Origin of the sequence: Saccharibacillus sacchari DSM 19268 (assembly GCF_000585395.1) — a bacterium.
GTDB lineage: Bacteria > Bacillota > Bacilli > Paenibacillales > Paenibacillaceae > Saccharibacillus > Saccharibacillus sacchari.
Genome location: NZ_KK073875.1, coordinates 2,208,701 through 2,266,371 on the forward strand (window position 1 = coordinate 2,208,701; position 57,671 = coordinate 2,266,371).

Here is a 57,671-nt window from a genome sequence, read left to right on the forward strand (position 1 = left end):
CTTGTTCAGCATCGGTTCGGCCAATAAGGCTCTGCCGCATAATCCCGTCTCGATCTCTCCGTCTTTCGTGAGCTTGTAAGCCCGCATGTCCGTTCATTCCTTCTTTCTGTTTGGCCGGTTTGGAAAGGACGGATGACTGCTCTCGTCCCTCATCCGGCTCTTTATCGGCTTCTCTCCGCTTACCATTCTATAAGAATACAAACATTTTGACGAAGGCAAAACGAAGAACAATGGTTGATTGGATCTCAAAAACCTTCACACAACTTCCAATTTGTTGTAGAATGAAGAAAATCAAAGATTCTTTGATTCCAGGAAAAAGGAGGGTATATGATGAGTATAAATCGTCAAGAATTAATAGGCGCGGAATGGAAGCGGGGTCGCGTATCGGGAAAAAGACAAATTACCATCCCACAAAAGTTCTTCGAGCAACTTCAAATTAAAGACGAAGTCGAATTTTCCGTACAGGATAATGTTATTGTCATTCGCCCGGTACGAGAACAAGCAGGAAATGATCAATTTGCGGATTTGATTCTGGCTGATCTGATTAAAGAAGGCTTTGCCGGTGAAAAGTTGCTTGCCGAGTTCCGTAAAAGACAAGCTGCGTTGCCCAAAGCCGTTCAACGTATCATAGCGGACTCCAAGCAAGCTGCTCTCGACCACAAAAAAGACCAAACCGAAGAATTATTCGGTGACGTGATGGAGGACTAAATGCTACCTGTTGCCTATCTGCCTCCTGCTTCACGTTATTTTAAAAAATTAGTCGAGAAACCTTTGAAAGTTTTATACCTAGAAGCTTGACCGATCTTAATCAGAGGTTTATGTTCGGTTGAAACGCACACGCTTTAGGTGCGATTCAGACGGGCGTAACCTTACAGTTAACTTGGTCAAGCTACTAGAAGCGATCACGGCCATTCGAACAGATCCCTTTTGCGGCTCACCAAAAAGTGGCGATCTGAAAGGCATTTACGGATATGATGTCTTTTATAAAGGCACGAATTATGAATTAGCTTATCGTCTTGAAGAAAATGAAGAAGGCGAAATCGTGGTTGTTATTCTAGCCGGGACCCGAGAGAATTTTTATGACGAATTGAAGCGATATTTGAATATGTGATCGAGCTGCGCCTATTCAGGTAGCAGTTTTTATTTGTAAGAAAACAAAAAAGTGCTTCTCCCGTCTCAATGACCGAAGAAGCACCTTATCCCAAACTCTTGCACCTTTCAGAGCATCAATCCCTAAACTTCAACCTCACCCGATACGTCCCCGGCTTCGCGCTTTCGCCCTGCTCCGGTTCCACTGCCCACTGCCGCACGATCGTCGCTTGAAGCTCTTCCGCTTCTTGCGCTGTCAGCGGCACCCCGCGCAGATCCAGCTCGTCTTGCACATAATCCCGCTCTACAGCCAGGCCATGCCGGAAATACAGCAGACGCCGCAGCGCGCCGACATGCAGGAACTTGAACGTGTAGCCTTCGCGCAGTGCTTTTTCCCAATCTTCGCCCATCTCTTCCACCGTCGCGAAACGCTCCGCAAACTCCATCTCCGGCTCGCGCACGCGTTCCGGCAGCTTCGTATAATCGCGTACGTTCAGCATATTCACGATCTCGTCATCGGAAAAACCGCCGCTGCGGCAGTTTTCCAGCAGCATTCCGACGGGAATCGATAAACGGATACGCTCGTCAGCGGACGCAGCTTCGTTAGGCTGACTATTCAGACTTTCGCTCATCCTGATCTCTCCTTTTCAAAAAAAGATACGGCTTCGGCAGCTTAAGCTTAACCAGTACCCCGTCAACACTACAGGTACTGGATCGAGCTAAGCTCCGCAATCGAAATCCGGAAGCTTTGCACTGTTATTCGATCAAATCGTCACGCCCGCCTCATCCATATTTCTCGGAAAATGACACGCCGCCGATTGTCCGTCCGCTTTCGGCTCCAATACTGGCGTTTGCTGACGGCAGATATCCTGCGCATACGGACAACGCGGGTGAAACGCGCAGCCGGACGGAGGGTTCACCGGACTCGGCAGTTCGCCCGGCAGCGGTTCGCGTTTGCGGCGCAGGCGCGGGTCCGGTACCGGAACGGCATCGAGCAGCGCTTCCGTGTACGGATGCTTCGGCGAGGCGAACAATTCTTCGCGCGTGCCGATCTCCACGATCTTGCCGAGATACATGACCGCGATGCGGTCGCTGATATGCTTGACCGACGGCAGACCGTGCGCGATGAAGATGTAGGTGAGGTCGAACTGCTCCTGCAAATCTTTGAGCAAGTTCAGCACTTGCGCCTGGATCGATACGTCGAGCGCGGAGACCGGCTCGTCGCAGACGATCATCTTCGGCTTGAGCGCCAGCGCCCGGGCGATTCCGATCCGCTGGCGCTGGCCGCCGCTGAATTCGTGCGGATAACGGTCCGCGTGCTGAGGGCCGAGACCGACCGCTTCCAGCAGGCTCATCACTTCGGTTTTAAGCGCTTTGCCCGAAGCCAGTCCGTGCACGATCAGCGGTTCGGCGACCAGATCGTACACGGTCATGCGCGGATTCAGCGACGAGTACGGGTCTTGGAAAACGAGTTGCAGGTCCCGACGCGCCCGCCGAACCTGTTCTCCGCTGAGCGAAGCCAGATCCGTCCCGTCAAACACGATATTACCCTCGGTCGGCTCCAACAGTTGGACGATCATCTGTCCCGCCGTCGATTTGCCGCAGCCGGATTCGCCCACGATGCCCAGCGTCTCGCCCGGCATAACGTCAAAATCGAGTCCGTCGACGGCGCGAACGTATTCGTTTTTGCGGGAAAACCAACCTTTTGCCACGGGAAAATGTTTTTTAAGACCGCGTACTTGCAGCAAAGGAGCCGTCTCTTCCCGATTCACGGACGCAACTTCGGCATTACGTTCAATCGGCAACGATATTTCGTCCCTAACAGGATCGCTCATCTTACCCCACCTCCCCGGCACGCAGACAGCGCACGTAATGGCCCGGTTGTTGTTCCTCAAGCGCAGGCTTGGTTTGCGTGCACGCTTCGATCGCGAACGGACAGCGCGGGTGGAACGGGCAGCCGGGCGGCATATCCAGCAGATTCGGCACCGCGCCGGGGATCGAGTCCAATCGGTCGCGCTGCTCGTTCATTTTCGGAAGAGAGCCCATCAGGCCGATCGTATACGGATGGCCGGGGCGCTCGAACAGCTCGTATACCGGCGCTTCCTCCACCACCTCGCCCGCGTACATCACGACGACGCGGTCGGCCATCTCGGCGACGACGCCCAGATCGTGCGTGATGAGAATAACGCCCGTGTTTTCTTCTTCGCTCAGTTTGCCGATCAGATCCAAAATCTGCGCCTGGATCGTCACGTCGAGCGCGGTGGTCGGCTCGTCGGCGATCAGCAGCTTAGGCCGGCAGGCCAGCGCGATCGCGATCATGACGCGCTGACGCATACCGCCGGAGAGCTGATGCGGGAAGTTATTCGCAATCTGCTCCGCGCGCGGGATGCCGACTCTTTTCAGCATCTCGATGGCTTGCTGCTTCGCTTCACCGCGGCTCAAACCTTTATGACGTCGCAGCACCTCGCCCACTTGGTTGCCGATCGTGAACACCGGATTGAGGGAACTCATCGGCTCCTGAAAAATCATCGAAATCTCGTTGCCTCTATATTTGCGCATTTCTTTTTTCGGCAGCTTCAGCAAGTCTTTGCCTTCGAAGCGTACCTCGCCGCCCACGATCTCGCCCGGGTCGGACACCAACTGCATGATCGACAGCGACGTTACGCTTTTGCCGCAGCCGGACTCGCCGACGATCGCCAACGTTTCCCCGGCTTCGACCGAGAAACTGACGCCGTTGACGGAAGGAACCGTGCCTTCGGCCGTTTTGAAATACGTTTTCAGTTCATTCACTTCAAGCAAGCTCATACCTTCACCGCCTTCTGTAATGAGCACTCTTTTGTTCGAAAAATGTTCTTGCTATGCGCATTCATCCGTTCTTGAGCTTCATGCGAGGGTCCAGCACGTCGCGCAGCCAGTCGCCGAGGAAAATAACGCCCAATACCGTGATCGTGATCGCCATGCCCGGGAACGTCGCGACCCACCAGCTTGTCGCTACGTACTGCCGTCCATCGCTCAGCATGCCGCCCCACGAGACGTCCGGCGTCGTAATGCCGAGTCCGAGGAAGCTCAGTGACGCCTCCATGATGATCGTGGTCGCTACGTTCATGCCGGACAAGACGATAAACGACGACATCACGTTAGGCAAAATATGCCGGAAAATGATCCGTCCGCTGCGTGCGCCGATCATACGGGCCGATTTGACGAAATCGCGTTCTTTCAAGCTGAGTACTTCGCCGCGTACAACGCGCGCATACGAAACCCAGTTGGTGGCGCCGATAACGAAGATCAGCGTCCACATGCCAGGCCCCACGACCGCCAGCACGACCAACATGAGCAAAATAGTCGGAATCGCCAGCAGCGAGTCGGCCAGCCGCATGATGATCGCGTCTACCCAGCGTCCGTAGTACGCCGCCGTTACGCCGAGCACCGCGCCGATCGCGCCGGACACGAGCACGGCTCCGATACCGACGATCAGTGAGACTTGCGAACCGTACACGATCCGGCTCCAAATATCGCGTCCCAAGTTGTCGGTGCCGAGCAGGTAATCGCTGCTGCCGCCTTCCAGCCAAGCCGGAGGCTTCAGCCGATCGATCGGAGCCACGGCGTTAGGGTCGTGCGTCGCAAGCAGCGGGGCGAAGATCGCGATCAGACAAACGATCAGCACGATGACCGCGCCGAGCGTTCCGGTCTTGCTGCGGAGCAGCTGCCGGAGTCCTTTTTTCAACCCCCGTGCTTCACTGCGTTTCTTCGGCGGCACCGGGAGCGTTCCCGCGCCGCTTTCTGTAGGAATCGCCACAGCGTCTCCTCCTTTCCTCTCATTAACTGTATTTGATGCGCGGATCGAGCAGTCGATAGACCAGATCCGTCAAAATGTTCATTAAAATGACGAAAATCGCGATCACGAACACGGCCGCTTGCACGATCGCCATATCATGCGTGTTGACCGCCGATACGAGCAACTGTCCCAGTCCCGGCCAGGCGAATACGGTCTCGGTAATCAGCGTGCCGCCGATCAGGCTGGTGAATTGCAGGCTCATGATCGTCACGACCGGAATGAGTCCGTTGCGGAACGCATGCTTGCCGATGACGAACAATTCGAAAATGCCTTTGCTGCGGGCCGTGCGGATGTAGTCCTGGTTGAGAATCTCCAGCATATTGGAGCGGATCAAACGGGTCATTTGCGCCGCCAGGCTGACGCCGAGCGTGATCGCGGGCAGAATCAAGTGCGTAAGACCGCCTCGCCCCGATACCGGGAACCAGCCCAACATGACGGAAAACAGCAAGATTAGCATGATCCCCATCCAGAAGTTCGGCATGGCTTTGCCCAATACCGAGATCCCGGAGATAAAAATATCGATAAACGTGTTGCGCTTGACCGCCGACCAGATGCCGAGCGGAATCGCGATAATCACAGCCAACGCCATCGCGGCGAACGCCAGCTCAAAGCTTGCCGGAAGACGTTCCAGCACCAGCGGCAGCGCCGATTCGCCGTAACGGAACGATGTGCCGAAGTCGCCTTGGATCGCATTGGTCAAAAAGATGCCGTACTGCTGGTAAAGCGGAAGATCCAATCCCAGTTCCCGCGTCAGCGTCGCACGGTCAGCTTCCGTTGCCGACTCCGGCAGCATCAGCGCGACCGGGTCGCCCGTTACGCGGACGAGCACGAACACGATCAGCGAGATCAGCAGCAGCACCGGAATCATTTGCAGCAGCGATTTGACGAGATATTTGCCCACGGCTTATCCCTCCTTGCCAAAGTAGAATCAAAAGTCGTCTGAAAAGCATCATCGAAATTCGCAAGCAAGCGGCCGGAGATAAAGCAGCCGGCCGCCTGGGAACCCAATTTGCTACATGCTCACGTTACGCCTGCGGCTACGAGAGCATTACTCATCATGCGCGAAACGTTCACCGAGCAACAAAGAAGTAACTGCAATCGCCCGATCACCTCTAACGGATCGATACGTGCAGAAACGCAAGGGTCCTTTGCGGATTCGGCCGTTTTGCATCGGCCGAGCGCAAAGGACAGACTTGCTTGCTCTCATAAAAGGAATAGCGGAGCGGTCTTCGTGAAGTCCACCGCCTCCGCTTCTTTTTTTACTGGGCAGGCGTGATTTCTTGGGCGTAGAACATTTCGTCCTGACGCGGCGAGAAGTCCACGCTTGCGTTGACGCCATAGACGCCTTTCATTTGGAACAGATAGATCGCCGGGCGTTCTTCAGCCAGAATCTGTTGAACTTGTTTGTACTCGTCGGTACGGGAAGCTTCGTCCATGTTCACCAGTGCCGATTGCAGCAGGTCTTCGACTTCAGCGTTGTTGTAGTCGGTTTCGCCTGCGGCTTCGGAAGCGAGGAAACGGTTATAGTTGTTCGACGCGTCGTTCATCGAGTTGCCGATGCCGATCATGTACAGCTCGCCGAACGTTTTGGATGTCATTTTTTCGCTGAACGCGCTCGGCTCCAGAATTTCGAGATTGACCGTGAATCCGGCAGCCGTCAGCATCGCGGACACGACTTCGGCGTACTCTTTGTATTGGCTGGACGAAGACAGCGAGAGTTCAGGTCCTTTGTCGCCGTAACCCGCTTCTTGCAGCAGGGCTTTGGCTTTTTCCAGGTCATACAGCGATTGCTCGTACAGGCTCTCGTCCGAACCGAAGTTGCCCGGCGTTACGGATGTACGGGTCAGAACGCCGTTACCGCCTGCGATGCTGTCCACGATGGCTTTCTTGTCGATCGCCAGGTCGATCGCTTCGCGTACTTTCGGATCAGCCGTTGGCGTGCCTTCGGTCTGACGCACGATCATTTGCAGGACGCGCTTGATCGGAGTGGTCGCAACGGACAGGTTTTCGGTTTGTTCGATACGCTCGATGTCGGTCGACGGAACGCCGGACACGATGTCTACGCCGCCGGTCAGCAGCTCGGATACGCGAGTCGAAGCTTCCGGAACGACGCGGAATACGACTTCGTCCCATTTCGGCGCGCCGTCGAAGTATTCGTCGTTCTTTTCGAGAACAACGCGGTCGTCTTTCGCCCATGATTTGAACTTGTAAGCGCCTGTGCCGATCGGGCTTTTCAGGAAGGCGTCGATGCCGTTTTCTTCAATATACTTGGAAGGCAGGATGCCCGCGCCCATCTTCGACAGACGGTTTAGCAGCAGCGGATCGGGTCCTGTCGTCACGAACTCGGCGGTGTGGTCGTCAACGACGCGAACTTCTTCGATCGTTTTGAAATACGAGTGCTGCTTGAGCGCTTCGTCGGTTGCCAAGCGTTCAAAGGTGTATTTCACGTCGGCTGCGGTGAACGGATCGCCGTTGTGGAATTTCACGTCGTCGCGCAGTTTGAACTGCCAGACGTTGTCGGCCGTTTGCTCCCACGACGTAGCGAGCGCCGGAACTTTGTTGCCTTCGTTGTCGTTCTTGAGCAGATAGTCGAACACGTTGACGAGGATGGCTTCGCTCGCCGTGTTGTTGTTGTTTTGCGGATCGAAGCTTTCGATATCGGTACCGTTGGCGATGGTGAGCGTGCCGTCGGATGCCGCAGGCGCGGCGGCCGTCGTGCCTGTGTCGGTGGAAGTGGTTGCGCCTCCGCCTCCGCAGCCGGTTACGACCAGAGCTGCCGCGAGTAAGGCCGCGAATGTTTTGATAAGTCCGCTTTTCATGAGTAAATCCTCCTTAAAGGTGAGTGGGAAAGGCCTATTCGTTGGAGGAGACGAGGGGCTACGGGAGAAATTATAAGCATATGCTTCCGAAGTGCATTTCTTCGAAATGCTTCACAAGATGCTGTCTCGCTTGGAAAACTGAATGAAATTTAAATAGGAAGTTTTCCGAGCTCAAAGGCATTTTGAACTGAATTTCTCCCTCCGCCTGGGCTTCCTCAAGAGATAGGGCTTTCTTGGGTGGGCAGGTGGGCAGGGCTTACTTCGCCTGGATTTGGCTTCGTAATTATGGATGGGCGCTTTGCTTTTTCAAGTTCGAAAGCAGGGAGTCCCGTCCGGTTAGACGCGTTGGCGCGGCTTTGTTTAAAAAATTGATGTAAGTATGTTGATGAATTTAGTATGAATTAGGTTGCAGGAATCCCTTTGGCAGGAAAGAGGCGGGAGTCGTCTCCTTTTCGGCAAAGGGGTGGTTCAAGGATCCGCAGGACGGGATCGAGCAGATCCGGGGCGAAGGCGAGAAATTATTTCTGGCGCCGTGCTTCCTTTTAATCTTCGAAGCTTTCGTCGGCGAAAACGCGGGCGCGGATGGCTTCGGCGGAGTGTTCGATATGCCGGTACATGATGTCCCGGGAACGGTCGGCGTCTCCGGCTTCGAGGGCGGCGATCAGGTCGCGGTGGGCCTCGTAGTTGTTGACTTTGACGCGATCGCTGTACGGCATCAGGTCGAGCGCCGGATTGATCTTGGTTCGGATCTGTCTGACGGCATGGTCGAAGTACGCATTGCCGGAAGCTTTAGCCACGCTAAGATGAATGCGGACGTCGATCGAGCGGAACGCTTCGCGGCTACAGTCCGGTTCGATACTCGCCGTTACGTAATCGCGCAGCTGCTGAAGCTCTGCCTTTTTGATACGCTGCGCGGCGAGATAAGCGGCTCCGGGCTCGACGACCATACGGTATTCGAACACTTCGATCATCGAATCCCAATTCCGGCGCATCTCGTCGCGATTGCGCAGATGCGAGTTGCGCGTAATCGGAAGCACGAAAGTTCCGCCTTTGGCGCCGACGCGCTTTTCGACTAAGCCGAGCGATTCCAGACGGGCCAAAGCTTCGCGAACGGTGATCCGGCTGGCGTTGAAGATCGTCGCCAAATCGCGTTCGGACGGAAGCTGCTCATCGCTCATGAATTCCTTCAGAATAATGGCTTCCTCCAGCCGATCGAAGATAAAATCGCTGACTTTCTTGGGTGATACCTGCTCCAGATTCATTGCAGGTTTGATCAGCACCGTTCCACATCCTTCCCGACGCCTATTCTTCAACACTTTAATTCAAAAAAGATATAAGGTATAGACCTTAAACCATTTAATCAGGCAAAAAAAATTGTTCCCCGCGTCGAGCGTTCAAATTTTTCATAACCAAGTTTAATGGTCGACATTACGTAAATATGGTTTCCACTATAATTCGACAGCATTCGTCTGTCAATAGATTTTCTTTCTTGCTGCCGAGCAAAAGAAAAGCCGGTCCCAAACAGCTTTTTTTACAAGAATGATTTTGAAGATTTCAGTTGTTGACGTTTTGCACGCCTTTTACGATTTTGAGCGGCTGATTTTTAAAAATGATGATGAAAAGTCAACAAATTCGTCTTTTTGCGCCGCTTGAGCAGAAAATCGGACGAATATGTTGACGAAACTTCAGCATTTTCAAAAAAAGTTCAAGGTATGAGCCCGTCGGTCGCGTGCGGTATGAGGCTGGGACGCGAATGCAACACAGTCGGAGAACTCGCTGTTCCCGGCCCGGATGGCGGTTGTGCGCGAGTCATGATTGTTGGTTGTGTGCTCGCCTATCCGTTCCTCCATAAGCGCATTGAAATGCGCAGACGCAACAACTCCCGCTCCTGTTCGATATATACATGTTCGGCTTCTCGCAAATACACTTCGGCAAAGGTCAGCGTCTGCCCGGGGCGCAGTTGAGCGATCAGACGCAGATCGGCGGAAATAATTTGCGCGATTCGCGGATAGCCGCCCGTCGTTTGCCGATCCGCCGTCAAGACGATCGGGTTGCCGCCGGGAGGAACTTGAACGGTGCCCGGAGCCACGGCTTCGGAAATCAGCTCCTGCGGTTGCTCCAAACGCAGAGCGGGACCCGACAGACGACAGCCCATGCGGTCGGACTGCGGCATGATGCGAAAAGCTGCGTTTAGCAGCGCTTCGCGGCTCGGCGCGTCGAACAGGCCGAAGTGCGTGCCGCGGGTGAACCGGACGATGACGTCAGCGGCCGAGTCGGCCGAAGGCGAAGCTTTCGACCGACTCACCTGCTGGGCGGAGCCGGGGAAATGCAGGTCGCCCCAATCCGGGCGACCTGCGACGTAGCCGTGCGCGGCGTGCCACGGCGCGGCGGCGAAGTCGGCGCCTGGCGCGATGCTGCGCAGCGGGCCGAAGGCGCGCTCGGATATGCGCGCCTTGCTTTGCGACGTCCGCGCGTGCAGGACGTCGCCGGCGCGCAGCGCCCGGCCTTCGAGCCCGCCCAGCCCGGCTCGAAGATCGGTTCCGCGGCTGCCCAGCGCCGCGGGCGCGGCGAAGCCGCCTGCCAGCGCGAGATACGCGCGGCAGCCTTCGCGGGCCGGGCCGAATTCCAGCACGGCCCCGGCCCGGACGCGGACGGGCCGCCACATCGGCAGCGGCACGCCGCCGATCGAAGGCGCTAAATCGGCGCCGGTGAGCGCGATCAGCGTATCGCGCTCGAAGCGCAGCGTAGGTCCCGCCAGCGTGATCTCCAGCGCGGCTTCGCTCTCGGCATTGCCCGCCATCAGATTGGCGGCACGCAGCGCATAGGTATCCATCGCTCCTCCGGCCGTAACGCCGTACTGCTGATAGCCAGGACGGCCCAGGTCTTGCAACGTGGTCAGCAGACCGGGGTTCAAGACCGAGACAGACGGAACCGACGTCTCTTCCGTTTCATTGCTAGCTATCCCGTCATTCCAGTTATCCTCGCCGACTCTTCCTGCACGATCAGGCCTTCCGTCCATGAGATTTGTACGGTCTGATTGTTCGTCCTCTACTTTTGCCATGCCGCAGGATTCGTCCGTTAAAAAGCGATGTACCGCATCTGCCCGATGTACCGCCAATCGCATATATTCATCCGTCGCGATCGGACGAAATCGAACTCGGTCACCCGCTCGAAGCAAACTCGGCGGCACTTGATTCGGTTGGAACAATGCCGTCGGCGTCCGTCCGATCAGTCGCCAGCCTCCAGGCGTAGATACGGGATATACCCCTGTCTGAGCCCCTGCGATTCCGACGGTTCCTGCCGGAACGGACAAGCGCGGCGTCTCCAATCTGGGCGCGGAGATCGCCGGGTTCATACCGCCTAAATAAGGGAAGCCCGGGGCAAAACCAATCATATATACCGGATATTCTTGCTCGGTATGAATAGCGATCACTTCCTTTTCGCTCATCCCGGCATGTTGAGCAACGAAGCTTAAATCCGGCCCATACTCTCCACCATATAGCACCGGGATTTCGATGACTCGCGAACGGCTCTCCCTTTCAGTATTGTCCGTCAGGAGAAGACGTTGAAGACAATCAACCATCTCCTGCATAACCATGCGACTTCGATGATCTGGCAACGCCTCGGCTACCTTCAACGGATCGTAAAAAATCGTCACGGCCGCAAAAGACGGCACCACTTCGATCATCCCTGGCAGCGGTCGACACTCCAGTAAATCTGTCAGATTTCGAACCCCATGGTTGGTTTCCGGTGAAATGTCCGAACCAAAGACAACGCGAATTGCCGTTTCGTTAAGAGGCTCGATCAAGGGTATATGGACAAAATGATCCGCGCTGAAGTTCCCCTTCCGATCCTTCATCCCTTTTGCTGCCTTCATGCCGTTCCTTCTTGTTTCCTCCACCTCATTCACCTCCTCGCAATATGCACAATGACTTCACGCAAAAGGCTTCACTCTAACTCCAGCAGTCTGACAAGCCTCCACAATATGACGGGCGAACGCCAGCGCATGCTCACCGTCCCCGTGCAAACAGATCGTGTCCGCACGCATCTCTACGTCTCCGCCGTCCGGCGCGTTCACGCGGCCTTCCAGCGCGATCCGAACAACGCGGGCCGCCGCCGTCTTCGCATCGACAATCAATGCACCGGGAAGCCCTCGCGGCATTAACGAACCGTCCGCCAGATACCCGCGATCCGCAAACGCCTCATGTGCAACGCGCAGGCCAATTCGCCCGGCGGCGCGAGTCAACTCGCTATTCGCCAAACCGAATAACGCCAACGCCGGATTGACCCGGTACACTGCTTCGGCAATTGCTTCCGCCAGATCTGCCCGAGCCGCCGCCATATTATACAAAGCTCCATGCGGCTTAACGTGCTTCAGCGTTCCTCCCTCGGCGCGCACGAAAGCATCCAGCGCCCCGATCTGGTATACCGTCATGGCATAGACTTCGCTTGCCGAGACATCGATCGTCCTACGGCCGAATCCGGCCAAGTCGGGCAGTCCCGGATGCGCACCGATCGCTGTGCCTGCTTCCAATGCCAGCTTTACGGTTCGCTGCATGACAGACGGATCGCCCGCATGAAATCCGCAAGCGATATTCGCCGATGTCACATACGGCAAAATTTCGGCATCCCGCCCCAACGTATACGCCCCGAAGCTCTCTCCGAGATCGCAGTTTAGGTCGATGCTCGCTTTGCGTTTTTCGCGGGAATCGCGGTGTCCGGATTCTCGATTCATTTCAATGTCCCCTCCTCACGGATTTCGCCGATCCAAGATCGCGCGCTCATGCTCCATCCCCCAACTTTTCATCAGATTGATGATCGGGATCAGCGTACGACCGAATTCGGTCAAGGAATATTCCACTTTGGGCGGAACTTGGCGATAAATTTCCCGATGAACCACACCATCCCGTTCTAGTTCCCGAAGCTGCAAGGTCAGGATTCGCTGCGTCGTTTCCGGCATCATTCTTCTCAACTCGTTAAAACGTACAGGTCCGTCGATCAAGTGATACAACACGATCCCTTTCCATTTTCCTCCGATCACGTCCACCGTAACCGCTACAGGACAAGTATACGGGGTTCCGACTTCTCTTTTACACTCTTCCATATGTGAAAACCCCATTCTCTCAGGATCAAAATAGATACTATCCCACAAAATTGTGCGTACTTCTCTTTTCCGACACCTCTATAGTACTATTAGCTCGACGATAATAGGAAACCGAAAGCGAGGCAATCTTTATGAATACAATGGAGAAAAAGAATACCATTTTACAAGCTTTCAATACCCGACACGCCACGAAAGCCTTCGATCCTTCCAAAAAGATCAGCGACGACGACTTTGAGTTCATCTTGGAAACGGCCCGACTTTCTCCCAGCTCTCTCGGCTATGAACCGTGGAAATTCTTGATCGTTCAAAATACGGAGTTGCGGGAAAAAATCAGAAAAGTCAGCTTCGGCGCTCAAGGACAACTTCCGACCGCAAGCCATTTCGTGATTCTTCTCGCTAAAAGCAATGCCCGAACGGACAGCGATTACGTACAACGCCTGATGACCGACACCAAAAAAGTGCCGAGCGATACGCTTCTCCAATTGAGCCAAGCTTACCAAAGTTTTCAGGAAAACGACCTTCGATTATTCGAAAACGATCGGGCGATTTTTGACTGGGCCAGCAAGCAAACGTACATCGCGCTCGGCAACATGCTGACGGCAGCCGCTCAGATCGGCATCGATTCTTGTCCGATCGAAGGCTTCAACTACGATAAAGTGAACGAAATCCTCGACAACGAAGGACTGCTCGAAGATCGGTCTTATCAGGTCTCCGTAATGGCTGCTTTCGGTTATCGGACGCAGGAACCGAGTCGGGTCAAAAACAGACGGGAATACGATTCCGTAATCCAGTGGATCAAGTGAAAAGTCGTGCAGTCGGATTTAACGGATCGAGATGAATCTTAGCGATAAAAATCGAACACTTTGCATTTTTAACGGATCGCAGCGACACTTAGACGTTGAAACCGAATGAAAAAGGGCGAAATCCGTAATGGTTTCGTCTTTAAGCGTCGCTACGCTCCGTTAAGTTCAAAAAAATGCAATAAAAGGGGATGTAACGGACATACGATCCGTTACATCCCCTTTGTTCTGAAACAAAGCTCCCAGCAGATGCGGAAATCTCGGGAACGAAAATTTGACAAATCTGCTTCCTTCGAGGTTTGAAGACACGTCCTGGCGTAAAAATCGCTTCTTACCCTTTTCGACTCGCCGTCTCTTCGACGGTCGATCCCCAACATTTCTCCACCGCTTCATACTCCTTCTGCGTAATCGGCAGAACGGAACCATGCCTTTTTTTCAACGCGCCGAAGTCATACTCCCCCGCCTCCGCGATTCGCCAAGCTGCTCCGGTCGTATCGCCGATATCCGTCGTGACGATCGGCAGGTAGCCGCCATGCGTCGAATAACGATCTACGAGCAGCACCCATTTCTCCTCGCCGTTCAGTTTGAAAAACTGCGGTCCTTCCGCGTCTTTGCCTGTCAGCTTCAGCCCCATCGATTCCAGCGTGGATAGCTTCTCCCACTCGCCATCCGGACGGCTGCCGCTTTCGATCGTAATCTGTCCGTCACCGGAAGCGCGGTAATACCGATCGCCGACCCGAATCATTGTGGTATCGATAATGCTGGCATTTTCCCCGCGCGAGATATAAATCTCGGCAGGCGTAAACGTTCGAAAATCGACGGTGCGGCTGCTGTAGATATGCAATCCGCGTTCACCGCCGCCCTGCGCATCCCGGCTTGACGCCCAAAAAACCAGATAGTCTCCCTGCTGCTCATCATAGATCACTTCCGGTGCCCAGGCACAGCCCGCTTCCTCCGGTGCAAGCTCAACGAGTCGCGGCTCCGACCAGTTCACCAAGTCCTCCGATTCCCAGATCACGAGAGATCGGCTCCCGGTCAGCGTCGCTTCGGCCGAGCTCCAGCCTCCGCGTCCGTAGATGCTGAGATCCGTCGCCAGGAGGTAAAAGCGTTCTCCGTCCGCGCTTCGCAGCAAGTAGGGATCACGCACGCCGCGCTCGCCGACCGAAGACGTCAACACGGGCTGCTGCCGATTGAGATCCTTCCAATACATCCCGTCCTTGCTCAAAGCAAAATAGATTTGCTCGCCGCGCGCTTCATTTTCGCCTATAAAATGAATGAACAAGTAGCCGTACAATTCTTCCGTTCCCGCTGACATGGGCATGCATCCCTCCGATTCTTTCCGTTCATCACGAACAGGGAGGAGCGCAATCCCTCGCGCTTCCTCCCCGCTTTTTTACGGCTTGCTTTTGAAACGGCCTCAACCGCGGCTATTACTTGTACTGATCCGCATCGATTGCCGCTTGCTTCTCGTCCAGAATCTCTTGATAACCCGCGTTGAGGTACTGCGTTTTCGCTTCCTCGTACAGCTGATCGAATTGATCCTCCGGCGCGAGCGCGATTTTCAGGTACAATTCTTGGAACAAGACGTTCAGATCGGCTTTGTAATCGTTGACGTTGTCCAATACGACCGTGAATAAAGCGTCCGGCGTACGGAATTCTTCGGTTTCGTTGTAGTACTTGATCATGTCGTCGGCCAGGTATTCGTGGCCCGGAGGCGACCAGTTGCGTTTGTTGGCGGCCAATGTCGTTTCGGGATCCGGGTACTGCGCCGTTTCCGTCACGAGCGCCCAATAGTCTTTGTTGTTGTTTTGCGCCAATACAGACTCGCCTTTGAATTCCGGATCGCGCACGGCTACGCCTTGTTCGTCCAGCGTGTAGTTTTCGCCTTCGACGCCGTTTTGCAGGAAGAACAGATTATCCGGTTGGCTCATCCATTCCAGGTACATCCAGACCGCCGCGCGTTCCATCTCGGTCGATTCGTAGTTGATGCCCATGATGAAGCCGAACGGCCAATATGCGCGTCCTTGCGGCTCGCGGCCTTCCGGCACGCCCGCATACGGAGGCATGATCGCGAACTCCGCGTCCGGATTGTTTTTGAGCGTGGCTTCGATGACGTCCGTGTTATTGGTCAAATACGTGCCGAACGTGCCCGTTTTGCCCGCGACGAACTCGGCTTTGATCTTCGGCTCGTCGGAACGCAGGTAGAACTCGCGGTCGATCAGGCCGTTGTTGAATTGGTAGTTCAGGTTGCGCAAGTAGCGTTCGGTGTCCGCCGTCGTCAAATCCGCTACCGACAAATCGGAATACAGCGCGCGGTATTTTTCGTCGAACGGCCAATCGCGGAAGGCGTAGTTGTAGTTGAACGAATTCTGGATCAAGCTGCCGCCCGTCGTGCCCAGGCCCGCTTCCTTCCATTTGACCAGCATCTCGTTATACTTTTCGAGCGAAGTCAGGTCTTCCAGTTTCATGCCGACCTTCTCTACCCAGTCTTTGCGGATAATGGTCGTGAAGTTGTCCACGTTCGGACGCGAAGCGAAGAAGAACGTCGGTTTTTCGTCGATCGTGCCGTACTGCTCGATCGTCTCGCCCAGGTTCGCCCAGTATGTAGGCGCGTAGTTTTTGATCTCTTCGTGATTCAGCTCTTGCAGCACTTCTTCCCCGTAATAAGCCAACGCTTGCGGCATATCGTAGTGGAAGATGATGTCCGGCGCTTTGCGCGAAGCCAGCAGCTGCTCGAAGTCGGTCACTTCGCTGGCGCGGGTAATCGGCACAAAGTTAACGCTTACATTATACTTGTCGCCGAATTCCTTTTGAATCCATCGGGTGTAATAGTTGTCCGTAACGTTCCAACCTTCGAAAGCGCGCTCGTAAACGGGAATATCGAGATTTACTTTTTCCGGAAACCCGTTCGAGTAATCCGCGAAGCCTTCGGCGGCAGTCGCCGGCGTATCGCCGTCGGTCGTTGCCGAACCTCCCGCTTCATTCGTGCTTCCTCCGCCGCCCGTACATCCGGCCAACAAACTGACAAGCGCAAGTCCGGTTACCCATAACGAAGCTTTTTTCTTTTGACTCATTCCCAGTCCCCCTTTGTTTTTTTGAAATAGCAGCTTGTCTCACTTTAATATCAGGTTTACGTTTGGCTGAAACGCACACGGTTCTAGTGCGATTCAGGCGGACGCAAACCGACGTCTGCTTGAGACAAGTCGCCGGACTACTCTTTCACCGCGCCGAGCATCGTACCCTGAACGAAATACTTCTGGACGAACGGATAGATGCAGATGATCGGAAGCGTGGCGAACACGACGACGGCGGCTTTCATGACCTCGGGATTGCTGAGCGTCACTTGGGTCGCTTCCAATTGGAAGCTTTCGCTCGCCTGAACGATCAGGTAGTACAACTTCAATTGCAGCGGACGCAGATCGACATTGTGCTTGATGTAGAACAACGCGTCCTGATAAGCATTCCAGCGGCCTACCGCGTAGAAGAGCGACAGGGTTGCCAAAATGGGTTTGGACAGCGGAAGCACGATACTCCAGAGGATTCGGAAGTGACCGGCTCCGTCGATCCGCGCGGATTCCTCCAGGCTGATCGGTACGCTGTGGGTAAACGTCGTTTTCATGATCAATAAGTTGAATGCGCTGAACGACAACGGCAATATGAGCGACCAGAGCGTATCCAGCATGCCCAGATTGTTGATCAGCATGTATTCCGGAATGATCCCGCCGCTGAAGTACATGGTGAACAGGAAAATGAACGTCAGCGTCGAGCGGCCTTTCAATTGTCTGCGGGACAGCGGATACGCCGCGCAGATGGTGACGACCATCCCGAGTATCGTGAACAGCACGGTGACGATCACGGATACGTAGAGGGAACGCAAAATGCTGGCGTCAGCGAAAATTTTGGTGTAGGCCTCGATATTGAAGCCTTGCGGCAGCAGGTAAACCTTGTTCGCGATAACATAGGCGTCTTCGCTGAACGACTTGGCGACGATATGCAGATACGGCAGAAAACAGATCAGGGACACGACGACCAGCGCCGCATGGATCACGAATCCCCAGATATCAAAGCGCTTTTTGCTGCCGACCGGAGCATTGCTTACGGCTTTCATGTTTTTCCTCCTTTACAGCAGGCCGTCTTCGCCCATTTTTTTGGCAATCCGGTCGGCCGCTAGTACGAGCACCAGACCGATCAGCGCCTGGAACAATCCCAGAGCGGTCGCGCGGCTGATGTCTCCGCCTTCGATACCCCACCGATATACAAGCACCGGAATCGTGGTCGTGAATTCGGTCGTGGCCCGGTTAAGCAGCGCGTAGATCCGTTCGAACGAACCGCCCATGACGCCGCCCAAGCTCATGATAAGCAGGGTTACGATCGTCGGCCGAATCGAAGGAAGCGTGATGTTCCACATTTTGCGCCAGCGGCTCGCGCCGTCGACGGTTGCCGCTTCGTACATTTCCGGGTTGATGCTGCTCATCGCGGCCAAGTAAATGATCGTGCCCCAACCCATGCTCTGCCAGATCCCGATCGCCAGATAACTGATGAGCCAATTGGTATCTTGCTGGAGGAACGGTATTCGCTCCGCGCCCAGCGTCACGAGCAGGTTGTTGATCATCCCGTTGCCTTCGCCGAGCAATTGGTACGCCATCGCCCCGATAATGACCCAGGACAAGAAGTGCGGCAGGTACAGCATCGTCTGATTGACCCGCTTGAATAGGACGTTTTTGACTTCGTGCAGCAGCAGCGCCAGGAAGATCGGCACCGTGAAGCTGAACAGCAGATCCAGCACGTTCAATAACAGCGTGTTGCGCACCGCTCTCGCGAAGTCCGGTTTGGCGAACAATTCTTGGAAGATCTCCATGCCGACCCATTCGCTTCCCCAGAATCCTTTCGCGATCTTGTAATCCTTAAAGGCGAGGACCAATCCCGCCAGCGGCGTGTATTTGAATACCAACACCAGCACCAGCGGAAGAATCAGAAGCGTGTACAACTGCCAATCGCGCCGTAGATAATAGAGCGGACCGTAACGACTCTCTTTCAGTAAAGCGGTTTCATTTTTGCTTTTGGCTACGCTGATTCCCTTCACCTTTCCACCTCCCGTCTCACTTTTTCCCATCCGTCGCCGGACATGTGCCTATCATAGCCGCGGCTTTCGGAATCGGTAAACGACGAGTGTTGATGCCGGCGGTCATTTTTGATTCAAGCCCCGGTTTTACAGGAAAAATAAGGGGTTTGACGATCATTTCCGGTGGTCGGAATCAAAAATGACACCTGCGCGGAAGCGGAATTCGGCAGTCTAAAGCTTGATTTAAGAGGTGCGGTATTGCGTCTTGTAAGCGCTCGGCGCCATGCCTTCGTATTTATGGAAAAAGCGGTTGAAACTGCGTGCGTTTTCATAGCCGACAGCCGCCGCGATCTCCGTAATGGTCCGTTCGTTTTCCATCAGCAGCTGCTTGGCCTTCTCGATTCTAAGCTTGTTAAGCGAATCGATCAGACTGGAACCGTTCATCTCGTACACGATTTTCCGCATGTAAGAGTAGCTGATCCCGATCTCTTTCGCCATGTCTTCGAACACGACGTCTTCGCAGTAATGCTCGCGCAAATAATTCATGATCCGGTCCGCGTGAGATTGGCTTTCTTCGTTCGCCGGCTTCATCGCTTCGACGATTCCGGCATAAAAATCATGAATATACGCCTGCAAGTCGTTCAACGTGTCCAACGAAGCAATGGTCGAATACACGCTGCCTCGTCCGGCTACGGTTCGGGCGGCCCGGCTGTCCGTCTCCTGAAGATGCTTAATCGTCACGCCGACCAGTTGATTGTAGATAAACAGGATATTGTCATGGGAAATGTAATCTGCGCCGCGGATGTCTTCGGCGATTCGATCCAGCTCGGCATCGATTTTGTCCAGGTCGCCCGCGCCGAGGAAATTGAGAATCCGGCGCTCGCTCCAATCGGGATACATGTATTTCATTTCCCGATTTTCTTCTTCGCGGCTGTAATGGATGCCTCCGCTGCCCGCGATCATGCGTTTTTTGACGGCTTCCAGCGCTTCGGCCGCCAGATCCGGAATGCTGGTCGTCCGTTTCGCTCGTCGGCTGACGCCGATCGTTACGGTATGCTCCAGCAGCTCGGCCGCCTTTTCCCGAATCCGCTCGATGTATTGGTGGATCTCGTCGCACCGTTCCTTGCTTTCCTCCCGGCTGTCGTTGAGAACAAGCGTAAAGCAGCCGTCGCCGCGATACAGAAACTGCCCGATCAACCCGTCTTCGAACAGATTGTCGCAATAAACGCTGAGCAGATGGCGATGATAGCTTCGCGTCTCGGAATTATGCTTGATCGAGTAGCCGCGATAGCCGTCGATCGAGATCGCGACCACAAGCAGATGCGTATAAGGAAATACGTAAGAAGCGGCCTCGTCCGTTTCTCCCCGCAGCAGGCGTTGAACCGTCAAGCTGCGCGCATCCCGTTCGCGTTCCCGCAGCAGCTCGTGCAGCTTGGCCTCCTCGCCCTGCATCCGGCGGAACGCCGTTTCCAAGAACGCGAATTCGTTCTGGCCGGGCACGCCCAGATAACCGCGCAGCGTGAGCGTTCGCACCAGTTCGCGGGCCGGCTTGGAAAACCATGCGGCAAGGAACAAGGTGGCGAAAGCCCCGATAAAGATCACGATCACGGTCAGTACGATGATTCCCCGCTGCTGCGTATGCGTTCGGGTTAACAATTCCTGCACGGAGTACGTACTCAGATGCGTCCAACCGAGAGCATCGGAATTCGTCCAAGCATAGAGCACCCGATCCCCGTCCGCTTCTCCGAACGAATAACCGTCTACGGAAACTTTTTCTTTCAAAGCAGCGAAAAAAGGCAGCACATCGGCATCGTTCATCAGCAGGCTTTTGTCGGCATGCGAAATGATCGTGTTTTGGGAATCGATCAGCGCGTAGTTCGTATTCGCTTCATTCGAAGACGACAAATAATCCTCCAGCTGGCTCTCGCGCAAATTGACGACGATCGTTCCCCTCGTCGTCGTCGACAATCGACTAAGCGGCAGCACGTACGACACGACGGATGCGCCGGATTCCAGCTTGCGCGGATACCAGATGCCTTCGATCCCCCGCTGCTCCTCCAGCGCATCCTCAAGCCAGTCCATCGGCTCGTATCGGCTCAAGGTCGTGATGCTTCTATCGGTAGAGACCACATAATCGGAACCTTCCAGATAGAAAAAAGACGAGGCCACGCCTTCCGCCCGGCGGTTCAGGTTGGTCAGCTCGCGCATGATCGCCATCGCGCGGCTGATATTGCCGTAATCGGCGCTTAACGCTTCATAAGTGGGAAAAGGACGAATCCGGTCGAACGTCCCCGTAGCCGACAGCCGAACGGTATCCTGCGACAAGCTGTTAAGCGCGCTCTCGTTCAACCTTCGGCTGGCTACAAGCTCCGCAAGCGACGACTCGGCGATCTCCCGCTCGGAATTGCGCAGGCTTTGCTCGCTGCTATACCAAGTCAGGATACTGACGGGAATGACCATCACAATGAATAAAATGCAGGCCAACTGCAGTGTCATCGGGAAACGTTTCAAGGTGACACCTCCGATTCTGAACAGGCTGATTAACCTTTTGGTAACGCTTACAAAAATAGGTTCGTCAATGACTCCTTTATATATTAATTTATGAAGCTCTGGTTTGTCCACGTATGAATTCTTTGATTTGACTTGTTTTTTGTGGTTAAGTGATCGGAATTTGTTTTCAAAATATAATCCGGATAACTTTTACAAGCTTTTTGCCGTTTAAAGAATAAGTCTCAAATCGCGGAGGTACGAATGGATGTATAAAGTGCTTGCTTTGGCGCTTGTTGTTTTGGCTTGGGCCGGGACGGATATTGTAATGACCACTCCCTCAATCGAGGTAAATGTTACGAACGCAACAGGCCATCACGGCGCGAGCATCAGCGAGTGGCAGGGGGATGATACGGTGATTACGGACGAATACGGAAATCAATCTACGTTAGGTGAATTGAAATCGTATACGAGCGTGGTACTTCCCTGACCGCGGAAGGCCGGAAAGATCCCATGACTAAAAAAGGAATCGTCGCAAAATGCCGACGATCCCTTCTTTTTTCATGAGCTTTTTACGAGCTTTTTTATGAACGCGTACTTTCCGGCAGCACGGATGTCTTGCGGGCGATCCTTGTCAGAACCAGCCCCGCAATAATCAACACTGCCGCACCCGAAGCCAATACGACCGAGAACGAATGCTCGAATGCTTCTTTGGCCAGCCGGATCAACAGCTCCCCGCTGGCTTGAGGCAGGCTTTCCGCCGCCACCAAAGCGCCGTCCAAGCTGTCCGCTGCTCCTTGCACATCACGCAGCGTATCCGGCAGTGCAAGCGAAGCGGTATACGCGAACGACGCCAAGCTGCCCAGTACGGCGATACCGACCGCTCCGCCGAGTTCGAACGAGACTTCCTCGATCGAAGCGGCCATGCCTGCTTTTTCAGCCGGAGCCTGATTCATGATCGAGCTGGACGCAGATGACATGCCCGCGCCCAGGCCGAAGCCGATCACGATCATGCAGGCGATCTGCCAGATCCGGCCGGCGTCAAACAGCAGCAGGTACGCCGCCATGCCGGTTCCCGCAAGCAGCTGAGACAACAGAAGTACTTTGACCAGCTCCATCCGGTGCAGCAAACTGCCCACCAGCGGCCCCGCCAAGAAAGCGGCGATTGGCAGCGGAAGAAGAAACAATCCGGCTTGCAGCGGGGACAGTTCCATCACCAGTTGAAGCCTCTGGGTAAGCACGTATTCCAAACCGATCAGCGCGAACGAGGATAACAATGCCGTAACGGCGCCTGTGCTAAAGCGTTTATTGCGGAATAAGCCGAAATCGATCAGCGGAGCGCTGCTTTTCTTCTGCCGCTTGGCGAATACGATCAAAGCGAGAACGCCGACGACCGCGGTCAGCACGGCGATAACAATCGACCCGTTCGGCTTGGCAATCTCTTTTACCGCATACAGCACGCCCACCAATCCCAGCATGACCAAGGCAGACGAAGCAAAATCCCATTTTCTTCGCGCGGCGGCTTTCGCATGGGGCACGATGAAGATCGAAGCGATCAGCGCGACGATCACGACCGGGATATTGATCAGGAACACCGATCCCCAATAGAAATGTTCCAACAAAAATCCGCCCACCAACGGTCCCAACCCGGCTCCGCCCGACGAGACGGACGCCCAGATCCCGATCGCCAGCATCCGCTCCTTTTCATCCGTGAACGTAAGCCGTATAATCGACAGCGTCGCGGGCATCATCATTGCTGCGCCTACGGCGAGCAGCACGCGGGCCGCGATCAGCAGCGCCGGAACCGGCGAGAACGCCGCGACCAGCGAAGCCGCGCCGAATACGACCAAGCCCAGATTGAACAACCTTTTATGTCCGAGCCGATCTCCGAGCACGCCCATGGACGGCAGCAGGCCGGCCATGACGAGCGGATAGGCGTTGACGATCCATAATTTTTCCGACGCGTTCGCCGACAACTCTCTCGTTAAGGTCGGAAGCGCGGTATAAAGCACGGTCATATCGATAACGATCAAAAATAAAGCGCTGGACACGATCGCCAGAATCAACCAGCGTTTTGCGTTTGCCATGATGTGAAGCCTCCTTGATTTTTTCCCGTCGACGAGGTACATATTAAGCGTAAAGGTTGGAGCGGCTCCAAGGTCAAGCGAATTTTCGGCATGTATTTTTTTGAAGGAGGAAGCACCGTGCAGGAAGAAAAACTCACGATCGGCGAGATGTCCGACTACTGCGACGTCCCTGCAGACACGCTGCGTTATTACGATAAAATCGGCTTGTTCCGTCCGCTGCATATCGACCCGCAGAATGGCTATCGCTACTATTCCATCCTCCAATCCGAAGTGCTCGGCACGATCGTGGAGCTGCGGCGGGTCGGCTTTTCGATCGAGGAGATTCGTTTATTCATGCAGAACCGGCGTCTCGATCAGTCGATCGGATTGCTGGAACAGGCCGTGCAGCGAATCGACCGGCAGGCCGCCGACCTTAAACGCATCTCGCGCACGTTGAAAAGCCGGATGAAGCATATTCAGTCTTTTCAGACCGACTACGCGGAATCCGACTTCATCATCCGCAAACTGCCCAAGCGCAAATTCTGGGTACTGCCGGACCGGATCGATATACAGAATAAAGAGGCGGTGTCCTACGGATTTTTGGAATTGGAAAAAAAGCTGCACGATACCCTACCGTTTCTTGCAGGCAACGAGATCGGATTTTTTGCGGAGCAATCAAGCCTTGCCTTTCCGTTAAATCCGGCCGAACTCGCAAAGGCGAGCGCGCTGTTCACCTTCGTTCAAGGTCGGAGAAACGCGGGGGCGCAGGAAGCTCCAGCCGGAGACTACGCCTGTACGCGGTATACGGGGCATGACTTCGAAGATTATGCGGACGGATTGGAAAAGTTGCTTCGTTATGTGCACGCCGAAGGGTTAGAAGCCAAAAGCGGCGCTTGGAGCATTATTCAGATCGATATCTCGCTCACCGAGCAATCGGACGAGGCGGTGTATGAGGTGCAGATTCTGGTGTGAAGCCGATATAGTCGACAAAAAAACCGCCGCTTGCCCGCAAAGGGCGAACGACGGTCTTTTTTTCCATCTGAAGGCCTATTCCGCGCGCACGTCCGTCACCCGCATATTTCGGCTGAACACCGCGCCGTCGCTGGACAGCTTGAACGACGGGTAATCTCGGTCCGCTTCCAGCTTCATGAGCGGATCGAACTGCTGCTCCTGCTGGCGGTCGGTCCACACTTCGAACGTATCCGACTCCACCGCGATATCCGTATCCCACGGCTTGTCCGCGATCTGAAGCGTCACGACGCCGTTGCATCCGCAATTGATCGTATCGTAGACGAGCCGCAAGGTACCGGGACGCTCGCCGATTTTGGATTTGATCTGATTTTCCGTGTAATCGTCCATTTGAAGGCGCATGAATGATTTCCCTCCTCATTTAATATGATGATTCTTTTATTATTAGGTTGTTTATGATTAAAAAGCAATTTTTCACAACATATTAATCACGAAATTCTTTTGTATTTTATGATAATAAATAACATTAATTATCATTTAATGCAATTAAAAAGAAAGGTGATGTCTAAATGAAAATATCAAAATCAGCAAAAAAATTTGTGCTTCTTAGGGCGTGTACGCAAACTCAACGCCGTGCATCTTGACCTGTCTTTTCGCCCTCTTCTGCGTCATTTTCCCTTGACGTGCCCCGGCACGCCTTCGGAAAAATTCCTTGCTGAGAACGAAAATCCAGCTCAATCTGCTCCCGACGGAGTTTGCGTACACGCCCTAGTTTAATCATTCTTCCGCTCACTTTCTCTTTGGTACCTGCCGACGCGAATGCAGTGCGATACTCAGGAGGTAGAACAAGTGCAATATTTAATGCTTGGTATTCTGACTCTATTCATTCTTATGGTTATGCAGGTTGGATTGATGAAGCCCGTTTTACATGGAACCCTGTTTCCTCAAACATTGAAATAACAAGAGTAATTTCTTCAAACGGAACTCCAGATAAATACTATGCCGGGGTAGGTACAGATCCTTTTACCGCTGGAGGACATAATGGTTATAAAAAGTCTGCTTCTGGTAGTTATGTTGTTGCAGGAAATAATGAGACATGGGCCTATAGCGCTGTGAGCATTTATCAAAATGCTATAACTTTCATGAATCTATCAGATGCAGAAATTCAGAGTACAATTGAACATGAAATGGGGCACTCTCTAGGGTTAGATCATACTCCTTCGAATGGACCAAACTCAATTATGAAAAGTCTTAGACAAAGTATAAAACCAACTACTTATGATATTTCTGAAGTTCGAGCAAAATGGGGAAATTAAACTATAGTGAGGAGTGAACATCGTGAAAAAAAAATCTAGATGGACAATTTATGCTGTTCTGATTGCAATTCTTTTGACTAGCGGCGGCCTCTTTTACTTTAATCACCAAAAATCCGAAAATGAACAAGCTTCGTTACCCTATACGGACGTTATTGAGTTTTCTTCGAGTACATGGTTGTTTGATACTCCTAAAGAATTAGATGAAGTAGTAGACTTAGTAATCGTAGGATCTGCCGTAACCGATTTCTCAGAAAGAGATCATCAAATTACAACTTATGAAGGAGGAGAAATTCAAGATTTTTATACCAAAACAAAAGTAAGAATAGATCGAATCCTCAAAAAACCGACAGACTTTGCTGAAGATCAAACCGAAATGACAATCCTTGAACCTGTAAGCATTGAAAATGGACAAAAGTTGACTCGTGATAACTATATCGAACTGCAAAAAGACGATCAAAGTATCATATTTTTAAAGAAAAATTCTTTTGGCGATTATTTTTTAGTAAATCGAAACCGAGGAAAAATTAGTTTACTTGATGAAGATCCTCAACTTTCTATCCAAACTTTTGAAGAATCAGAGTTATCAGAATATGAAAAATTCCGAAACGAAGCACTTGACTTTTATAAATTAAGCAATTGAATCAATGTGAACGTTCACTTTAAAAGGAACGGGTTATTTCATTTAAGACCCGTTCTTTTTGATGCAAAGATATTATTTTCAAATCCCTAATCTGATCAATAAAAATTTTCACTTTCAGCACCTCACCCCTTTTTCCGATAAAAAAGCGGCGCCCGCCCCGTCACTTCTTTGAACACCCGTCCGAAATGCGTCACGCTCCCGAATCCGACTTTCCGCGCGATGACGTTCACCTTGAGCGACGATCCCAGCAGCAGCGTGATCGCTTCCTTCACCCGCACGCTGTTCACGTATTCCACGAACGTAAATCCCGTCGCTTCTTTAAAAGAACGGCTGATGGAATACGGACTCACGTACAGCCGCTCCGCCAAGCGCTCCAGCGTCAATTCCTCCATGTAATGCTCGTTGATATACCGCACCACTTCGAAGATTCGCTCGTGCATCGGATTCGACGCCGCTGGCGGCTCTTTCTCCTCAACGGGCAGCTGGCGGCAGCAAGCAATAAGCAGCTGCATCGTCAGCGCCCGGGCGTAGTCCACGTATCCCGGCTGCTCCTCTTGCATTTCGCGCATCATCTGCTCCGCCAACGCGTCGATTGCGGCGGATATATAAGTCCCTTTTTTCAACAATACATAATCCCGCTCGAACAACGGACGCAGCCCTTCGGCTCTCGAAGCACCGTCCGCAGTCAAATATCGCTCGTGTACATTGACCACCAACCGCTCGTAATCCGGCGTCTCGGCGTTCGTCGTCCGGTGCAGCACGTTCGGCGCCACGACGACGATATCCCCTTCCTCAATCACGAACGTGCGGTCTTTGATAAAAAACTTCCGCTGCCCGTCCATCATGTAAAAAAACTCGTACGTCGCATGGAAATGGCTGGTCGTCATCCGATAACTTGGCCCATTCCGGTAATGCACCAAAAACGTCTCGTTTCCATTGTCGTAATACAGTTCTTCCATGCGCTCGCCTCTTCCCGTTTCCGACTTTTCTTCCATTATAAATGTCCGACGAATGATCGCAAGATCCAAGAAGAATTCACGAATTTACGCAAAATATGTACAGTTCGTTGTGCTACGATAATCGCATATAATAACGCTTACATCATAAAGAGCACACCCCAAATTCGATGAAAACGGAGCGAACCCAATGAAATTAAAAACGGAAAAGGTTGACCTGAAAGTCCTGATCGAACGCGTGACCGACTACACCCTCGACATGGATCTGACCTGGGATTGGCCTTGCGGCGTCGCGTATTACGGCGTCAGCCGGGCTTACGAAGCGACAGGCAACAAACGTTACCTGGAACGCATGGTCGCTTGGGTAGACGAATATATCGAAGCGGGCCTGCCCCCGGTCTGGACGGTCAACGCCTGCGCGATGGGCCATATGCTGCTGACGCTGTACGCCGAGACGAAGGAACAGAAATATCTGGATCTGATCCTGAGCAAAATCGAATATTTGGAAAAAGACGCGCTCCGCTTCGGCGACCGGGTGCTTCAACATACGGTGTCGGCGAAAAACGATTTCCCCGAGCAGGCTTGGGCGGACACGCTGTTCATGGCGGCTTATTTCCTGCTGCGCGCAGGCGTCATGCTGGAGCGCAAAGACCTGATCGACGACGCGCTGCATCAGTATTTCTGGCATATCAATTACCTTCAGGACGAGGAAAACGCTCTGTGGTACCACGGCTACAACAACATCAAGCAGGATCATATGTCCGGCCTGCACTGGGCGCGGGCGAACGCGTGGGGCGCGTACACGATGGCTCGCGCCGCGCGCGGCCTGCCCGAAGCGTATCTGTATCCGCCGATGATGCACATCTGGAGCTCGCTGCGCGACCAGCTGGCCGCGATCAAAAAGCTGCAAAAAGACGACGGTTTATGGGGCACGGTGCTTGACTACCCGGATGCGTACGGCGAAGTCTCCGCCACCGCCGGAATCGCCGCAGCCATGGTGCTTCAAGGCAATCCGCTGCACGGCAAATACGTGCAAAAAGCGCTCGACGGCGTCATCGCCAACATTACTGAAAAAGGCCGCGTGCTGAACGTATCCGGCGGCACCGCCGTTATGAACGATATCGCGGGCTATCTCGGCATTGATCGCAAATGGGCGCAGGGCTGGGGCCAAGGACTCGCGCTGGCGCTGCTGACAGCCGTGCTGGAGAATCAGGAGCAGGAGCGGAAGATCGCGGAGAATCGGGGAAAAGCCTCGTCTGGTGCAGGCGAGAGCGCCAAGTCGGACGATAAACCGGAAAAGACGCCTCAGCCCGCCGCAAGCGGTTCGAAAACGGACAAGTAAACCCGCAGATTCCGGATTCTATTTGTTTGCATAACGAACAAAAAACCGAAGCCGCTCAAAACGAGCGATTTCGGTTTTTCGATTTTTCTCCGTCCCTGCCGCTGCGCAGTTTAAAGGACGCGTTTTTCGCCTCTTTTTCTTGCTTTTTCACTATCGGCCTTGCTGGATCAACTGGCTTTCTCGTATTTTTCTTCCACGATCTTGGCGATTTCTTCGCCTTCCACATCCAGATTCGGCAGCAGGCGATCCAGCCATTTCGGCAAATACCACGCGGACTTTCCGAGCAGCGACATGACGCCCGGCACGATGAACAAGCGTACGATAAAGGCATCGAAGAAGATCCCGAACGTAAGCGCGAAGCCCATGACTTTGATCATCGGGTCTTCCGCCATCATGAAGCCGGTGAATACCGAAACCATGATCAGGCCGGCTGCCGTGACGACGCCGCCGCTGTCGCGCATGCCGATCAGCACGGACTTTTTCGCGTCCCCGGTATGCTTGAACGCTTCGCGCATCCGGCTGACCAGGAAGACTTCGTAGTCCATCGCGAGCCCGAACAGAATCCCGACAAGAATGATCGGCAGGAAATTCAAGATCGGCGATTGGTTATGGAAACCGAACAGATTCTGAAAGTGGCCCTGCTGAATGACGAAGGTCGCGAAGCCCAACGTTGCCGCAAGGGATAATATGAATCCGAGCACGGCCTTGATCGGCACAAGCAGCGAGCGGAACACGACCGTCAGCAGCACGAATGCCAATCCGACGATGATCAGGCAGAACTGCGGCAGCGCTTGATTCAGCTTCTGCGTAATGTCGATATTCACCGCGGTGCTGCCGGTAACGTTGAACGTGACATGATCCTGCGCTTCGACTTGCGGGACCTGACTGCGGATATATTTGACCAGCTCGATCGTCGCCGGGTCGTTCGGTCCGGTCGTCGGCGTGACCGTGAACAGATACGTTTTGCCCGAAGCACCGGGCATTGCCGGAGAAACGCTGCTTACGTTCGGATATGCGGCAATATCTTTCATCGCTTTGTCCAGATCCGCAGCGCCTGCTTCCCCTTCCTTCGTATCCGCCAGGATCACCAAAGGCCCGTGCGATCCTGCGCCGTATCCTTCGGTGAGCAGATCGTAAGCCCGGCGTTCCGTTTTTTCCGTCGATTGCTGGCTGTCGTCCGGCAGTCCGGTCTGCATGTCCGCAAAAGGAAGCGCGATAGCGCCCAGCAGCACTACGCCGGCCAGAACAGTTAACCACGGGCGCCCAGTCACCAGACGGCCCCACAAGTTTCCGCGTTCGGCGCGTTGATTTTGCCGACGGCTTGTTTTTTTCGGTTTGATTCGTTTGCCCATCAATTGAAGCAGAGCAGGCACGATCGTAATCGCGGTTAGCACCGCCAACAGCACGCACACCGCTCCGGCAATACCCATCATGGCCAGGAACGGCACGCCGACTACCGATAAGCCCAGCAGCGCGATAATGACGGTGACGCCGGCAAATAGCACCGAACTTCCGGCCGTGCCGTTGGCGATCGCGATCGCTTCGGTCCGGTCATGCCCTTTGCCCAGTTCCTGACGGTATCTGGAGATGATGAGCAGCGCATAGTCGATACCGACCGCAAGTCCGACCATGGAAGATTGACTGATCGCGAAGGTCGGGACGTCCAGATAATTCGATCCGTACATAATTAGCATCACGCCGACGCCGAGTCCGGCGGCCGCGGTGACGATCGGCAGTATGCCGGTCAGAAACGAACCGAAAGCGAAGGTCAGGATCACCAGCGCGATAATGACGCCAACGCCCTCGGTCGCACCGCCGATCTCCATCTCCGGCTTGTAGCCGCTGCCCGTGAGTTCAGCTTGAATATTGGATGCGCGCAGCGTCTTCGCCGCTTGATCAGCCAAGTCTTTGGACGATTGAGGCACTTCCGCGCCCGGAACCGCGTAGTTCACGTTCGCATAACCGATCGTGCCGTCTGCGGTCATCGAATGGTTCTCGTAAGGCGTATCGATCGAAGCGACCAACGGATCTTTTTTCAAACTTTGCAGCTGCGTCTCGATTTGCTTTTGCACATTCGCGTCGTTCAACCCTTGATCGCCGTCCGATTTCAACACGATCTGCGTTTTGCCGTGATCGTCCTGCGCTCCGGGGAACTCTTCGTTCATGCGCTCCAGCGTTTTCTGGGATTGAAGTCCGGGAATCGTCGTCTCCTGATTGAAATTCGCGCCTGCCGAGATCGCAAGGCCCGAGACCGCGAGCAGCACGATCAATCCTCCGAGCAGCACTTTCAGCCGATTTTGCGCCGACCAGAATCCGATCCGGTATAACAGTTTCGCCATGGTGGTTCTCTCCTCTTTGTAGGGGTGTAGGTTTGGGTTCGTTTTGATTTGTCCTCATCTTACCGGGTCGGCAAGCCCCCCGCACCGTCCCAACGGGCTTCCTCCTCTGCCCTTTCGGGAAGATTTCCGCTGCCCGATCGGCCCGCTTCGGAATCGATTCCGAACGACAAAAAAAGCCGTACGGTTCAGAAGCTTCGCACGGCTTGCGTTTTCTATGAATGTCGATGCTGCTCCGGCTTGATGTTCATATCCGGATCAAGCCCCGCTCCAACGCCACGGCGACCGCCTGCGAACGGGAATCCACGCCCAGCTTATTGTAGACGCTCGTCAGATGGGACTTAATCGTCCGCTCCGACACGGCCATGTCCAGCGCGATGCGCTTGCTCGTGTAGCCTTGAGCGACGCTTTCCAGAATAAAAGCTTCTTTGTCGGTCAGCATGATTCCGTGTTCCCGAACCGGAGGTTCCGTTTCTTTGACTTGGAAAGCCAGTACGCGTTCCAGCACCGGACCCGACAGCAGCATCTCGCCGCGCGCGGCGGATTCGATATTTCGGAACAGATTTTCGCTGTTGGTGTCTTTGAGCAAATAGCCTTTGGCTCCGAGCGCCAATCCCTGCATCATCAGCTCGTCTTCGTTATACGTCGTCAAAATGATGATCGGAACGGCAATCCCCCGCTCCTTCATCTGCTTCATGGCCTCGAGTCCGCTCATGATCGGCATATTCAGATCCATCAACACGACATCCGGCTTCGTCTCTTCGACTAAGCGCAGCGCTTCTTCGCCGTTAGCCGCTTCCCCGACGACCTCGAAGTGCTCGCCCGTTTCCAATACCAGCTTCAAACCTTCTCGAACCACGAAATGGTCGTCGACGATCAATACTTTATACATCTTCCCCGGATTCCCCTTTCGCGACAGGTACGGACAGCTTGAGCGTCGTGCCTTCGCCTTGACCCTGACTGAACATCTGCAATTCGCCGCCGATCAGGCGCGCCCGTTCCCGAAGTCCCAACAGTCCGTAATGTCCGGTCATTTTGCCGATCAGCTCCGTGTCGAATCCACAGCCATTGTCCCTGACTTCGATCAAAATGCTGCGCGGATGCCGCTCGATCGTCAACCAAACTTTGTCCGCCTTCGCGTGTCTCGCAATATTGGTCAGGCTTTCTTTCACGATATGCAGACTGTGCTCCGTAATCCATCTCGGCAAAACGGGCAGCGTGCTCATTTCCGCAAATACGACGATGCCCGTCGCTTCCTTGAAGTGTCTCAGCTCGTCTTCGATTTCTTCGCGGAAGTCGATGTCCGACGAAGATTTGGCGCGCAGATCGTCGATCGCCCTGCGGGCTTCGGCCAACGTGCTGCGGGACTGCTCCATCGACTGCCGGATAATCTCCTGCGCGCGCGGCGTATTGCCTTTATTCAGATGCGTATTCGCCGCTTCGAGTCGCATGATCAACCCTGCCACTCCCTGCGCGAGCGTATCGTGCAAATCCCGCGCCATGCGCTGCCGTTCGTTCTGAAGCGTCAGCTCTTCCACTTTCTTATGGGCTTCCGTCAATTCTTTCAAAAAGCGCTGAAGACGAATGCGTTCTTCCACCTGACGATTCAGCAGAATCCCGTACGCGAACACAATGATCATCATCAAAAGAAGAAAAGGCAGGTAATTCCACACTTCCTCTACTCTGCCGATGGTCAGCGCCACGTCGAAGTAGATGAAAATGCTGATCAGCAGCACGCACACGGCGCGCTTGATCGGCGAAGCCAGCGTGATGCACTGCGTGACCAATACCGGCAGCAGCCCGATCAATACGCCTTGATGCCCTCCGGGAATCAGGATCGCGCATAAATAAATCAGACAGCCTTGCAGCAGAAAATACAGCCAAAACTGCCGGGACGTCACTTGGTACGGCGCCCAATAGAGCAGGACATGCACCGTAAAAAGAGCCGTAAACACAAGACATTGCAGCAGCAGCGGTTCTTCGATCATTTGCAGGATGATCGATGACGCATACACCATCGACACCCAGATCAATACCGGCAGCCGCGCAATCGACAGTTGATTGACCACGCCCCGTTGATGCGGCGCACGTTCCGCCGCCGATCGGATCTCTTCCATTCCGCTCACGCTCCCCGATATACTGTCTTCAGCATAGGGCAAACGGAATGAACCGACAACGTCCTTACAGGCAGTTCGCACTTCCCTTTTGGGCAAAAGGCTTTTGTCGGCAGCGGATCGGATCGTCAAGCTTCGATTTCGGTCAGCACCGTCTTACCTTGATCCTTCGCAAATGTTCCGAATCGTCTCCGCTACCGAATCTCCTGCGCGAAGCGTAATATCCGGCTGCACCCCGTCTTCCGGAATCTGCGTACCTCGGCGGTCGACCCAGATTGCTTTCCAGCCTGCGCCTTTCGCGCCGACGATATCGTTCGCGTACGAATCGCCGATGTAATAGGTCTTCTCCGGCTCGATCCCGAGTAATTGCTCGGTGTGACGGAAAATGCGTACATCCGGCTTCATGAAATCCAACTCGCCGGACACCACCACATCTTCATACTTGATCCAATCGTAAATCCCGAGCTGCCGTACTTTTTTGCGTTGATGCTCCGCCGGACCGTTGGTGATGACGCCGAATTTCAGTCCGCGGTCCCGGCAGTAGTCCAACGCTTCACGCATATCGGGCGCAGGCTCGAGCTCTCCTTGCGCCGACGCGTAATCCTGTTGGAATTGTAGCGCTTCTTCGCGAGAAATCTCGACGCCCATCACGCGGAACGCCTCCGTGATCCGGTACGCGTGCATGTCTTCGAGCGACATCTCGCCGCGCACGGTCTGTTCGAATACCTCATCGCTAAAGTGACGGTTGTATCGATACAGATCGTCCAGCGACAGCTCCGCATAACGCGCGAAGTTGCGGTCGAATGCCTTTTTAAACGGAATAATCTGGTCGTAGATCGTATCGTCGATATCGAAAATAAAGTTGTACATGTAAATCCCCTCTCCATACTCCAGCCTGACGGAATGCTGCTTCCTGCTTAGGCATATCGGCAAGCTTTTCTCTCCCTTCATTCTACTGTAAAAAACGAAGAAAGGGCGCCCGTCTATTCGCAAAACGCCGAAGTACATCGGGCAGAGCGAATTGACGGACGCCGAATCAAACAGGCTATATGCGCACAGTACGGCTTTTGCCGCTCTATCTTAGACTTTTACTTCTGCGGATGCGCGTACTGGCATTGGTTCGGCATTTGGATTACCTTCCAGCGCCAAGTAACGTCGTACGATTTCTTCCGCTGTAAATCCATACTCCCGAATGACCCGCTCGCCCGGTGCACTGGCCCCAAAACGGTCAATCCCAAGCGAAGCACCAAATTTTCCGGTATATCGTTCCCAACCGAAAGTCGAGCCCATTTCCACAGATAACCGTTGCACTACTGCGCCCGGCAGTACCGATTCCTTGTACTCTTCGCTCTGCTGCTCGAACAATTCGAAGCACGGCATGGACACAACGGATACATCATGCCCAAGTTGTCGCAGCTTTGTCTGGGCTTCCATCGCCAGATTCACCTCGGAACCTGTAGCGAGCAAAATCCCTTGCGGTAAGGCACCCTTAGCAGGAGAGACGACATAAGCGCCTTGAGCCACGCCTTGCGATGCCTTCTCCTTCGTTCCGGGCACGACGGGCAACGCCTGCCGGCTCAAGACCAGAATCGTAGGTGTCTCGCTACTACTCATCGCAAGCTTCCAGGCCGCCGACGTCTCATTGCCGTCCGCCGGACGGATCACCCGTACATTCGGCACGCCGCGCAAACTCGACAGCTGCTCGACAGGTTCATGCGTCGGACCGTCCTCGCCCACGGCTACCGAGTCGTGGGTGAGGACGTAAATGACCGGCAGTTTTTGCAGCGCCGACAGCCGAATCGCTGCCCGTAAATAGTCGACGAAGACGAAGAACGTTCCTCCGTAGACTCGCGTGCCGCCATGAAGCTGTATGCCGTTCATGGCGGCAGCCATCGCGAATTCCCGGACGCCGAACCAGATATTCCGTCCGGCGTAATTACCGACTTCGAAGTCGCCTTCTGCCGCTACGGCCGTGTTGTTTGAAGCAGATAAATCCGCCGAACCGCCCCATAGGAAAGGCACGCTGCGCGATAACGCCGTCAGTGCTTCTTTCCCTGTTGCTCGGCTTGCGGCCGATGTTCCTTCTTCATAGACAGGCAGCGCATCTGCCCAATCGGCAGGCAATTCACCCGCGAAGGCCACCGTGTATCGCGCCGCCAATTCCGGATAAGCTTCACGGTATTGATCAAAGCGTTTGTTCCAATCATTTTCCGCCTGCCGACCTGCCGCTACCATCTTCGTCCAAAAACGTGCCCGAATATCCTCGGATACTTCAAATCGCGCGTTCTCATCCATGCCGTAAAAAGCTTTCGCCCGCCTTGTGTCTTCCGCGCCCAACGGCGAGCCGTGTACCCGCGATGTGCCTTCGTGGATCGAACCGTAGCCTATGACCGTCTTCACTTCGATTAGGGTTGGACGATTAAGTTCGGACTTTGCTTCCGAGACGGCCCGATCGATCGCCTCCAAATCATTACCGTCCTCGACTCGCAGTACCTGCCAGCCGTACGCTTCATAGCGTTGGCCTACATTTTCGGTAAAGGCCTTCGATGTCGGACCATCGAGCGAGATATCGTTGGAATCGTATAATACGATCAGCTTGCCGAGCTGCATATGCCCTGCCATCGAGCTGGCTTCCTGCGATACGCCTTCCATCAGATCGCCGTCGCCGCACAGCGCGTAAGTGTAGTGATCCACGATCTCATGCTCTTCGCGGTTATAGGTCGCTGCCAAATGCGCTTCGGCCATCGCCATGCCGACCGCCATCGCGATACCTTGCCCCAGCGGCCCGGTCGTCGCTTCGACGCCGTCGGTATGACCGACTTCCGGGTGCCCCGGCGTATTCGAGCCCCATTGGCGGAAATTCCGCAGATCATCCAACGACACGTTATAGCCGGAAAGATGCAGCAGGCTGTACAGAAGCGCCGAGCCATGCCCGGCCGATAATACGAACCGGTCCCGATCGGTCCAATCCCTCGATGTCGAGGGATTGACCTTAAGGTGGCGGGTCCACAGCACATAGGCCATCGGAGCCGCACCCATTACGAGTCCGGGATGTCCGGAATTGGCTTGCTCGACTGCGTCGATGCCCAGTGTCCGGACGGTATGGACCGCCCTCGCGTCGATCGCGTCAAACATGCGCGGCTCCTGCGCCTGCCAGTTCGCGGATACGCGTCGTGACGCCAAGCAGATTGTAGCATTCCGCATAATCGCGAATCGGGCGCTTGATCCGGTCCACTACATAACGGCGACCGTTGATATTGCGGCTTTCCAGATTGGCGTACAGCTTGGCGATTTCGGCTTTGACTTCATCGTCGTTGAAGGTGTAGTGTCCCGCGATATCGAGAATTTCTTCCGACAAAGCTTCGTCCTGCACGATTTCGGCAACGGTGAGGTTTTTCTGCTCGCCGACCATCCATTTTCTCCAGCGTTCGCTTTCAATCGCCCGCTTGAGCAGCACTTCGCGGGTACGGGAAGGCTCCGCAACCAAGCCGTTCGCAGCCAGCTTCGCTTCGACGGCAGCCAGATTTAGATAAGCGCGCGTTTCTTCCGTTCCGTATTGAGGCGCTACGTTCGTAGCGGCAATCTCCGACGGAATATGTTCCAGCAGTGTCGCATCGTCGAGATAGTCGCCGTTGTGTTCTTTCAAGCCGACGCCGTACTTTTTCGCCATCTGCGCCAGGTCGTACGCATTTTGGAAATTGAACGTGCCCGCCTGCTCGGTCTTGCGCGTTAATGTTCCGGTTTGTCCCACGATGAAAGTCGGCAGAGGAAGGTTGCGCCGCTCCAGCTCCGCCTTCAATCGAACGATAAAAGTTTCGTAGGTCTCAAGCGTCGTCAGACCTCCGTTCGTCTCCTCTGTGCCGACTTCGTAACCGATCTCCGGCAGTCCCCGTTTCAGACGTTCTTGTTCACAGAACTCGATTAACTCAACCGTACGGTCCAACACCATATCGAGCGGTACGACTTTGCCCATCTCGAACGGATCTTTGGTCGGGTCGATCATCAGCAGATCGAAGCCCGCTTCGATATCGGCGATATACGATTTCTTGCCCAATTCCATCGCGATCTCGGCCGGCAGATGATCGTTGCGTTCCTGATCTCGCTGCCATGGACCGCCATGATCCCGGCAGAGGTAATACAGGTTGTCGTATCCGATTTCTTTCGCGACTTCTTCTACCGCTCCGGCAAACGTGAACTGGTTCCAACCGTTGACGTAGCCTCCGCCGAGTTCGTCCGCGTCGACTTGATTGCGGCTGGCGATGAACATCACCGGGCAATCGTATTCTTTGGATACTTCGAGCGTGGCTTGCACGCAGTTTTTCGACATCGGGCCGACGCCGAGCAGCGTGGCGCTTTGTCCTGTTTTTTGCAGTTCAAGCAGGCCTTCTACTACTTTTTTAATCGGAAGTTTTGTCATTTTTTCCACTCCATTTCGGTGTTTGTGTGAGGAGGGAAGCGAGAAGACTGCGAGAAAAATTGCCAGCATAGGCTTCCGAAGTGCATTTCTTCGAAATGCTTCACAATTCGCTGTCTCACTTGGAAAACTGGATTGAAATTTTAAGTGGAAGTTTTCCAAGTTCAAAGGCGTCTTGAACTGAATTTTTCTCTCCGTCTTCTCGCTTCCAGTTAGGTTAGAGCTTTTAGATATGATTTATTAGGGCTTAGATCGCGTTATTTTGCGATTTTGACTGTTTTGTTTGGTTCGGACTCTGTGGTCTTGTCGTCTTTTTGTTGGTCCAGATTCGGCTTGGTGAAGTGCAGGATGATGACGGATACGGCGACGCCGATTAGCATGGATAGGACGAACCAGAGTTTGCCGTTTACGACGGGGAGAATGATTAGGCCTCCGTGGGGGACTAGGGCTTCGACGTTGTTCATCATGCTGAGCGCGCCGCCGACGGCGCTGCCGATGATAATTGCGGGCAGCACGCGTTTAATATCTTTGGCTGCGAATGGGATGGCTCCTTCGGTAATGCCGATTAGCCCCATGAAAAAGGCTGAGATGCCGAGGTCTTTGTCGTCCTTCGTATACTTTTTTCGGTCGATAAAGGTTGAGACGGCCAGAGCCAGTGGAGGGATTGCAACCGCTACGCGGTGCGCGCCGTTCGGGCCGTAGATGCCTTCGGCCATTAAAGCCAGGGTAAAGGCTGTTGCTGTCTTGTTGACCGGGCCACCCATATCGAATGCGGTCATCGCGCCGATCAGCAGGCCCAGCAGGATAGCATTACCCCCTTGAAGATTACCGAGCACGTCGACCAGCCAGTCCATGGCAGCTCCGATCGGTGCGGCGATGACGTAGATGTAAGCCAGACCGCCGACGAGCACGGTGAAGATCGGAATAATCAGGATCGGCATGATCGTCCTTATGGTTGGCGGGACTTTCCACGTTTTGCACCATTTGACCAGATATCCTGCCGCGACGCCGAGGATCATCGCGCCAAGGAATCCGGTCTTGACGCCGCTTTCGCCGATCGGATTGTTGGCGATATAGCCAAGAATCATGCCGGGAGCGATACCCGGTTTGCCTGCCAGCGAGTACGCGATATATCCCGCAAGCAGCGGAATCATCATGGCGAAGCCTGCCGCGCCGAGATCGTTCAGGTTTTTCATGAACGGATTGGTGATCTCCATTCCCGCGTCCGTCGCCGTGCCCGTGGACAATGCGACGGCCAGGAATACGCCGCCTACGACTACGGCCGGCAGCATATACGACACGCCCGTGCTGAACGCTTTTTGGATTTCTTTCAGAAATCCGGTTTCCTTTTTCGCCATTGGCTGTTCCTCCTACAAGTTTTCGGCCCGATCCAAAATGTCCGCGGGATGCTTGATAACGTCGGCCGGATCGATATGCAGCACTTTGCCGCCGTCTTCTTTTTCTTCAAACCGTTCTTCGCCTTCAATACTGATCGCCACCGCCAAAATGACCACATCCGCCGAATCGATGTCTTCTTGCTCCAGCTCATTGTCGATGCCCATGCTGCCTTGCGTCTCAACCTGTACGGTATATCCGCGCTTTTTGCATTCCTTCTCGATCGCTTCCTGCGCCATGTACGTGTGTGCGACTCCTGTCGGACAAGCGGTTACTGCGACTACTTTCATCTGTGTTGCCTCCTTTTTAATGGTTATGCCGGATTGCCGATCGAATGCAGCAGCTCGTAAGCGCGCTCCACATCCGTGCAGTCCACCAGCTCATCGCGGAATTCATCGTCCAGCAGCTTTTTGCTCAACTTGGAAATGAATTTCAGGTGGATGTTATGCTCATTCTCCTGCGGCACGCCGATCAGGAAAATCAGCTTGACCTCTTCTTCATGACCTTCCGTCCATAGAAAATCCGATGTCGCTTGAAGCATGCCGACGAACGGTCGCTTCACCACTTCGCTTTTGCCGTGCGGAATCGCGATTCGATAGCCGATAGCGGTCGGAACCTGGGCTTCGCGCTGAAGCGCAGCTTCCAGAAAAGGCGTTTGTTCCGTGATCAGCCCGTTCTTCTCCGCCGTCTCCACTAACAGCCGCAGCACATCATCTTTCGTCGCCAGATCCTGTCCCAGCAAAATCATGTCTTTTTCGATTACATCTTGTACGCCATTCACGTCACTCAAGCCGTCCCACATCCTATCTTTTTCATAAATTCATGCTTGTCGGACATCGTATGGATTTGGCTCAACAGTTCTTTGCTTTCCACGATCCGGTAGATGTCGGAGAGCACGTTTTTGATATACCGGGTATCTTTTTCCGCGATGCAGATCATGATGACCGTCTTGACCGAATTGGCGTTCCAGCCGATATTTTTCCGATTACGGATCAGCAGCACGGCTGTCTCGTTGACATGCTTGGGACTGCCGTGCGGAATCGCCGCTCCTGTCGGAAGATCGGTTCCGCCAAGGCTTTCCCGGCTTTTCATACTGTCGACGAAGCCGCCGGACACGATGCCTTTGCGTACCAACTCTCCGCCTACCTCGTCGATCAGCTCTTCTTTGGAAGCAAAGTCGCCGTCGAAGTAGATGAACTCCTCTCGGACGTAACGCGCCAGATGCAGCAGCGGACCGAGTTCGGCTTGGCTAGGTTTGGCCATCACGAATTTTTCGTTGTAAAAGTCCGTGATGTTCTTCATGTCCTGATCGGTAAGCAGCGGGGAAACGACGATCGCTTTGCGGCCCGGAATGTTCAGGTTGACGGTGGAAACGATCAGGTCACTGCCGTAATAATCGTATTTCTCCGCTTCTTTGGCCGACGCCACTTCGATTCGGTCGAAGGCGGGCAGCACGTTTTTGATCCGGTTGACCAGCAGTTCCGACGTCGCGATGCCTTTCGGGCAGATGACGAGAATTTTCCTCCCCAGCTTGGCCCGTTCGACCGCCGCTTGAAAATGAATGGTCAGGAAGCCGATCTCGTCCTCGTTGAACGCGACATTCAGCTCCTCCTCGTGTTCGCCCAAGACCACCCACACGATGTTGAAAATGACCGCGAACTCGTTTTTGATCTGGTACACGAACGGGTTATTGGCCGGAATGCCTGCCCGCAGACGGTAGATCATTGACGGGAAATGCAGCAGCAATTGTTCCTTCAAGCGCTCGTCTTTTTCAAAATTAAAGTTCAGTGAGTCGCCAATCTGCCGGATAATGCGTTCGACGCAGCGGTAATAATCATTTTCCGTCGGCAATGCTTCGAATTTATTGGAAATCAGATACGCGGACAGATATTCGACTTCACCGTCTGTGTAGGAGGTGTTCAGCCGGAGCGAGATTTTGTCGAGCATATCGCGTGCGCCTTGCTCAAACACGCTCGGCTTGCCGCTGACGCGCACTCCCGAATGCTCTTTGTCGAGATAGTGGTTGCCCTGCATGCGGTAAGCCAATACGATCATCATGCTCAGTACGTTGAACGCGTAGTAATCGGCGATCAGCGCTGCATCCGCTTTCAAATAACTGTAAAGCACCCGGGAGCATACGCTCACCGTATCCGCTCCGTAGTATTCCGAGAGCAGTTCCAGCTTCCGTTCTTCATCGTTCTCCAGCAGCGCGCCGCCGTCTTCCAGCACAAAGCGGTTGAATTCCAGAAAAGCTCGCTGCCAATCCTTTTCCCGGCCCGTGAAGCGCGTGCCTTGTCCATCGCTAATCAGGCGCAGGCCGTTGCGATAGGTTAGCTTTTTTTCAACGGCGTTGAGGTCGTTTCTAATCGAGCTGCGGCTGACGAGGAAGTGCTCCGACAACTGCTCGAAAGTCACCGTTTTATGTTCGAAAAGCATCATTTCCATCATTTTTTTGCGACGTCCGGCTGTGGAGTAGTCTTCCTTTTCTCCAAGTGCTTCATCGGTTTCCGGCTCCACGACTTCTGTCCGGTTCGCCCGAACGCCGATGCCGGGCTTCTTCTCCAACTCATAGCCCTGGGTCAGCAGAAACTTCTCGATCGTCCGCAAGTCGGAGTGGATCGTGCGTTCGGAGAAGTTCAATTCGTCGGCGTAAAAGCGTACCGTACGATAACCCGTCTGTTTGAGCAAAATGGATACCAGTCGGGATTGTCTGGGTGATAATTTGACGATCTCTCTCACCGCCTTCGCTTCTTCGGAATACGTTTCATGAAAGGGGATTCATTTGGCTATACCTCGATTATAGGGAATCCCCGAGCGCTTGGACATTACAAAACACTTCAGGAAGTTGTTGCAGGATGTTGAGCCTTCCCATTGAAAAACAACAACGCCTGCATGATGATCATTCGTTGTTTTTTTACATGCTTAAATAGGAAATCACGCTATAATAAAGGGTATTCCGCTTACTTGTTGAAACGGGTGCGATTGATGCGCAAAGCAGCTTCAAGTCGGCGATCCGAGAATCAGGGGGAGACATGAAATGGGGGCCAAACGGGTCTGGTGTCCGGCACTGTCCCGCGCAGCCCGCGGAAGATCCGCTGTTCACCCTGATGTGCGTCATCTTCGTAGCAGCCGCAGCATACAGGGTTTATTATTACGACTTGTTCTAATGAAATAACCGCACCGCTTTCACCTTTGTACAGAGCGGTGAAGGCGGTGCGATTAAGGGTTTATATAGGGGTCTATGTATATCGGGACTCACTTAATCACCAAACCCAGCAAACCGACGAAGACAGATGCTTGATTCGGCGCGATTTTACATCCTTCCAGATCTTCAAGGTTCACAATCAGCGAATCGAATTCGCAAGTGCTCAGATCGACACCCTTCAACTTCACTTCCGCCAAATTCGCACGGTCGATCTTGCAGCGCTCCAGTCCGAATTGCTGCACAGTTGCGGCGTAATAATCAATCCCCACCAGCGAGCAGTCCTCAAACAGAACCGACTTGAACTTCACGAGTCTGAAATTTGCGTAATCCGCGATGCAATCCGTAAACCGTACCTGCTGCATCCGTCCCCCGCCGAAGTCGGTTCCGATGAGTTTGCAATCCTTGAAGATAACCCGATTGAGAAAAACACCCGCAAAATTCATATTGGAAAAGTCGCAGCGTTCAAATACGACGTCCGTAAATTCCGCTTCCCGAAGCGCGGATTCCGTGATCGTGACCTGTCGGAACAGAGTGCGGTCGAACGAGACCCGATCGGCGTCCAGTCCGGTAAACTCGGTCTGCTCGATCAAACGGTCGGTGATTTCGATCCGCGATTCGAGATAGAGATCGGTTTCCGGCTCTAGACGCCCCTCCTGGATCTTGGGTGCTGTTATTTTGATTGTCATTATTACTCTCCTTTTTGCTGCTCATAAATATCATCTCCAACTTTAATCAAAGATTCGCCGTCAATCAATATAGGAGCTTGACCAAGTTAATAGGAGGGTTGAGATGAAGATCGAAAAAGGAAGAAGCTTCGGAATTGCCCTGGTACTTTTCATTGTCGCATGCGTGTGGAGCCTTACAACAACAGCCGATACCCGCATTGAATACGCCTACCCGGAGATGAAAGAAGGCGCCCAAGCCTTGTTCGACGAACATTTTGCCGAATATTTGAATAGTATGAAGTCGCATTACGATACGGACGGCGATTTGAGACAGGCTGAATTGATCGACGGCGTCTCGGTCCAGCAAGTCTCGTTGGAAGGTCATAACTTTTTCGTAACGGGTTACGAATTTCCGTTGCAGCTCGAAGGAAAAACGGTCGGAACCGTCATGGTCGAACAGAACCTCATGGCCGGGCCGGATGCGAGTGAATGGAAAATTACTGATGTCAGCCCGATTGCCGATCTGGACTACCAGTTGAGCGAGGCTACTCGGCGATTCCCTTCTGCGAGAGCGATCTGGTACATCCATGATCCCAATTTCCGAATCCGGGGATTTTACGCGCAAACGGATACGGACACGGACGGCCAGTTTTTCGATACCTATACCCAGACCGTTATTCCGATTGAGCAACTGTATGGGCAGATCGATGCCAGGCGGCTCGAACCCGGCTTTTCTCCGTCTGAAAAAGCACTCGTTCCGGTTATCCAGGTTGGTGCTGCGGGTGAGGACGGTGGTGCTTGGAGTCGAGCATTCGTGGTCCTTGTATCCGCTATAGCCGCCATTATACTTGGAATTCTAGGGTGTGTACGCAAACTACGCCGGGAGCAGATTGAGCTGGATTTTCGTTCTCGGCAAGGAATTTTCCTGAAGGAGTGCCGGGGCACGTCAAAGGAAAATGACGCCGAAGAGGGCAAAAAGACAGGTCAAGATGCACGTCGTTGAGTTTGCGTACACGGCCTAGTTTTCTTTTTGCTAAAAATGAAAAAGGACCGCCGCATGCAGCCTCGCTAAAGTCCGCCCAAACAAAAACCATGCCGAAAGATCGCCGCGATCTCCCTGCATGGTTTTTCGTTTGGTATAACCCGATTGCTAAATCAACTTATGCCGATACCATTTCCGTCCCATGAACCGCCAGATGAAGATGCCGCCGCGAACCGCCCATTCGGCGTTCATCGCGAGCCATACGCCGAGAATCCCCATATTCAGCACGATGCCGAGGATATAGCCCAGCACGACGCGGAACAGCCACATCGACAACATCGAGATCAGCGAAGTGAATTTGGCGTCGCCCGCTGCTCTCAGCGCCGACGGAATCATGAAGCTGATCGACCAGAGCGGGATCTGCGCGATCGTATTGATCAGCACGATCAGGAAAATGTCGTCTACGATCTCCGCCGGAGGATTGAACATCGAGATGAGCGGGTGGAACAGCGGCAAGATGATGAGACCCATGATGACGTAGAAAAAGGAGCCCAGAACCACGAACGATTTGGTCAGCTTTTTCGCGTCTTTCACGTCCCGGCGTCCCATGCACTGGCCGACGACCGTGATCAGCGTGAGCGACAACGCGTTGGCCGGAATCTGCATCACGCCCGCCAAAGCGCCGCTGATCGCGTTCGTCGCAATCGCGTACGTGCCCATGCTGACGATGAAGATCTGGGTCAAGATTTTGCCGCCGTTGAAAAACATCTGCTCCGCCGCAAACGGCATGCCGATGGTGAAGATGCGTTTGAGCATATCGAAACCGATCGTGAAAAAGTCCCGAATCCGGATCCGCAGCTCGGCATCGATCTTGATCAGGTAATACACCGCGCAGGCTGCCGCAAAATAACGCGAAATATTGACCGATAACGTCATGCCGAACACGCCCATATCGAGCACGTTGATAAACAGCAGATTCAGTCCGACATACGGAAGATTCATCACGAGCGATAATGCGAGCGAAGCCCGGGAGCGGCCGATGCCGCGCAGCGCGCCGCAGACCGCTTCGACGAAAGCAAGCCCCAAGTACGACAAGCCGCTGCCGATGATGTAGGTGCGCGCCAGCTCCATCACCGCCGGTTCCGCCGAACCGAACAGGACATTGAGCAGCGGATTATGGAACGCGATCATGACGACCCCGATGATTGCCGCAAGCAGCGAGACCGCCGAAGCCGAGCCTGCCGTCGCTTTGGACACCATGATCGAGTTGCCGCTGCCTTTGTACTGCGCGACGACCACTGTACCGCCCGTTGCCACCGCCACGAAAATGCTGAGCAGGAACACGTTGAGCGAGTCCACCATATTGACGGCGCTGACCGCATCCACGCCCGCCGAACTGATCATCGCCGTATTGATTAGGTTCAACCCCACGATAAAGATCTGATCCACCAACAGAGGAATGAATAGCGCGATAATCTGCTTGTAATCGATCGATCTGCCCGAGAGGTATTTCTCCAGCAGCGCATTCCCCCGTTTGATTCGTATGTTGCTTTCTGCCATCTCCAACCCTTCTTTTTCCCGAAATTTTAAACATGCAAATGCTGACTATCCGACTTTGAACCTCTCAATACAAAACAAAAAACGCCCTGCGCGGTCTTGGCGACCGGAGAGCGTGGCTGACTATCGTAATCGTTTGTTGCGTTTTTCGCGGGTACGACCCAAGTGCCGAATAGGCTTTTGCAGCCTTTTTTCGACCCTATGTCAGTTCTGTCAGTTCCGCCACGTCCGCCAATATATCACGATTCATTGGAAAAGACAAGGCGATGCAAAGCCATTAAATCGATTCGTTGATCGCGAGCCCGATTTCGAAGACGGCAAGCGATAACGATGTACGAATTGTTTTTTAAGCCGGAAGTCCTTCGGGTTCCGCTTGCCGCGCATTCAATTTCCGGCTGAACGGAATGAACAGGATTAGCCCCAGCAAGCAGGTAATCAGCTCTGTCACGGTCATCGACCAGATCACGCCGTGCATGCCGAACGACGCGTGCAAGACGATGATCGTCGGGATGTACAGCACGCCCTGCGTAATGGACATGATCATCGTCGGCGTACCTTGGCCGGAAGCCTGGAACAGCGTGAGGAACAATCCGGTGAAGCCGTTGAACAGCGCCGAGATCAGCATCGCGCCAAGGATATAGCCCCCGACTTCGAGCACTGCGGGATCGCTGGAGAACAGGCGCAGAATCGGGTCGCGCAGCAGGTATACCAATCCGACAAAGACGACCGCCACGCCCCCGATAATGCCCGCCGCGGCTTTGAATCCGGCTTTGAAGCGTGCGATATTCGAACCGGCGTAGTTAAAAGCGAAGAACGGAATCAAGCCGATAAACAGCCCCATCGCAAGGAATTCCGGAATCTGCACGATACGAAGTCCGATGCCTGCCCCGGCCAGCACCTGCGCGCCGTATTCGATCATGTAATGGTTGAACAGCAGCGTTGTCACGATCATGAACGCGGATTGGAACAACTCGGACACGCCGATTTTGTACACTTCCAGTTGATCGACAATCGACAATCGGAAGTGATTCATGAAGCCGCGCAGATGATCGCTTTTCTTCTGTAAAAAGTAAACGTAATAAAGCGCGGAGCCCGCATTGGCCAAAATCATGGCGAGAGCCGCCCCCATGACGTGCATGTCGAGTCCGAGAATGAGCAGCGGATCGAGAACAAGGCTCAGCCCCGTGCTGATAAAAATGCCGTACATCGATTGTCTGGACGCGCCTTCCGAACGGACGAGTTGTTCCAACGTGAAGTTCATGACGATCACGAACCCGCCGCCGATCAGCGTCATCGCATAGATCTTGGTGTAGTCGTGGGTGGAGGCGTCGGCGCCGAGTCCATTGACCAAAGGAACGATGAACAGGAAGGAAATCAATGCGATCAGCAGCCCGGCGATCAAGCTTCCGTAAAAGGCGTAACCCGCGATCTTTTTCCCTTTTTCAGGCGTTCCGGCCCCGACGAGCCGGGTGATAAAAGTGCCTGCCCCAACGCCGAACACATTGCCTGCCGCCATCAGCACGGTGAAGATCGGTAGCCCCAACGTGATCGCGGACAGCATGGACGTATTGTGCAGCAGACCGATAAAGTACGCGTTGATGACGTTATATACGGTGCCGACGGACATGCCGAGCATCATCGGGATCGAGAGATGCGCGACAGCACGGCCGATCGGCGATTTTTCCAGGTAGTATTGGTTGGACTTTTTGCCGTTTGTGGTTTCTGTATTTTCTGTGGTACTCATGACGAACGCCTCCATTATATATGATTACTTGCACAATTATTCATGTATATGAGTTAAACGGCGGGCTCGGCGATCTTGCTCGTCATTCTTGCACTTGTTCAAGGTGTGCATCCAATGAGCGAACAGGCCGATTCCCACGCGTTATTTTTTACAGGTTATCGCGAACTTTCTCCAGCAAACCGAGCAGCGTATCCGCTTCTTCCGGAGTGAGTCCTGCCGTTACGCGCTGCTCCAGTTCAAGAAAGACTTGATCGAATTCGGCAATCAGCGGCGCGGCTTGTTCGGTGACGTAAACCATCTTTTTGCGTTCGTTGCCTTCGGGTACGACGCGTCTGACGTAACCCTTTTTCTCCAAGCCTTGCAGCATGCTGGTGATACTCGCGTTGGTACGGCTGAAGCGCTTAGCCAGGTCGTTTTGGATGATGCCGCGCTCTTGGAACATGTAGATGTAGCCGAGCATTTGACCCTGCTGCGGGCTTAGACCAAGTTCCGACAAACGGTTATCCGCGGATGGTCGCATACGGATCGCAATGTCGCGGAATAAGTTGGAGTACGGCGTGGCTACCCGTTGGCGCTCATCGACTTCCTGAAAAGCTTCGTTCGGCGTTGCTTCGCTGTTTCTTTTGTCGGGCATGATAGATGCTCCTTTGTTTGAATATATAACTGTTAGAGTTCTAACTATGGGATTACTATAATTGTTAGAGTTCTAACTGTCAATAGTCTAAGTGTGAAAAGTTGAAATGAAAAATAGACCTGTATTAAGGTCTACGGGTAGATCCTATTCGTTTGTGCAGCTGTGGCGCTGCGGGAGGAATTCGTTAGCGGATGCTTACGAAGTGCCTTTCTACGAAAGGCTTTAGGTCGCGTGTTGTCTTTGGGAAGCTGGATTGGATTTTATAAAGGAAGCTTCCCAAAGACAAAGGCGAACTATAGCATAGGCTTCCGAAGTGCATTTCTTCGAAATGCTTCAGCTCCTACACTGAATTCCTCCCTCCGCTGGGTCGCTTGAAGTGAATAAGAACTTTATATATTAATCTTTTTTGAAAGTATTATTTCACTTAGATATTTTTCTGATTAACAGTATACAAACACAGCTGTAGAAGACTTTATCGAGATTTTACTGATTCGCTTTTAGCTACGAAAGTCAAACACATAGTTGTTTAGCCCGCCACTTTGAAAGTGGCGGGCTAAATGTTTCAAGAAATTCTAACGTGACTGGAAGCGAGAAGACGGAGAGAGAAATTCAGTGTAGGAGCGATAGCGTTCGCCTTTGAAATCGGGAAAATACAAATAAAACTTTAATCCTTTTTCCCGATTTCAACACGCGACCGGAACGAATTTCTCTCGCAGTCTTCTCGCTTCCCCGCGCAAACTGTTGAACGTATAAGGTTGGGTGTTTGCATCAAATGCGAGTAAGCTTATCATCCGCCAACATGAGATAAAGTTCACGGATACGAGGCTGATCGTTAGCGGATTCCTCGATGAGAAAACATAGGGTCGCCATGACTTGGTCGCCTTGGCGGAATACGAGTTGGAGTTCGCCTCCGAGTTGCTCGAAGGAAGGGGTCCATTCGCGCAAATGGGCAAAGATACGTCGTGAAGTGAGCAAAGCCAGCACGCCTTTGCGGCCGATCATCGGGCGGACGACGGTGCGGAGTTCTCTGCCGCCGCCGTCGGCGGTGAAGATAGGCTGTTCGGCGAGCAGGTCGATCATGCCGCTGATATCGTAGGTCGCAAACGCGTCGGTAAAGCGGCGGAGCAGGTTGGCGCGGGAATCGCGGGATTGCTCGGTTCGGCGCGAAGGGGCTGCGTTTACGGCGGGTTCGGCTTCCAGGGAGCGCTTGACCCGGCTGTAGATTTGTCTGCATCCGGCTTCGGTGCGTCCGGTCATCTCGGCAATCGCCGCGTAGTCGTACTGGAAAGCTTCGCGCAGCACAAACACGGCGCGTTCGCCGGGCGAAAGACGGTCCAGCAGCACCATGTAGGCGTAGCTTAACATATCGCGCTGCTGCGCGACGGCTTCGGGATCGTTTTCCTCGCCGCTGATCGGCTCGGGTAACCATTCTCCGATATAGGTTTCTTTTCGATTGCGTGCCGAATTCAGTGTGTTGATGCAGGCATTCGTGATCATTCGGGCGATGTAAGCTTTCATATTGTCCACGTCCTGCGGCTTGCGTCGATGCAATTCCGCAAAGCAATCCTGCACCGCGTCCTCTGCCCCTTCCGCCGATCCCAACATCCGGTAAGCGATAGCAAAAGCATACTTGCGATACTGGGCGTACAACATCTCCAAAGGCGGCATCGAACCAAAACCCTCTATCGATTCCGTCTTCAGTGACGGTTGCTGCGTGTTTATTGGTTGTACTTCCACCGATCCCGGCTTATCTTGCGTTGTTTCGTTTGTTTTTATGGCACATTCCCCTCCCCGGGCGCAATACACCTCTATTCCTATAGACCATTTACCCCGGCTAAACGTGACAAAGAATCCATAGTACTTTGTCAACGCTAAAAGTAAGGTTATGTTCGCACAAAAATCTATATATACGAAAAAAGACCCGAGCCTCTGATCAAAGTCAGAAACTCGGGCCTTAATGGCAATATAAGATGCGGTCGAGAGGACTCGAACCTCCACGGGGGTAAGCCCACACGGACCTGAACCGTGCGCGTCTGCCAATTCCGCCACGACCGCATAACTTGATGTTCACGATTAGCTCGTGAGCACAAGAAATAATATATCATGATCTTACGAAGTTGGCAAGAATTATTTTACGCTTTTTTTAGAATTTCATCGATTTCTTTTTGCAGGACAAGATACCGATGGGTGCTGCGCACGATCGCTACCTTGGTCAGCTTGTTTTTATCCACGTATACCTTCATTTGGTCTTTGGTCAGTCCCAGCAAATGTCCCGCTTCCGTCACGGTCAATACCTGCTCGTTGCTCGTCTCGTTAAACGTCTTTTTCACTTTCAAATTCCAATCTTGGAACATGCTCATGAATGTACCTCCTGATTTCGCTCACCTAAACGCCTACTGCGAATCTCTCCATTATATCACACTTTAACGTTATACAGAGATAAATCAAAAAGGCAGGATAAACGCTGAAAGCCCGTTTATCCTGCTTGATCGTGCCGAAAATTGAGTTGCCGGATGTTTACTCCGCCAGCTCGGCCGCCTGCGTCGGCGTCAATGCGCCTTCATATACGCGCAGTTCATCCAGTTGTCCCTTGAACGGTGCGTCCCACCAGTTCACGCCCAATGCGAACGTGCCGTTCACGCCTTCGGCGAACAGATCAGGGAAGCCGGTTCCCGAGAATTTGCGCTCGCCGTTTACGTAGACCGTCAGCGTGCCTTCGTCCACGGAGAGGGCTAGATGCGACCATTGTCCGGCCGGGATCTTAACGCCGGTCACGCCGTCATACCAGTTCGTGCTGCCTGCCCAAAGCATGGTCTGGTCACCCACGGAGCCTTTCGGCAGCAGGCTGAGCCAATGGGTATCGTCTTTGGCTCCGAAGAAGGTCGTCGTGTACGTGTTCAGCTGTTCCGGCTTCATCCACAGCGCCACCGAATACGACGAGCTTTGGATCAGGTTATCCGGCAGCTTCACGCCCGAGGCGCCGTCGAACACGACCGCTTGCCCTTTTTTTCCTGCCGCGTAATTCAGATTTCCGCCTGCCTTACCGATCCGGTCGCCGGTCGCGCCACCTTCCGCAAATGCGCCTTCGCTATCCTTCAGATCGTTTTCAAAAGCGTAATGCGCCGTCAGGCTCGCGCTTTCGTAAGGGAGCACGGTCACTTCGAACGTTACCGTTTTCTGCGCGCTTCCCTTCACGATCTTCGCCGTCAACGTCGCTGTCGCGGCAGGTTGTCCTTCTTCCGGACGGGTGACTTTGCCCTCAGCCGAAACGACGTTCTCGTTCGAACTGCTCCAAGCGATCTGCGCATGACGGCTTCCCGTCGCCGGCAGCGTCAGATCCGCCGTTACTTTGCTCGTGTCGCCCAAAGTTAATCCCGATGCGACATTTTCAACAATTTGCTCGTCGCTCAGATCGGCCAGGCGCGTGCCCCAAGCCGCTTCGCCGGAGCCGGACACGGCGGTAAAGGTCATGACGTTCGACTGCGAAACCGGGTCCCACTGACGCAGGAATACCCCGTCGAACTCGTCTTTGCCGATCGTGATCTTCGCCTGATTGCTTGCGTTTTTACGCCATTTCCCTTCCAACGCCCCTGTCACGGTTCCGTTTGCGTTCAGACGGATAAACTGCGTTTCTTCGATATCGCCGGAATAGGCTTTGCCGTGATTCACGTAGGCGTAATCGCCAGCGATATCATCCTTTTTCACGGTGGACAGCTTCTCGCCCGTATAGCGGTAAGGCGCCACGACCGGCCAGCCGTCTTTGTTCATGAACATCTGATGGATTCGCAGCTCGTGCGTCTCGCCCTGCTGCGGGAAGCGCGCGTGGAACACCAACAGCATCTGCCCCGTTTTGCTGTCCGTGTAGACCGAGTTATGGCCCGCCGACAGATAGCCGTAGCCGATGCCCGTTCCCGGATCGCCCGCTTCGCGTTCGAACAGGAAATTGCCGATCAGCTTGTTGCCGTATTCGGTATTTTCGGTTCCGGCCGGCAGCACCGCGTTTTGGCCGAGCGAGTCGGTGTACGGTCCGTCAATGTTTTTCGAACGGTACACGCGCATGTTGTAGCCGCCGGTCGCGCCGAGCCCGCCGTACGTTTCGTACAGGTAATAATATTTCGTGCTCTTGTTGTATTCGATGTAAGGACCTTCGCCGGACTTGCCGTAGCCGCCCGCGATTTTGGTGCCGAAGTAACGGTCGATCATGCGTCCGTCCTTCGTGGTTCCGTCTTTGCCCGGGAAGATCGGTTCGCCGGTCTTCTTGTCGATCTCCAGCAGGAAAATGCCGCCCGACCACGAACCGTACGTCATCCACAGCTTGCCTTTGGTGTCATAGGACAGCGCCGCATCGATCGCGTTCGGATACTGCTGGTTGTTGTACGAGCCGTCCGCGTTGAACCAGTTTTCGTTTTCGTCCGTCAGCTTGCCGTCGTCGATCAGCTCGTCGATGCCGGTGTTTCTCCACTGCTTGTTCACTTTGCTGTTGGCGTCATACGCTTCGTTTTCCGTAAAACCGGAGTACATCACCGTGCCGCCGTACTCGTACGGGCCTTCGATGTTTTGCGATACCGCGTACCCGATCGCCGAACGGATATACGTGGAAGAAGCGCTGTAGTAGATCATGTACGCGCCTTTCGAGCCGTCTTCGTTCACATAGTCTTTGTTCCAGAACACGTCCGGTGCCCAAACGGAAAATCCGCCTTTGCTGTCGGAATCATTTTCGCCCGCCCATTCGAACGAGCCTGCCAGATTTTTCGACAAATCGCCGTACAGCGTGTTGCCAGGCGTCGTGTAACCGTTTGCAAAAGAAGTCCAGTTCATGAGGTCTTTCGATTTTGCGGCCGCGATATGCGATCCGAACACGTAATACGTATCGCCGTCTTTGACGATCGAAGGATCGTGGACGGAGACGTTCGAGAACGTCGGGGGCGTATCGGATGCCGCGGCTTTAGCTTCGCTTCCGCAGCCGGACGCCAGCGGAGCGAGCAGTACGAGCGATAACAACAGCGAAGAGCTGCGAATGAACTTGCGTTGCTTCATGTGGATCGGTTCCTCCTTTGAAGTTGCGAGAAATGGGCAGACGGCATGAGCATCTTTCGTGTTTCTCCTATCCATTTCGCCGCAATGTTTCGTTCTCCTTCATGTTTTTAAAAATAAATAACAAAAACATTAACTAAATAAGCCTGTAAGTTCAGCAATGATAGCGTTTCCTTGAATATATGCAATTTAAATTAACATTATTATTCATTATACGTCTCTGCTTTTTATTCTTTTCGCTTTCGATCGTCGGCATGTTGCATGGTCGACGCCAGAGGTGTACGGTGGTGGATAAAGCATTCGTCTATTGAAAAACGGATGAAGCCGCGTCTGAACATGCGTCTTCGTCACAGGAGGAAGTTGTCGTGAATAAGCTGTATCTGGTCATTCCCTGTTATAACGAGGAGGAGGTGCTGAGCGAGGCCGCCAAGCGGCTGAAAGCGAAAATGAACGCATTGATCGCGGCAGAACGCATCTCCCCGGCAAGCCGGATCGTGTTCGTCGACGACGGCTCCCAAGACGGAACCTGGACGATGATCGAGAAGCTGCACGCGTCGGATCCTCTGTTCGCGGGCATCCATCTGGCGCGCAACCGGGGACATCAAAACGCGCTCTGGGCGGGTCTGATGCAGGTCAAAGAACATGCCGACGCCGTCATTTCGCTCGATGCGGACTTGCAGGACGATATCGACGCGATCGATGACTTCGTGGCGCGGCATGACGAAGGCTTCGACATCGTGTACGGCGTGCGCCGCGTGCGGGAAAAGGACTCCTGGTTCAAGCGCACGACGGCTCAGAGCTTTTACAAGCTGATGCGTCTGATGGGGGCGGAGCTGGTCTACAACCATGCGGATTATCGCCTGATGAGCCGCCGAGCATTGGAGGGATTGGCCGAGTTCGGCGAGACGAATCTGTTCCTGCGCGGCATCGTGCCGTTGATCGGGTATCCGTCTACCACTGTCGAATACGAGCGCAACGAGCGGTTCGCCGGAGAATCCAAGTATCCGCTGAGGAAAATGTTGTCGTTTGCCCTGGAGGGCATTACTTCGTTCAGCATCAAGCCGATCCGGATGATCACGACGCTCGGCTTTCTCATTTTCGCGGTCAGCCTGGTGATGTTGGGTTATTTCTTATCTATCCATTTCGCGGGTCGCACGGTGCCGGGCTGGACGACGATCGCGATCTCGGTCTGGGCGATCGGCGGTCTGCAATTGCTCGGCATCGGCGTGATCGGCGAGTATATCGGGAAAACGTACCTGGAAACCAAAGCGCGGCCGAAATTTATCGTGGAGCGTATGATCGGGGTGACGGATCAGCGGGAGTTCTCCCGGGAACATGCGGATTCCAAACGGGCGTGACGCGTCTTCGTCTTCATAAGGCGAAAAGCCATAGTCGATCTCGACATGACTCCGCATGCCCCTTTTTCATGGAGACGCCAAACGGGTATTTTACACCTTAGAACAGAGATCGATGCAAAAAGGAGTGGAGACGATGTTCGGACTGTCCGACCTGCTCTCGTTGATCGTATCGGCATTCATCATTTTGCCTGTCGTGGTGTTTTTCCGGGAAGCGGGGTATCTGATCGGCAGCGTGTTGTTCGGTGCGGTGAATCCGCGGGTTACGCTCGGTTCCGGGCCGCGGTTGTTCAAAATAGGCATTCTCGACGTACGCCGATATTATCATTTGTACAGTTGGTTTTCGTATGACGAATTGAAAAGGGAAAGCCGCTTCGCTTATATCTGCCTGTACGCGGGACCGATCTTGGCGAACTTGGGGTTGGCTTTCGTCATTAATATGCTGCTGGCCAACGGCATCATCGACTGGCGGGAAACGTTTTGGAATCGGCTGATCTTTTATGCGTTCTACTATGCGCTGTTCGATATCATACCGATGCGCACGACCAACGGCAAACCCAACAACGGCAAGATCATCTATGACATGCTGCGCTACGGGCGACGGACCGACTACAATCACGAGCCGTTCCTTCCCTCCACGAGCGAAAGCGAGAAGCTTTATTTGCAAGAGATGGAAGCGATTCAGGAGCATGAGGAAAGCGATCCCATTCTGAAAGAGAAAAAAGCGCGGCGCATCAAAACAAAGGAGCGCTTCGGACGACTCGGGCAGCGGATTTATCCGAAAAGAAAGGTTAAGCCCGGCGTGCAGCAGCAGGAAAAGGCCGCTTCCGCAGAACAGGACTGCGATCAAAAAAACACGTAAACGTCAAACGACCCCGCCTTCCGCTGATCGGCGGAAACGAGGTCGTTTTTTATGGGCAAATCCCAGTATGATCAGCCGAGGCGGTTTAATACGGCTACGCTTACCGAGTTCGCGGGCAGCTTCAGCACGGTCGTACGGCCGTTCGTACCGTCTTCAAGCGTAAACCCGCTTTCCGCAGGCACGACCTGCTCCGCGTTTTTCTTGTTCACGTTCGGTACGTTAAGCAGCGAAGCGTCGCCTGCCAGCGTCACGAGTTTGGCGTCGGCGGAGACGTGCAATCCGTCGAGGTTCAAACGCGTCTGCTTGTCCACCCCGTCCGCGTTGACCAGCTTGATATACACATGCTGCGCATCCGCCGTTACCGAATGGAACACGTCGCGGTTGTAGGCTTCCAGCTTGTAATCCAGCACTTTGCTGGTCCAATCGTTCGCCGGATCGGCATAGGAGCAGACCAGATGGCGTCCGTCGCTGCCGCCGTAATTGACGGTGATTGCGTACTCGCGTCCGTTTTCGAGCGGCTCATAGCTGGCGGCGCGCAGATTGCCCGCCGCCGTGCTGGACGAGTAATCGCCGAGCGTGTAGCCTTCGATGCCCTGCTTGTGCACCTTCACGCCGGTGGCGCTTCCGCCGTAGCCGATCGCGTATTCCAGTACGTCTTTGTTGTCCGGCGCGATGTCGGTCAGGCCGACGCCGATGTAGAAGCCGTCTTCGCCGGAGGATTTGGATGCGACGACTTCGACCGTGTAATCCGTCCATTCGTCATTTGATACATATAGTCCGTTTAGTCCTGCGCTTTGCGGCTTCAGGATCAGACCCCGTCCTTGCTCCAACGTATAGCCTGCCGAGCCGGGGATGGACTGCCAGATCGGATCGAGTGCGGAAGCACTCAAAGCCGACGAATCGACGGACTCTGTTTCCCCGATCGCGATCGCCGCGAAGTCCGTTTCAAGCAACACTTTCCCATCCACATTCGACGTGACTTTGACGCTTTTCACTGTAACTTCTGCCTGACCCGCCGCAATCTCGATCCCCCCGCGAGGAATCAGATCCACCGGCTTGCCGCCGCGGTACGTCGAGAACGACGTCGGCAGCACTTTGTCGCCCAAGTATTTCGCGTACATCTGCTGCACGTAATAGTTCGGCGTGAACCATACGCTCTCGTCGTCGAACCAGATGCAGTCCGGCGTCCAGCGGTAGGTGCCGTCGGTCAGCACTTTGTTGAACAGCGGCGCGTAAGCGGCCAGGCGCACGACATCGGCATTATTTTCGAATCCGGTCATGATCGCCGCTTCCGCTACCGCGCCGGCCAGCGTGTTTTTATCCGTGGACGCATACTCGCCGACGAATACTTTCGACGTCTCCGGCCAGTTGATGCTGCCGTCTTCGTTTTTTGCCCGGAAATAGTAATTGTAGCGATCCGCGTTGTTCAGCAGATAGTCGTTCGAACGGTAATAATGCTCGTCCGCGATCGTGTCCATATAATTCGGCTGTTTGGCGTACCAGCTCACCTGCTCCGAAATGACCTGGTCCCGATCCGCGAATTCCACTTCTGCCGAACCTTCCAGATTGCCGCTCAGGAACTTCCAGCCTTGCTGATACGCGTCGTCGTCGGCCTGCGCGCCTACCGTCGAGATGATATGCAGCTCATGCTCCGGATAGTGCTTTTCCATATATTCGTCGATCCGCGTCTTGAACACTTCGAAGTTGGCGAAAAACTCGCTGCCCCAGTTCTCGTTGCCCACGCCCAAGTAGCGCAGGTCGAACGGCGCTTCGTGCCCCATTTTCCGGCGCATCGCGGCCCATTCGTTTCCTTCGAAGTCCACGCTGATCGCGAAGTCGATCAAATCCGTGAAGTTCTGAATATAGTAGTCGCGCAGTTCGCCGCCTGCCGGATGCGCATAATCGGAACGGGCCTGGCACAGCACGCCGCACGCCATGACCGGAAGCGGGGTAGCGTTCAAGTCTTCGGCCAATTGGAAATATTCCATGTAACCGAGTCCCATCGTCATCATGTAACCCCAGACGTTGAAGTTTTCTTTGCGCAGCTCGATCGCGTCCACGGAGTCTTTCCAATCATAGACGTTATCCCAAATGAACGAACCTTCGGAAATGCAGCCGCCCGGGAAACGCAGAAACTTCGGATGCAGCCCCGCCAGCGCTTTGACCAGATCGCGGCGCAGACGGTAGTTGGGGTTGCCCGCGTAGTTGGCGTGCGCGGACGGCGAATCCGATTCTTCGCCCGCTCCCCAGACATCGCGCGGCGTGAGGGACACCAGCTCGATCGAAATCTCGCCTTCGAAGGTCAGCGCAAGCTGGCCGAGCACGTTTTGCGAACCCGTGAGCACCAGTTCGGATGTGGTAACGCCGTTCGCCGGATAAGGAACGCCGTACTTTTTCCACGTACCGCCGCCTTCGATCTTGACCGTGACGATATCGCTCGCCGCTTCGCCGGCCGGATCTTGCAGCTGCAGCGTGATGTACCCTTCGTACTCGGCTTTGGCCCAGACCGTAAAGTCGTACTTCGCATCCTCGCGAATATTCATCGCGCAGCCGCCGTTGGTATCGTTGAAGCCGCGGTTATAGATCGTCGCTCCGTCCGCCACGGTGACGTAGTAGCTGTTCACGTCCGGATCGGAGGAACCGAGGAATCCGCCTAACGTATCCGTGGTTTGCGGCTCCATCTTGTCGATATCGCCGTACCACCACAGCAGCGGCTGGCGGTTGCGTCCGGTCGAGCAGCCGCAAGCGCCGGAGGCATGCGAGTAGGTATCGAATTCGAACGCTTCGAACGAACGGTTCTGCACCATTTCCGCATAGATCCCGCCGTCTGCCGCATTATTGATGTCCTCGTAAAAGAGTCCGTACATCACTTCGCTGACGTCCACGACG

The 57,671-nt window shown here is 54.0% G+C and carries 48 protein-coding genes and 1 tRNA gene (2 of these 49 running past the window's edge); 11 read left to right on the forward strand and 38 right to left on the reverse strand.

Going from position 1 to position 57,671, the window contains the following annotated elements; translation table 11 throughout:
• Window positions 1-87, reverse strand: partial view of an NAD-dependent malic enzyme gene (locus SACSAC_RS09430; RefSeq protein ID WP_037285583.1) — the beginning only. It extends 1,713 nt beyond the left edge of the window; the window shows 87 of its 1,800 coding nt (coding positions 1-87); it begins with the start codon at window positions 85-87; the stop codon falls past the left edge of the window.
• A 243-nt stretch (window positions 88-330) separates the two neighbouring features.
• Here SACSAC_RS09430 and SACSAC_RS09435 point away from each other — a divergent pair, with 243 nt between their 5' ends.
• Both SACSAC_RS09435 and SACSAC_RS09440 read left to right on the forward strand, forming a co-directional pair.
• On the forward strand, window positions 331-708 hold the full coding sequence (locus SACSAC_RS09435) for an AbrB/MazE/SpoVT family DNA-binding domain-containing protein (protein WP_051507010.1): 378 nt from the start codon (window positions 331-333) through the stop codon (window positions 706-708).
• Window positions 709-826: 118 nt separating this feature from the next.
• Entirely contained in the window at window positions 827-1,111 is a 285-nt protein-coding gene (locus SACSAC_RS09440; protein ID WP_084777991.1) for a type II toxin-antitoxin system RelE/ParE family toxin, read from the forward strand.
• Between the two features lie 115 nt (window positions 1,112-1,226).
• Here SACSAC_RS09440 and SACSAC_RS09445 read toward each other — a convergent pair whose 3' ends face one another.
• From SACSAC_RS09445 to SACSAC_RS09490, 10 genes are all read right to left on the reverse strand, one after another.
• A complete protein-coding gene (locus SACSAC_RS09445; RefSeq protein WP_051507011.1) occupies window positions 1,227-1,721 on the reverse strand; it encodes a hypothetical protein in 495 nt (164 codons plus the stop codon).
• Window positions 1,722-1,853: 132 nt separating this feature from the next.
• On the reverse strand, window positions 1,854-2,924 hold the full coding sequence (locus SACSAC_RS09450) for an ABC transporter ATP-binding protein (RefSeq protein ID WP_084777992.1): 1,071 nt from the start codon (window positions 2,922-2,924) through the stop codon (window positions 1,854-1,856).
• A gap of 1 nt (window position 2,925) precedes the next feature.
• A complete protein-coding gene (locus SACSAC_RS09455; protein ID WP_037285593.1) occupies window positions 2,926-3,894 on the reverse strand; it encodes an ABC transporter ATP-binding protein in 969 nt (322 codons plus the stop codon).
• Window positions 3,895-3,955: 61 nt separating this feature from the next.
• Window positions 3,956-4,885, reverse strand: a complete 930-nt coding sequence (locus tag SACSAC_RS09460) for an ABC transporter permease (RefSeq protein WP_037285596.1) — start codon at window positions 4,883-4,885, stop codon at window positions 3,956-3,958.
• A 22-nt stretch (window positions 4,886-4,907) separates the two neighbouring features.
• The gene (locus SACSAC_RS09465) at window positions 4,908-5,825 is read right to left on the reverse strand and encodes an ABC transporter permease (protein ID WP_156950982.1); all 918 of its coding nucleotides are present in this window, start codon (window positions 5,823-5,825) and stop codon (window positions 4,908-4,910) included.
• 358 nt (window positions 5,826-6,183) lie between these two features.
• Entirely contained in the window at window positions 6,184-7,743 is a 1,560-nt protein-coding gene (locus tag SACSAC_RS09470) for an ABC transporter substrate-binding protein (RefSeq protein ID WP_037285597.1), read from the reverse strand.
• 542 nt (window positions 7,744-8,285) lie between these two features.
• Window positions 8,286-9,023: an FCD domain-containing protein gene (locus tag SACSAC_RS09475; protein WP_037285600.1), complete on the reverse strand. Its 738-nt coding sequence runs from the start codon at window positions 9,021-9,023 to the stop codon at window positions 8,286-8,288.
• 554 nt (window positions 9,024-9,577) lie between these two features.
• Entirely contained in the window at window positions 9,578-11,644 is a 2,067-nt protein-coding gene (pxpB, locus tag SACSAC_RS28700) for a 5-oxoprolinase subunit PxpB (protein ID WP_342666454.1), read from the reverse strand.
• Between the two features lie 33 nt (window positions 11,645-11,677).
• Complete coding sequence (locus tag SACSAC_RS09485) at window positions 11,678-12,478, reverse strand: LamB/YcsF family protein (protein ID WP_051507012.1); 801 nt, start codon at window positions 12,476-12,478, stop codon at window positions 11,678-11,680.
• A 15-nt stretch (window positions 12,479-12,493) separates the two neighbouring features.
• The gene (locus SACSAC_RS09490; RefSeq protein ID WP_037285604.1) at window positions 12,494-12,847 is read right to left on the reverse strand and encodes a winged helix-turn-helix transcriptional regulator; all 354 of its coding nucleotides are present in this window, start codon (window positions 12,845-12,847) and stop codon (window positions 12,494-12,496) included.
• Between the two features lie 131 nt (window positions 12,848-12,978).
• On the opposite strand from SACSAC_RS09490, the gene SACSAC_RS09495 reads away from it, so the two are divergent.
• Window positions 12,979-13,650 (forward strand): NAD(P)H-dependent oxidoreductase, encoded by a 672-nt coding sequence (locus SACSAC_RS09495; protein ID WP_037285606.1) that lies wholly within the window; start codon window positions 12,979-12,981, stop codon window positions 13,648-13,650.
• Between the two features lie 328 nt (window positions 13,651-13,978).
• Here SACSAC_RS09495 and SACSAC_RS09500 read toward each other — a convergent pair whose 3' ends face one another.
• From SACSAC_RS09500 to SACSAC_RS09520, 5 genes are all read right to left on the reverse strand, one after another.
• Window positions 13,979-14,968, reverse strand: a complete 990-nt coding sequence (locus SACSAC_RS09500; RefSeq protein WP_156950983.1) for a glycoside hydrolase family 43 protein — start codon at window positions 14,966-14,968, stop codon at window positions 13,979-13,981.
• Between the two features lie 109 nt (window positions 14,969-15,077).
• A complete protein-coding gene (locus tag SACSAC_RS09505; protein ID WP_037285612.1) occupies window positions 15,078-16,721 on the reverse strand; it encodes a type 2 periplasmic-binding domain-containing protein in 1,644 nt (547 codons plus the stop codon).
• 137 nt (window positions 16,722-16,858) lie between these two features.
• Window positions 16,859-17,755 (reverse strand): carbohydrate ABC transporter permease, encoded by an 897-nt coding sequence (locus SACSAC_RS09510; protein WP_051507013.1) that lies wholly within the window; start codon window positions 17,753-17,755, stop codon window positions 16,859-16,861.
• A gap of 12 nt (window positions 17,756-17,767) precedes the next feature.
• Window positions 17,768-18,730 (reverse strand): ABC transporter permease, encoded by a 963-nt coding sequence (locus tag SACSAC_RS09515; protein ID WP_037285616.1) that lies wholly within the window; start codon window positions 18,728-18,730, stop codon window positions 17,768-17,770.
• A 222-nt stretch (window positions 18,731-18,952) separates the two neighbouring features.
• A complete protein-coding gene (locus SACSAC_RS09520) occupies window positions 18,953-21,220 on the reverse strand; it encodes an AraC family transcriptional regulator (protein ID WP_037285618.1) in 2,268 nt (755 codons plus the stop codon).
• A 244-nt stretch (window positions 21,221-21,464) separates the two neighbouring features.
• Between SACSAC_RS09520 and SACSAC_RS09525 the strand changes: the two genes are divergently transcribed.
• Window positions 21,465-21,686, forward strand: a complete 222-nt coding sequence (locus SACSAC_RS09525; RefSeq protein WP_037285620.1) for a hypothetical protein — start codon at window positions 21,465-21,467, stop codon at window positions 21,684-21,686.
• Between the two features lie 94 nt (window positions 21,687-21,780).
• On the opposite strand, the gene SACSAC_RS09530 is transcribed toward SACSAC_RS09525, so the two are convergent.
• Complete coding sequence (locus SACSAC_RS09530; RefSeq protein WP_037285622.1) at window positions 21,781-23,283, reverse strand: MFS transporter; 1,503 nt, start codon at window positions 23,281-23,283, stop codon at window positions 21,781-21,783.
• 117 nt (window positions 23,284-23,400) lie between these two features.
• Here SACSAC_RS09530 and SACSAC_RS09535 point away from each other — a divergent pair, with 117 nt between their 5' ends.
• A complete protein-coding gene (locus tag SACSAC_RS09535) occupies window positions 23,401-24,234 on the forward strand; it encodes a MerR family transcriptional regulator (RefSeq protein WP_037285626.1) in 834 nt (277 codons plus the stop codon).
• A 75-nt stretch (window positions 24,235-24,309) separates the two neighbouring features.
• On the opposite strand, the gene SACSAC_RS09540 is transcribed toward SACSAC_RS09535, so the two are convergent.
• Window positions 24,310-24,633, reverse strand: coding sequence for an iron-sulfur cluster biosynthesis family protein (locus tag SACSAC_RS09540; RefSeq protein ID WP_037285629.1), 324 nt, complete (start codon window positions 24,631-24,633; stop codon window positions 24,310-24,312).
• A gap of 422 nt (window positions 24,634-25,055) precedes the next feature.
• Between SACSAC_RS09540 and SACSAC_RS27975 the strand changes: the two genes are divergently transcribed.
• Both SACSAC_RS27975 and SACSAC_RS09545 read left to right on the forward strand, forming a co-directional pair.
• On the forward strand, window positions 25,056-25,547 hold the full coding sequence (locus tag SACSAC_RS27975) for a matrixin family metalloprotease (RefSeq protein ID WP_156950984.1): 492 nt from the start codon (window positions 25,056-25,058) through the stop codon (window positions 25,545-25,547).
• Window positions 25,548-25,569: 22 nt separating this feature from the next.
• Entirely contained in the window at window positions 25,570-26,187 is a 618-nt protein-coding gene (locus SACSAC_RS09545; RefSeq protein ID WP_037285632.1) for a hypothetical protein, read from the forward strand.
• Window positions 26,188-26,309: 122 nt separating this feature from the next.
• On the opposite strand, the gene SACSAC_RS09550 is transcribed toward SACSAC_RS09545, so the two are convergent.
• Window positions 26,310-27,146 carry a helix-turn-helix domain-containing protein gene (locus SACSAC_RS09550; RefSeq protein WP_037292547.1) on the reverse strand — a complete coding sequence of 279 codons (837 nt, stop codon included), beginning with the start codon at window positions 27,144-27,146 and terminating at the stop codon, window positions 26,310-26,312.
• Window positions 27,147-27,333: 187 nt separating this feature from the next.
• Here SACSAC_RS09550 and SACSAC_RS09555 point away from each other — a divergent pair, with 187 nt between their 5' ends.
• On the forward strand, window positions 27,334-28,485 hold the full coding sequence (locus SACSAC_RS09555) for a glycoside hydrolase family 88/105 protein (protein WP_084777994.1): 1,152 nt from the start codon (window positions 27,334-27,336) through the stop codon (window positions 28,483-28,485).
• A 167-nt stretch (window positions 28,486-28,652) separates the two neighbouring features.
• Here the strand turns inward: SACSAC_RS09555 and SACSAC_RS09560 are convergent, their stop codons facing one another.
• From SACSAC_RS09560 to SACSAC_RS09610, 11 genes are all read right to left on the reverse strand, one after another.
• Window positions 28,653-30,824, reverse strand: a complete 2,172-nt coding sequence (locus tag SACSAC_RS09560; RefSeq protein WP_037285635.1) for an MMPL family transporter — start codon at window positions 30,822-30,824, stop codon at window positions 28,653-28,655.
• A gap of 244 nt (window positions 30,825-31,068) precedes the next feature.
• Window positions 31,069-31,713, reverse strand: coding sequence for a response regulator (locus SACSAC_RS09565; protein WP_037285637.1), 645 nt, complete (start codon window positions 31,711-31,713; stop codon window positions 31,069-31,071).
• Complete coding sequence (locus SACSAC_RS09570) at window positions 31,706-32,938, reverse strand: sensor histidine kinase (protein ID WP_051507015.1); 1,233 nt, start codon at window positions 32,936-32,938, stop codon at window positions 31,706-31,708. Before SACSAC_RS09570 ends, SACSAC_RS09565 begins: the two co-directional genes overlap by 8 nt.
• A gap of 153 nt (window positions 32,939-33,091) precedes the next feature.
• Window positions 33,092-33,805 (reverse strand): HAD family hydrolase, encoded by a 714-nt coding sequence (locus tag SACSAC_RS09575; protein ID WP_037285642.1) that lies wholly within the window; start codon window positions 33,803-33,805, stop codon window positions 33,092-33,094.
• Between the two features lie 210 nt (window positions 33,806-34,015).
• On the reverse strand, window positions 34,016-36,070 hold the full coding sequence (gene tkt, locus SACSAC_RS09580) for a transketolase (protein WP_051507016.1): 2,055 nt from the start codon (window positions 36,068-36,070) through the stop codon (window positions 34,016-34,018).
• A complete protein-coding gene (locus SACSAC_RS09585; RefSeq protein ID WP_037285645.1) occupies window positions 36,063-37,352 on the reverse strand; it encodes a class II D-tagatose-bisphosphate aldolase non-catalytic subunit in 1,290 nt (429 codons plus the stop codon). Before SACSAC_RS09585 ends, tkt begins: the two co-directional genes overlap by 8 nt.
• Window positions 37,353-37,606: 254 nt before the next feature.
• On the reverse strand, window positions 37,607-38,707 hold the full coding sequence (locus tag SACSAC_RS09590) for a PTS fructose transporter subunit IIC (protein WP_037285648.1): 1,101 nt from the start codon (window positions 38,705-38,707) through the stop codon (window positions 37,607-37,609).
• Between the two features lie 12 nt (window positions 38,708-38,719).
• The gene (locus SACSAC_RS09595) at window positions 38,720-39,034 is read right to left on the reverse strand and encodes a PTS fructose transporter subunit IIB (RefSeq protein ID WP_037285651.1); all 315 of its coding nucleotides are present in this window, start codon (window positions 39,032-39,034) and stop codon (window positions 38,720-38,722) included.
• 23 nt (window positions 39,035-39,057) lie between these two features.
• Window positions 39,058-39,525, reverse strand: a complete 468-nt coding sequence (locus SACSAC_RS09600) for a PTS sugar transporter subunit IIA (protein WP_245608733.1) — start codon at window positions 39,523-39,525, stop codon at window positions 39,058-39,060.
• A gap of 5 nt (window positions 39,526-39,530) precedes the next feature.
• Window positions 39,531-41,483 (reverse strand): BglG family transcription antiterminator, encoded by a 1,953-nt coding sequence (locus SACSAC_RS09605; RefSeq protein ID WP_245608614.1) that lies wholly within the window; start codon window positions 41,481-41,483, stop codon window positions 39,531-39,533.
• Window positions 41,484-41,999: 516 nt separating this feature from the next.
• Entirely contained in the window at window positions 42,000-42,635 is a 636-nt protein-coding gene (locus SACSAC_RS09610) for a pentapeptide repeat-containing protein (RefSeq protein ID WP_037285653.1), read from the reverse strand.
• A gap of 103 nt (window positions 42,636-42,738) precedes the next feature.
• Here SACSAC_RS09610 and SACSAC_RS09615 point away from each other — a divergent pair, with 103 nt between their 5' ends.
• Window positions 42,739-43,617, forward strand: a complete 879-nt coding sequence (locus SACSAC_RS09615) for a hypothetical protein (protein ID WP_037285655.1) — start codon at window positions 42,739-42,741, stop codon at window positions 43,615-43,617.
• A 147-nt stretch (window positions 43,618-43,764) separates the two neighbouring features.
• Here SACSAC_RS09615 and SACSAC_RS09620 read toward each other — a convergent pair whose 3' ends face one another.
• From SACSAC_RS09620 to SACSAC_RS09650, 7 genes are all read right to left on the reverse strand, one after another.
• Window positions 43,765-45,156 carry an MATE family efflux transporter gene (locus tag SACSAC_RS09620; RefSeq protein ID WP_037285658.1) on the reverse strand — a complete coding sequence of 464 codons (1,392 nt, stop codon included), beginning with the start codon at window positions 45,154-45,156 and terminating at the stop codon, window positions 43,765-43,767.
• Between the two features lie 343 nt (window positions 45,157-45,499).
• A complete protein-coding gene (locus tag SACSAC_RS09625; protein ID WP_051507018.1) occupies window positions 45,500-46,897 on the reverse strand; it encodes an MATE family efflux transporter in 1,398 nt (465 codons plus the stop codon).
• 148 nt (window positions 46,898-47,045) lie between these two features.
• Entirely contained in the window at window positions 47,046-47,531 is a 486-nt protein-coding gene (locus tag SACSAC_RS09630) for a MarR family winged helix-turn-helix transcriptional regulator (RefSeq protein WP_084777995.1), read from the reverse strand.
• 768 nt (window positions 47,532-48,299) lie between these two features.
• Window positions 48,300-49,199, reverse strand: coding sequence for a sigma-70 family RNA polymerase sigma factor (locus tag SACSAC_RS09635; protein WP_051507019.1), 900 nt, complete (start codon window positions 49,197-49,199; stop codon window positions 48,300-48,302).
• A gap of 303 nt (window positions 49,200-49,502) precedes the next feature.
• Window positions 49,503-49,586: transfer RNA gene (locus SACSAC_RS09640), tRNA-Leu, on the reverse strand.
• A gap of 77 nt (window positions 49,587-49,663) precedes the next feature.
• The gene (locus tag SACSAC_RS09645) at window positions 49,664-49,891 is read right to left on the reverse strand and encodes a hypothetical protein (RefSeq protein ID WP_037285661.1); all 228 of its coding nucleotides are present in this window, start codon (window positions 49,889-49,891) and stop codon (window positions 49,664-49,666) included.
• Window positions 49,892-50,048: 157 nt separating this feature from the next.
• Window positions 50,049-52,568: a LamG-like jellyroll fold domain-containing protein gene (locus SACSAC_RS09650; protein ID WP_037285662.1), complete on the reverse strand. Its 2,520-nt coding sequence runs from the start codon at window positions 52,566-52,568 to the stop codon at window positions 50,049-50,051.
• Window positions 52,569-52,930: 362 nt separating this feature from the next.
• Between SACSAC_RS09650 and SACSAC_RS09655 the strand changes: the two genes are divergently transcribed.
• Together SACSAC_RS09655 and SACSAC_RS09660 are read left to right on the forward strand one after the other, a co-directional pair.
• Window positions 52,931-53,923 (forward strand): glycosyltransferase family 2 protein, encoded by a 993-nt coding sequence (locus SACSAC_RS09655; protein ID WP_037285665.1) that lies wholly within the window; start codon window positions 52,931-52,933, stop codon window positions 53,921-53,923.
• 133 nt (window positions 53,924-54,056) lie between these two features.
• A complete protein-coding gene (locus SACSAC_RS09660; protein WP_037285668.1) occupies window positions 54,057-54,782 on the forward strand; it encodes a hypothetical protein in 726 nt (241 codons plus the stop codon).
• Window positions 54,783-54,853: 71 nt separating this feature from the next.
• Here the strand turns inward: SACSAC_RS09660 and SACSAC_RS09665 are convergent, their stop codons facing one another.
• Window positions 54,854-57,671: the 3' portion of an alpha-L-arabinofuranosidase C-terminal domain-containing protein gene (locus SACSAC_RS09665; protein WP_037285671.1), read on the reverse strand. It continues 1,031 nt past the right edge of the window; the window shows 2,818 of its 3,849 coding nt (coding positions 1,032-3,849); its start codon lies beyond the right edge, outside the window; it ends in the stop codon at window positions 54,854-54,856.

Excerpts from the sequence above, each read along its gene's own strand:
- SACSAC_RS09525 (WP_037285620.1), top strand. The coding sequence starts at position 21,465 with ATGTATAAAGTGCTTGCTTTGGCGCTTGTTGTTTTGGCTTGGGCCGGG.
- SACSAC_RS09565 (WP_037285637.1), bottom strand. The coding sequence starts at position 31,713 with ATGTATAAAGTATTGATCGTCGACGACCATTTCGTGGTTCGAGAAGGT.
- SACSAC_RS09505 (WP_037285612.1), bottom strand. The coding sequence starts at position 16,721 with ATGAGTCAAAAGAAAAAAGCTTCGTTATGGGTAACCGGACTTGCGCTT.
- SACSAC_RS09555 (WP_084777994.1), top strand. The coding sequence starts at position 27,334 with ATGAAATTAAAAACGGAAAAGGTTGACCTGAAAGTCCTGATCGAACGC.
- SACSAC_RS09470 (WP_037285597.1), bottom strand. The coding sequence starts at position 7,743 with ATGAAAAGCGGACTTATCAAAACATTCGCGGCCTTACTCGCGGCAGCT.
- SACSAC_RS09435 (WP_051507010.1), top strand. The coding sequence starts at position 331 with ATGAGTATAAATCGTCAAGAATTAATAGGCGCGGAATGGAAGCGGGGT.
- SACSAC_RS09630 (WP_084777995.1), bottom strand. The coding sequence starts at position 47,531 with ATGCCCGACAAAAGAAACAGCGAAGCAACGCCGAACGAAGCTTTTCAG.
- SACSAC_RS09540 (WP_037285629.1), bottom strand. The coding sequence starts at position 24,633 with ATGCGCCTTCAAATGGACGATTACACGGAAAATCAGATCAAATCCAAA.
- SACSAC_RS09625 (WP_051507018.1), bottom strand. The coding sequence starts at position 46,897 with ATGAGTACCACAGAAAATACAGAAACCACAAACGGCAAAAAGTCCAAC.
- SACSAC_RS09660 (WP_037285668.1), top strand. The coding sequence starts at position 54,057 with ATGTTCGGACTGTCCGACCTGCTCTCGTTGATCGTATCGGCATTCATC.
- SACSAC_RS09560 (WP_037285635.1), bottom strand. The coding sequence starts at position 30,824 with ATGGCGAAACTGTTATACCGGATCGGATTCTGGTCGGCGCAAAATCGG.
- SACSAC_RS09595 (WP_037285651.1), bottom strand. The coding sequence starts at position 39,034 with ATGAAAGTAGTCGCAGTAACCGCTTGTCCGACAGGAGTCGCACACACG.
- SACSAC_RS09620 (WP_037285658.1), bottom strand. The coding sequence starts at position 45,156 with ATGGCAGAAAGCAACATACGAATCAAACGGGGGAATGCGCTGCTGGAG.
- SACSAC_RS09645 (WP_037285661.1), bottom strand. The coding sequence starts at position 49,891 with ATGAGCATGTTCCAAGATTGGAATTTGAAAGTGAAAAAGACGTTTAAC.
- SACSAC_RS09510 (WP_051507013.1), bottom strand. The coding sequence starts at position 17,755 with ATGAAAGCCGTAAGCAATGCTCCGGTCGGCAGCAAAAAGCGCTTTGAT.
- SACSAC_RS09500 (WP_156950983.1), bottom strand. The coding sequence starts at position 14,968 with ATGCCCATGTCAGCGGGAACGGAAGAATTGTACGGCTACTTGTTCATT.
- SACSAC_RS09590 (WP_037285648.1), bottom strand. The coding sequence starts at position 38,707 with ATGGCGAAAAAGGAAACCGGATTTCTGAAAGAAATCCAAAAAGCGTTC.
- SACSAC_RS09485 (WP_051507012.1), bottom strand. The coding sequence starts at position 12,478 with ATGAATCGAGAATCCGGACACCGCGATTCCCGCGAAAAACGCAAAGCG.
- SACSAC_RS09495 (WP_037285606.1), top strand. The coding sequence starts at position 12,979 with ATGAATACAATGGAGAAAAAGAATACCATTTTACAAGCTTTCAATACC.
- SACSAC_RS09650 (WP_037285662.1), bottom strand. The coding sequence starts at position 52,568 with ATGAAGCAACGCAAGTTCATTCGCAGCTCTTCGCTGTTGTTATCGCTC.
- SACSAC_RS09490 (WP_037285604.1), bottom strand. The coding sequence starts at position 12,847 with ATGGAAGAGTGTAAAAGAGAAGTCGGAACCCCGTATACTTGTCCTGTA.
- SACSAC_RS09530 (WP_037285622.1), bottom strand. The coding sequence starts at position 23,283 with ATGGCAAACGCAAAACGCTGGTTGATTCTGGCGATCGTGTCCAGCGCT.
- SACSAC_RS09610 (WP_037285653.1), bottom strand. The coding sequence starts at position 42,635 with ATGACAATCAAAATAACAGCACCCAAGATCCAGGAGGGGCGTCTAGAG.
- SACSAC_RS09570 (WP_051507015.1), bottom strand. The coding sequence starts at position 32,938 with ATGGAAGAGATCCGATCGGCGGCGGAACGTGCGCCGCATCAACGGGGC.
- SACSAC_RS09455 (WP_037285593.1), bottom strand. The coding sequence starts at position 3,894 with ATGAGCTTGCTTGAAGTGAATGAACTGAAAACGTATTTCAAAACGGCC.
- SACSAC_RS09550 (WP_037292547.1), bottom strand. The coding sequence starts at position 27,146 with ATGGAAGAACTGTATTACGACAATGGAAACGAGACGTTTTTGGTGCAT.
- SACSAC_RS09575 (WP_037285642.1), bottom strand. The coding sequence starts at position 33,805 with ATGTACAACTTTATTTTCGATATCGACGATACGATCTACGACCAGATT.
- SACSAC_RS09635 (WP_051507019.1), bottom strand. The coding sequence starts at position 49,199 with ATGCCGCCTTTGGAGATGTTGTACGCCCAGTATCGCAAGTATGCTTTT.
- SACSAC_RS09615 (WP_037285655.1), top strand. The coding sequence starts at position 42,739 with ATGAAGATCGAAAAAGGAAGAAGCTTCGGAATTGCCCTGGTACTTTTC.
- tkt (WP_051507016.1), bottom strand. The coding sequence starts at position 36,070 with ATGTTTGACGCGATCGACGCGAGGGCGGTCCATACCGTCCGGACACTG.
- SACSAC_RS09445 (WP_051507011.1), bottom strand. The coding sequence starts at position 1,721 with ATGAGCGAAAGTCTGAATAGTCAGCCTAACGAAGCTGCGTCCGCTGAC.
- SACSAC_RS09585 (WP_037285645.1), bottom strand. The coding sequence starts at position 37,352 with ATGACAAAACTTCCGATTAAAAAAGTAGTAGAAGGCCTGCTTGAACTG.
- SACSAC_RS09450 (WP_084777992.1), bottom strand. The coding sequence starts at position 2,924 with ATGAGCGATCCTGTTAGGGACGAAATATCGTTGCCGATTGAACGTAAT.